Genomic DNA, 57,671 nt, shown 5'->3' on the forward strand with positions numbered 1-57,671 from the left:
GGCTCTGGCTCTGGCTCTGGCTCTGGCTCTGGCTCTGGCTCTGGCTCTGGCTCTGGCTCTGGCTCTGGCATGCTATCGAACGCGGCCTGCTCTTCAGGATCAAGCGGTTCCGCATCTGCTAATGCAGCTTCTTCGTCATACTCAGGCAAACTGGTTAGGTCGAGAAGGTCCTCTTCCCTGAGATCGTCAAGATTTTCGCCTTCATCATCTGCTGTCTCAGCGTCTAGATCATTGTCGCCATCTTCTGCCGGCGCATCGTCTTCGCTGACATCTTCTGCGGCTTTATCCACATCCGCAGTTTCATCACCCGCTGGCTCAGCATCTAGATCGTCGTCGCTGTCTTCTGTTGGCGCATCATCTTCGCTGGCATCTTCTGCGGCTTCATCTGCATCCGCAGTTTCATCATCGGCTGGCTCGACATCGAGATCATCATCACCATCTTCTGCTGGCGCATCGTCTTCGCTGGCATCTTCTGCGGCTTCATCTGCATCCGAAATTTCATCATCTGCTGGCTCAGCGTCTAGAGCATCGTCGCCATCTTCTGCTGACGCCTCTTCTTCGCTGGTATCTTCTGTGGATTCATCTGCATCCACAGTGTCATCATCTGCTAGCTCGGCATCTAGATCATCGTCGCCGTCTTCTGTTAGCGAGCCCTCTTCGCTGGCATCCTCCGCGACTTCATCCGCATCCGCAGTTTCATCGTCTGCTAGCTCTGTATCTAGAGCATCGTCGCCATCTTCTGCTGGCGCCTCATCTTCGCTGGCATCTTCTGCGGCTTCATCTGCATCCGCAGTGTCACCATCTGCTAGCTCAGCGTCTAGATCATCTTCAGTATCTTCCGCTGGCGCATCCTCTTCGCTGATACCTTCTGAGGCTTCATCTGCATCCGCAGCTTCATCATCTGCTGGCTCAGCGTCTAGATCATCGTCGCCATCTTCTGTTGGAGCCTCATCTTCGCTGGCATCTTCTACGGCTTCATCTGCATCCGCAGTTTCATCATCTGCTGGCTCGGCATCTAGACCATCGTCACCGTCTTCTGCTGGCGCATCCTCTTCGCTGGCGTTTTCTGTGGCTTCATCTGCATCCGCAGCTTCATCATCTGCTGGCTCAGCGTCTAGAGCATCGTCGCCATCTTCTGTTGGAGCCTCATCTTCGCTGGCATCTTCTACGGCTTCATCTGCATCCGAAATTTCATCATCTGCTGGCTCGGCATCTAGATCATCGTCGCCATCTTCTGCTGACGTATCGTCGTCGCTGCTATCTTCTGCGACTTCATCTGCATCCGCAGGCACATCGCCTTCGCTGGTATTCTCTACTGACGCATCCGCTTCGGCGGTTTCGTCTACTTCGCCACTATCGTCACTGTCTGGCTCTGGCTCTGGCTCTGGCTCTGGCTCTGGCTCTGGCTCTGGCTCTGGCTCTGGCTCTGGCTCTGTCTCCCATCATCGCTTTCATAAAGCAAGTGCTCTAGTTCAGCTTCATTCGGATCGGTGTCGTCTTCCCCCCAAAGTGCCGGATCATCATCCTCAGCCAGTGGGTCGATATCATCATCCCCTACCACTTCTTCAAGCAGCGCATCTGAGTCTTCAAGATGAGGATCATCTTTATCGAGCACTTCGTCTAACAGTGCGTCACTGCTTTCATCAAACTCGTCGATATCATCATCGTCATCCTTGATCCAAGCCTCGTCATCGGCCTCTTCTTCATCACCAACCAGCTCATCGAGCAACTCGGTGGTGTTATCGAGGGATAGGTCGTCATCGTCGCTATCGTCATCCGATAGTTCAATGTCTTGGCTAAGGTCAAGCTCAGGCTCGCCTTCGAGAACCTTGTCAAACAAGGCATCATTTGGTGCGTCTTCTGACTCGTTAGCAGCCTTATCTGTGTCTGATGTCGCTTCTTCCGGCTGGTCAGCCCCCTCACCTTGTTCGCCGGCTAACAGAGCGTCGATATCATCAACATCGCCGCCATTATCTTCTTCGAGTGATTTTGCCCATTCTGCAGCCAGTGCTTCATCCGCACTCATTTCTTCTTCAGGGGCAGCATCTGACTCTTCTGGGGTCGACTCTTCTTCGACCGATGGTTCAGGCGTCTCTTCTGGGGGAGCCTCCGCTAGCTCATCCAGCGCTCGCTCCATGTCTTCCAGGCCAATAGCATCATCCCCATTGGGTGCCACGCTCGACTCGTTACCCGACATATCATCGAGGTCATCATCCAAGTCAAGATCGTCGAGATCCGTGTCATCACCGAACATTTGGTCTTCATCGCCACCAAAGTCGTCGGCAATTTCTAACTCATCATCCTGCGGCTCCTCATTGGCTTCTTCCTCTTCAGGATCAGGCACCATGATAACCGGCATATCATCGTCAATTTCATCATGATCGAGCGCCGCTGGCTCTTCGACGTCATCCTCTTGCTTTTTACGACGCGAGAGGAAGAAGAAAATCGCCCCCGCAATCGCAGCGCCAGGCAGAATCGCTAGCATAGCCAGCAATAACGGGCTATCCATCAATGATTCCACCGCTGATGGCGGCTGGGTTTCTTTTGCGACTTTTGCTTGGCGTTGTTGCTCTAAGAACGCGCGGATTTCTTGGTTCAATTCAGCATCATTGCCCACTTGCTCTTTCAGCGCAGAAAGCTCGTGTTGAACTTCCGATAGACGGACTTTGAGCACATGATTGCTTTCCACCAAGCGCGTCATTTCTTGATCCGATGCTTGCAATTGCGACTGCAAATTCTCGACCACTTGTGGCTGTGGTGACGTGTCATCGCTTGAGGAGTCCGCCATCGAAGATGCATCAGGCTCTTCAGTATCTGGTGAGGGAGGCGTTGCATCAGGACGAGAGGCAGCCGGTTGCTGAGGTTCACGAGGTGCGCTCACTTGGGTGCTAAGTGGCGCTTGCGGGGTTGCCTGGGCTTGCTTTCTCGCTTGGTCGATTTCGAGGCGCGCAACAACATCGTTAGTGCTTTCACGCTGAATTTGCGCCAAGGTTGGCATTACTAAGTTACTGCCAGGCTGCAAACTATGGATATTGTTATCCGCAAACGCATTCGGATTTAAGCGAAAAATCGCTCCCAAGGTTTGATAAACACTGACTTGGTTATTCGGCCGCATTTGCGTGGCAATAGACCATAAGGTTTCATTCGCCCCGGTTGGCCCATAACGCTGCGGTGTCGGCGTATTCACTGGCYGCGGCGCTGATTGCGCCTCAGTAGTCATTTCATCCTGCGGTCCAAGAATACGAATCGCCGCTTCCACAGAAACAGTAGAAAAACTGAAGACAATAAACGCGACCATGGCTAGTAAGACAGCAAGACGCTGACTGAACTTTCCAGTGGTCATACACGTTTTACGATGAGAAGACTGTTCACTTTGCTGTGCGTCGGACACACCCGCACCCCTTATGGCAGAAATGGCCTCACTAAATACCTAACTATATCGGAAGCCATGCTAAAAACTGTAGTTTGATGATATAAAAGTGTGTTGTGCGATCAAACTGTGGGCGCTCGGCCTCAGTTTTACCTTTACGATTACCGGCAATTTGCCGCGACACACCGAGTTAAAAGCAAAAATAGTGCCTAAAAAAATACCCTGTCAATGGTGACAGGGTATCATGACGTCTTGCCATCGTTGCGATAAACGCTGTGGCAAATTTACAAGTAATCGCGCACCAAGAGTTCCGCAATCTGCACTGAGTTCGTTGCAGCTCCTTTTCGGACGTTATCCGCTACGACCCAAAGGTTTAAGCCATTCGGGTGACTAATATCATTACGGATCCGACCCACTAAAACCTTATCAGTGCCAGTGCCCTCTTTCACTTGCGTTGGGTAGTCCTCACCTTCGAACACTTCGATATGTTCATGTTGGCTCAAGATGGCCACCGCTTCTGTAGCGTCAATTGGTTGACGGCATTCAATATGCACCGCTTCGGCATGGCCATAGAAAACAGGAACACGCACACAGGTGGGGTTCACGCCAATCATTTCATCGGCAAAGATCTTTTGCGTTTCCCACACCATTTTCATTTCTTCTTTGGTGTAGCCATTGTCCATAAACTGATCGATCTGTGGCAAACAATTAAACGCGATCTGTTTGCTATATAGCGCCGGTTCAGCGTCTTGACTATTGAGCAGTTTAACCGTTTGTCCGGCAAGTTCATCGATACCCAACTTACCGGAGCCCGAGACAGATTGATAGGTCGACACGTTAATACGCTCAATTCCCACTGCATCATAAATCGGTTTCAACGCCACCAGCATTTGGATGGTGGAACAATTGGGGTTAGCGATGATATTGCGGTTACGAAAATCGCCAATCGCGGCTGGGTTCACTTCGGGAACCACAAGAGGGACATCAAAGTCATAACGGAACTGGGAGGTGTTATCAATCACGACAACACCTGCGTCTGCCGCTATAGGCGCCCACTGTGCAGACGCTTGTGCGCCTGCTGAAAATAGGCCGATTTGCACTTGGGTCCAATCAAACTTCTCTACGTTTTGAACACGTAGGCTTTCGCCTTTGAATTTGATGGTTTCTCCTTCACTGCGCTCACTGGCGAGCAGGTGCAGTGTCCCAATCGGAAAGTCGCGCTCTTCTAGGCTATCAATAATCGCGCGTCCTACCGCGCCTGTTGCGCCTAAAACCGCAACGTCAAATGCTTGTGTCATGCTTGCTCCTCAATACTAAAGCCGAGCTTAGCCAGCGACTGTAACCCGAAATCCGTCTGTCCGGCTACTGTGATCGCACTGTACTCACGTCGATCCCAGTAATTTTTTCGTAATTGGTCAAAGGCTGTACGTTGCGCGGGTTTATTGTCCCCAGCGCCATGCATCGCGCGACGAAAATCACTGTCGTCCCGACGAATATCGTAGACCAATTGTGTCAATGCCATTAGATCGCTTTGTTGCCATGGCTGAGCAAGCGCCACATGAGGGATGGGGGCCGTCGGTAGCAAGTCACTGGCGTGGGCACGATGAGGCAAGCCAAGGTGTTCACACAGTGCGTTAAACACCATGGTAGTACCGCGCGCTTTTCCTTCTAGGCCATAGCCTGCAATATGCGGCGTGGCAAAGGTCAGCTTGTCCATGAGGTCTAGATCAACCTCGGGTTCATGCTCATACACATCAAGCACCGCATCCATGTCGCCTTGATCAAGTCGTGCACTCAAGGCCTGATTGTCAACCACAGGGCCGCGCGCCGCATTAATCAATATACTGCCCGCGCCCAATGCCGCYAAACGTGTCGCGTTCATCAAATGGTAGGTGGGGTATTGGCCATCGCGCGTTAATGGTGTGTGAAAAGTCACTACATCACACGATGCAATAAGTGTATCAATATCAACCATTGGGCGTGGATCACCGGCATCTTGGCGAGGCGGATCGCACAACACCGTTTTTATCCCTAGCGCATCAAGGCGCTCGGCTAGATAGCTGCCCACGTGCCCGACTCCCACAATACCGACCGTCCGGTCTGTAATCGAGAATCCTTGTTGTTGGGCCAAGACAAGCAGCGCGCTGATCACATACTCAGCAACCCCAACTTTGTTGCAGCCGGGTGCTGCCGTCGCGTGAATACCTTGGGCATGCAGGGCGTTAAAATCAAGGTGATCTTCACCCGCGGTTGCAGAGCCGACAAAACGTAACCGAGACGCACCTTTGACTAGGGCCTGATTCACTTGTGTCACACTTCTTACCATTAATGCATCAGCATCAATCAAATCCGCCGCGCTGATTGCGCGCCCGGGTAATGCCACGACCTCACCCAATTGGCTAAACAAGGCTTGGGCATAAGGCATGTTTTCGTCTACAACAATTTTCACGTTCAACGTCCTGTGTGAGTCGGTGCACCGCGTATCGGATGCAAAATGCGAAGGTAATATTGTATCTGGCTCGTCACAAGAAAACACCCTTGCTCAACGGGGGACGATGGAATTATCGATGGCAGCAGTCGGCATAAAAAAACCCGGCCGAAGCCGGGTAAATCCAGGACCTGAAAAGACCATTACCGGCTCTCAACGATAATAGCCCGCGTCTGATGGCAGAATTGCTCTGCAAACCTGGAAAACGAGGGGCGGATTAACCGCGATATTTTTCGATCACCAAGGTCGCATTGGTGCCACCGAAGCCAAAGCTGTTCGACATCACTCGCGTCAGTGCTTGCTCACGCGGTGTAGTGACAATATCCAACCCTTCTGCAGCAGGATCGAGTTGTTCGATGTTAATACTTGGCGCCACAAAGCCATGCTCCAGCATCAGCGTCGAATAAATGGCTTCATGCAYACCTGCCGCGCCTAATGCGTGGCCCGTCATGGCTTTGGTCGCTGAAATCGCTGGGCTCTTACCTGCGAAAATTTCTTGGATCGCGCCAAGCTCTTTGACATCACCGACAGGCGTGGATGTGCCGTGGGTATTGATATAATCCACGTCGCCATCCACATCTTGCATCGCCATCTTCATACAGCGGATAGCGCCTTCGCCTGACGGGGCAACCATGTCGTAGCCGTCAGAAGTCGCACCATAACCGACGATTTCACCGTAGATGGTCGCGCCACGCGCCAATGCATGCTCAAGCTCTTCGACCACCAACATGCCGCCACCACCAGAGATAACAAACCCATCGCGGTCTGCATCATAGGTCCGTGAAGCCTTTTGTGGGTCGTCATTGTATTTCGTTGATAACGCACCCATGGCATCAAACATCATGGTTAATGACCAATCAAGCTCTTCGCCGCCACCCGCAAATACGATGTCTTGCTTACCCAATTGGATGAGCTCAAGTGCATGACCGATACAGTGTGCTGATGTTGCACAAGCAGAGCTCATGGTGTAGTTCACCCCTTTAATTTGAAATGGGGTGGCCAAGCACGCAGAGACCGTCGAGGACATAGTGCGTGGCACCATGTAAGGGCCAACACGTTTAACCCCTTTTTCTCGAAGAATATCGACCGCGGCTACTTGGTTAACAGAAGACGCACCGCCTGAGCCTGCGACAAGGCCGGTCCGTTCATTAGAGACGTGTTCAGGTGCAAGACCTGCGTGTTCAATCGCTTGCTCCATGGCAAGATAAGCAAAGCCAGCCGCGTCACCCATAAAGCGCATTTTTTTGCGGTCGATATGGTCGGCGGGGTTCAGTTTGAGATCACCCCAAACGTTGCTGCGCAGTTTCATATCGGCAAACTGCTGAGAGAAGTTAATGCCAGATTTTCCCGCTTTGAGCGACTCCAGCACTTCTTTGACGTTGTTACCAATACTGGAAACAATCCCCATGCCTGTAATGACAGCTCGTTTCATGATTCTTTCCTAGACGTTAATTTCGCAGTGGATGATAGCGTTTTTAAAGCTGATAAGTGGTCAGCTTTCCTTTCAGTCAGTACAATTTCGCTTYTACGACATTTTTGTATGAGGCATTTGTGAGCTCTCCCTCAATTAAACATGCGCAAATCAGTTGGAACGACACTGGCACACCGGTCGCCGACCAGTTTGACGATGTGTATTTTTCTAACGCTGACGGCCTCGCCGAAACCCGCTATGTGTTTTTGGCTCAAAACCAACTCCCCACCCGCTGGGAGACCCACTCATCGCCCCGCTTTGTGATCGCGGAAACCGGTTTCGGCACCGGATTAAACTTTCTCGCGACCTGGCACGCCTTTGCGCAGTTCCGCCAAGCCCAACCCGATGCGGTGGTCACGCAACTGCACTTTATCAGTTTCGAAAAATACCCTCTGACCGTAGAAGATCTTGACCGTGCGCATCAAGCTTGGCCTGAGCTTGCCCCGTATGCAGAGCAGCTTCGCTCTCACTACCCTGTCCCTTTGGCGGGCTGTCAACGGATCGTGCTGGCACAAGGTCAGATTACACTCGATTTGTGGTTTGGTGATATTAAAGATTGGTTACCACAGGTGCCGACTGGCGCTGCAGGGATTGTCGATGCTTGGTATCTCGACGGTTTTGCCCCGAGCAAAAACCCGGAGATGTGGAATCAAGATTTATTTGATGGCATGGCTAGGCTTGCCCGTGAGCAGTGTACTTGCGCCACCTTTACCGCCGCTGGTTTTGTCCGTCGTGGTCTATTAGCTGCCGGTTTTGACATGAAAAAGGTGAAAGGGTTTGGCCATAAACGCGAAATGCTGGCAGGCCGATTACCCACGCGGAAAACGGCGACCAGCTTTCAACCATGGTACGCACGGACTCCGGCTATATCGGCAGATGATATTGCAGTGATTGGCGGAGGGATTGCCAGTGCCGCATTGATCACGGCATTACTTCAACGCGGAAAACGCGTCACCCTCTACAGCCAAGACTCACATCCTGCGGCGGGAGCATCAGGTAACCGCCAAGGTGCCATTTATCCACTTTTAAATGGCAATAACGACAATTTAAGCCAATTTTTTGCTCCTGCGTTTTTGTTTGCTCGCCAGTTTGTTAAGCAACAACACGAGCAAGGGATCGCGTTTGAACACCAATGGTGTGGCGTGACGCAACTGGGTTACGATGAGAAAAGTGCGACCAAGCTGGCTAAAATGACCAAGGGTGACTTTCCAGACACACTCGTCAAGCCAATCGATAAGGCAGATGTGGCTGAGACGGTCGGCCTAGAAACCGGCCATGCAGGCGTATTCTATCCATTAGGTGGGTGGATGAGCCCACAACAATTTACGGCCGCTGTGATTGATGCGGCTATCGCGAGCGGACAACTGCGCGCACATTTTGATTGCCACGTGGATGCTCTGACGCAAGCCGACAATGGCTGGACACTTAACACAGCAATTGGTGAGGTTTGGCATCATAATGTGGTGATCGCAAACGGTCACCAATCCGCTCAATTTGGCCAAACACAGCCGATTCCTGTTTATCCAGTGCGAGGTCAAGTGAGCCATGTCCCCACCAATGCTGAGCTGCGTCAACTCAATACAGTGCTGTGTTTCGAAGGCTATTTAACGCCGGCCAATCAAGCAGGAGAGCATTGCTTGGGGGCCAGTTACAGCCGGAATAATGCCGATCTCACTTTCCAAGCTGATGACCAAACCGAAAACCAACAGCGTCTCACCAGTTGTATTGATACCGACTGGGCGCGTGCCGTGCCGGTTGCGAAAGAAGGACGTGTGGGCGTGCGCTGCGCCAGTCGCGATCACCTCCCGTTTGTGGGCAATGTTTGCGACTATGACGCACTGGTTGCTGCGTACCAGAATCTGCAAAAAGATAAAGAAAAAGCAGGCTCCGTGCCTGTCTATCCGGGGCTATTTTGCCTACTCGGCTTGGGGTCACGTGGTCTTACGTCCGCGCCGCTTGCCGCGGAAATACTCGCCGCACAATTGTGTGATGAGCCTTTGCCATTACCACAAACGGTGCTCGACAGCCTGCATCCAGGGCGAATGTGGGTACGTAAGCTGTTAAAAGGTAAAGCCTTGTAACCACAGGCACGAGACAAAACAGCCATCGTCAAGACGATGGCTGTTTACTGTCGGTGCCGACTATTCCATGCGCGCAGCGGCGAAGACTATTGGTCTTTTTCAACCTGTTGCTGCAGCAAGTCCCACAATGCGCCCACCAAACGTTGATCGCCGGGAGACAATTCACTGGCATTGTCATTGAGGCTGGCATCCACACGCGCTTTGAGGGAGGCAACGTCATCAAAGCCTTCCAATTCGCAGTCTGCAGCGGCAAGAGACACATGGCCACGCAAATAACCACTGGCAAATAACTCATCATCAGAGGCGGTTTCTACCATCTCATCAATCAAGGTCAAAATACGTTCTTCGTAGTCTTGGATCATCATGTCTCTCTTAGCCTGACTCGGGCAATGCAAAATCGTTGGGCGTTAACGGGGCAATGCCGTAAAAGCCTCGCAAGGTATCAGAAAACTGCTTAGCACGCACGGGTAATACGGGGCTTGTGCTGTCTTCGCTCAGGTAGTCCATCACTTGCTGACGCACTTTGGCAGTAAACGCATGGCGATCCGGCTCGACACCACTTAAATTGTCGCAACTGACTTGAAAACGAAATCTACAGCTTGTAGAAAGTATCCACTCAATCGCTTGTGGCTTTACTTCCACGGCCTCAAAGGCGGCTTGCTTGTCAGCATCACGACCATCGGGGTGATACCAATAGCCATAGTCTTCCAATTGACGGCGTTTCTCACCGGCAATGGTCCAATGTGCAATTTCATGTAACGCAGAAGCAAAAAAACCGCGCGCAAAAATCACCCGATGATGTGGGTACGTTGCATCCGCGGGCCGATAAATGGGTTCATCGCCGCCCAGTAAGAGTTCAGTATTGAACGTGCCAAGAAATGTTTGGTTAAAAAGCCGGATTAAGTCGTGATAATCGTGGGTCATACAGCACTTTAATAGGATTAAATATCAATCAGTAACAAAAAAGACATTTTTAGCGATAAAAAGCAGCATCTACAACAGCTAACCCTTTCAATCTAAACACTCTTTTTTATTTGTTCCTCATCACAAATTTGATTGTATGAGGCCGTTAAGGCCACTACAATGCGCGTCAATTTCTAATCCCAGTATAAGGTGTCGGGTTGTATGTTGTTATTGACGCTTTATGTCATTGGCATTACCGCGGAAGCCATGACAGGTGCACTCAGCGCAGGTAGAAAACACATGGACTGGTTTGGGGTAATGTTTGTCGCCAGTGCCACCGCTATCGGTGGCGGAACCGTCCGCGATATTCTTTTTGGCCACTACCCTCTCACTTGGGTTGCTAACCCGCATTTTCTCGTGATTACTTGCGTCGCAGGCTTGATTACGCCGTGGATTGCCAGCTGGGTTGCACGCAATTATAAACTGTTTGTCACCCTAGATGCACTGGGCCTTGCCGCCTTCAGCATTATTGGCTGCCGCGTAGCGATGGATATGGGGCTACATCCTCTGATTTGCATGGTTTCATCCCTGATCACCGGTATTTTTGGTGGACTATTGCGTGACTTAATCTGTCGTCAATCGCCGATGGTCTTGCACAAAGAGTTATATGCCTTGGTCGCCTTTGTCACCGGTGCGCTTTACTTTAGCTTGATTCGCCTCGATGTCGGTGAACTGATTGCGACGGTTGCTAGTTTAGTGATTGGCTTTAGTTTTCGAATGGCTGCCCTTCGTTTTGGTTGGTCGTTACCCGTTTTTCGCTTTGAAGCTCCTTCATCACTGCACTGATCATAAAAAACCGCACAACTGGGTGCGGTTTTTTGGGTAAGCGACTGAATCAAAAACTATATGCTGGGGTTCGCCCCCATTTGGCCACGATGACGCAGCAAATGGTCCATAAGCACAATCGCCACCATGGCTTCAGCAATTGGTACCGCGCGGATCCCCACACAGGGATCATGACGGCCTCGGGTCACCACATCCGCGGACTCCCCATGAATATCAATGCTTTTTCCTGGCACGGTAATGCTAGAAGTCGGCTTTAGGGCTAAATGGGCAACCAGCGGCTGACCTGAAGAAATCCCTCCCAGAATGCCACCGGCATGGTTTGAGGCAAAGCCGTCAGGATGTATTTCATCACGATGCTCACTGCCGCGCTGGGTTACCACATCAAAACCATCGCCAATCTCGACCCCTTTCACCGCATTGATCCCCATCAGTGCGTGGGCGATATCAGCATCTAAACGGTCAAACACCGGCTCCCCTAAGCCTACCGGCAGGTTTTCCGCCACTACGGTCAGTTTCGCACCAATCGAGTCGCCGTCTTTTTTAAGCTGACGGATAAGTGCGTCTAACTCATCGAGTTTATTTGGGTCAGGACAGAAGAAAGGATTTTGCTCAACTTGCGCCCAATCAACTGTGTCTATGGTCACGTCTCCCATCTGCGCCAAGTAGGCACGGACCTGAATACCGTGGACTTGGGCAAGGTATTTTTTAGCCACCGCCCCAGCGGCAACACGCATCGCGGTTTCACGTGCTGACGAACGACCACCGCCGCGGTAGTCGCGGATGCCATATTTATGATGGTAGGTAAAATCGGCATGGCCGGGACGAAACACATCTTTGATTTTGGAGTAATCTTTTGAGCGTTGGTCGGTATTTTCGATCATCAAGCCGATCGATGTCCCCGTGGTTTTGCCCTCAAACACACCGGAGAGAATCTTAACGGCGTCAGGCTCGCGACGCTGTGTGGTGTACTTCGATGTGCCGGGGCGACGACGGTCAAGATCATGCTGCATGTCCGCTTCCGTCAACGTCAACCCCGGGGGGCAGCCGTCAATAATCGCGCCCAGTGCGATACCGTGGCTTTCTCCAAACGTCGTCACGCGAAAAATTTGTCCAATCGTGTTGCCTGCCATGCCTTCCTCTGTTTGCCTGATGGGCATTGTTGTGTTTTTGCGTACTTTGTTAGCAATTAACCACAAAGCAGTCAAAGACGCAAAAAAAATCCACCTCAGATCGTCAGTGCAAAAATAAAAAAAGCCAGCACAAAGGCTGGCTAGAAAAGTATGCTAAGCACGTGTGACTAGTCGCGATAAAGCGCAAATTCCTCAGCACAGGCAACTAAATCTTGACGCGAGATCATGAACACGCCGTGACCGCCGTTTTCGAATTCGATCCAATGCAATGGTAGGTGGCCATATTGCTCTTGCATGTGCACCATCGAGTTACCCACTTCACAAATCAGTACACCATCGTCGGTGAGGTAATCCGGAGCATTGGCGAGGATACGACGAACCAGTTTCAATCCATCCGTCCCGGCAGCCAGCCCTAATTCAGGCTCATGGCGGAACTCGTCAGGCAGGTCGGCCATGTCTTCTGCATCCACGTACGGAGGATTGCTAACAATCAAATCGTACTTATCTTGCGGGACGTCTTTTAGTAAGTCAGATCGCAGCGGGATCACTTGCTCTTCCAAGCCGTGATCTTGAATGTTGATTTCGGTCACTTCCAACGCATCGGTAGAAATATCCACCGCATCGACTTCCGCATCAGGGAAAGCATAGGCGCATGCAATGGCAATACAGCCACTGCCGGTGCATAGGTCCATAATCCGGCTTGGGGCATGCGGTAAAATACCGGCAAACTCTTGTTGGATCAGTTCACCAATCGGTGAACGTGGCACCAAGACGCGCTCGTCAACAAAAAACTCGAGGCCACAGAAATAGGCTTTGTTAGTCAAGTACGCAACAGGGGTTTTATCGTTAATCCGTGCAATGACACGCTCAACAATACGATGTTTTTCACTGGTGGTCAGGCGCGAAAAACGCGTCTCAGACGGGACATCGACAGGAAGATATAAGGTAGGAAGCACAAGCTGCACCGCCTCGTCCCAAGCATTGTCTGTGCCATGACCGTAAAACAGCCCTGCCGCATTGAAACGACTGACTGTCCAGCGCAGCATGTCTTGCAGCGTATGTAATTCGCTGACCACTTCTTCAGTAAAAATCGTATCCACATTGGCCTCCATCGGCTTCATGCAATTTAGGGTCGCCCTTTGACGCGAGGTCAGTACAATAAGCAGCATTTTGAGCTGGCTGAATGTACAATTCAGATTATCACCTCGGGGACAGTTTTTATGAGCAAAAAACCATCAATAACGGAAGAGGATTTTGCATTATTCCGTGATGCCGTCAAAGGCGCAAAAAAGTTGGAGCAGGATACCATAAACCCGCCACAACGCCAGACGAGCAAACCGCGCAAACAGCAGCGATTCGAGCAACAAAGCCGCGATCATGCCTTTTATTTTTCTGATGAGTTTGAGCCTTTACTCAGTGAATCTGGCCCTATGCAATACGCCCGCCAAGGCGTCTCAAAATATGAGGTGAAACGCTTGCGTCGTGGCGTCTATGTGCCCGATATCTATTTAGATTTACATGGCATGACACAGATGGAAGCAAAACGTGAACTCGGCGCGATGCTCGCAGCCTGTGTCAAAGACGGCGTCCAGTGTGCCAGTGTCATGCACGGCATCGGCAAAGGGATCCTCAAAGAAAAAATCCCACTGTGGCTCGCACAGCATCCAGATGTGTTGGCATTTCATCAGGCCCCACTGGAGTTCGGCGGTAATGGTGCACTCTTGGTGTTAATCGACGTTTCCGACCGCTAGCTCCCGAGCCGGTTTAGCCTTGTAGCTCGCGCGGCGACATCATTGCAATAAGCTCGGCCGTATCGTTTTGACCATCGATATCAAGTACCGCCATGGCTGACGTCGAGAACATTGGCGGCTGACCATTTTGCAGCCACTCGTTGGTCAAATAGCCCACCAGCGGCAAATGAGATACCACGAGGACAACATTCGGTGCCTCTACGTCAAACATGGCTTGCAGATAGGTATAGACTTGGTCGCTCTGACCATAAGGCGTGATGTCTGGCTCAGTGACAACCTCACGGGCAGGAAGGTGCGGCGCACAGACTTGCCAGGTTTGCTGAGCACGTAAGTAAGGACTTACCAATACTTTATCGATCGTCTCGCCAGCCAAATGTTGACTGAGCCAAGCTGCCATTTGCTCACTTTGTCGCTCGCCATTCGCGGTTAAACCGCGTTCACTATCGCTTGCAGCAAACGCTTGTGCTTCCCCATGACGCATTATGATCAGTTTCATAGCCAGAAATACTCACAACAGTTATCTGTGATTTAGCCGCATGCTACCAATGTATATCGCAAAAGACCAAAGAAGTGGTTTGCGACTCAGGTCACTGGTAGTCATAATTGAGGCATAACTTGTTTAAACGATATCGAGTTGCCTGTGCATGTTAGCCCAAATGACAATAAGCGCTACCGTTATTTCACACTGCCCAACGCGCTCCGCGTTTTGGCAGTCTCCGATCCTGCGGCACACCGCAGCGCGGCAGCCTTATCTGTTAATGTGGGCCATTTTCATGACCCTGCCGACCGAGAAGGCTTGGCACACTTTCTCGAGCATATGCTGTTTTTGGGCACGGATGCGTATCCGCTAGCAGGTGACTTTCAGCGCTTTATTAGCCAGCATGGTGGCCATAATAACGCGTGGACAGGGACTGAAAACACCACCTTCTTTTTCGATATTCGCCCCAGCCAATTCCGCGCGGCTCTCGATCGCTTCAGCGCGTTTTTTATTTCGCCTCGCTTTGATGCCGATGCTGTCGATAAAGAGCGTCAGTCCGTGGATGCTGAATATCGCATGAAGCTCAACGACGATGTGCGACGCATCTATCAAGTCCATAAAGAAACCATTAATCCCGCTCACCCTTTCGCAAAATTTTCAGTCGGAAGCTTGGAGACCTTGGCAGATAGAGCGGGTCAGTCGGTGCGGGACGATCTGATTGCGTTTTATCACGCCAATTACAGCGCTAACCTGATGACGTTAGCCGTCACGGGCCCACAGTCACTTGATGAGCTAGAAGCGATGGCACAGCAGCATTTTAGTGCCATTATCAATCACGACTATTCGCCTCTGCGCATCCATGAACCGCTGATTAGTGCCGCACAGCGGCGCCAGTGGGTCACCGTGGAACCACTTAAAGAGGTACGCAAGTTAACCCTCGCGTTCTCACTGCCCGAAAGCGAATATCAATACCGAACAAAACCTCTGTCTTACATCGCGCACCTTCTCGGCTACGAAGGTCCCGGTAGCTTAATGTCTCTGCTCAAAAGCAAAGGCTACATCAATACCCTCTCCGCAGGCGGCGGCATCAGTGGCAAAGATTTCCGTGAGTTTACCTTAAGCCTTGCACTCACCGAGCTGGGCTTGAGCAAGCTCGACGACATTATCACCTATGTGTTTCAAGCCATTCAGCTTATCCGCCAATACGGTGTGGAAGCGTGGCGTTACCAAGAAAAACGCCAAGTCCAAGAGCTCGCGTTTTACTATCAAGAGCCGCTGCGTCCGATTGATACGGTGAGTCAGCTGGTGATGAATATGCAGCATTATGACCCGATTGAGGTGGTGTACGGGGATTACATGATGGCCGGTTTTGACCACGCCCAAATCCAAGCCATGCTGCAGCAAATGACGGTCGATAACCTCAGAGTAACCTTGGTTRCCAAAGGCTTTAAATACGACAAACAAGCCAAATGGTATGACACGCCCTATGCGGTGARGCACTTTAGCGAAAAGCAGTGTGAGAAATGGCGCACCACCTATATTTCTCCTGCGCTGACCTTACCCGATCCAAATCCCTACATTGCCGATGCACTGCGCCCCTTACCACTTGAAGATGATGCAAGCGATACGCCGATATTGATAGAAGAGCTGCCAGGATTCCGGCTCTGGCATGGTCAAGAGCCTCACTTTCGGGTGCCCAAAGGGCATGTCTACATTGCCATTGACAGTCCGCATGCCGTCGCTAGCGTCAAAAACATTGTCATGACGCGCTTGAGCGTCGAAATGCTACTTGAAGCGCTGAACGAACATGCCTACCAAGCAGAAATTGCAGGCATTAATTACAACTTATATGCCCACCAAGGTGGCGTGACATTAAACCTCAGTGGCTTTAATGATAAACAACCGCTGCTGTTGGCCTTGATCCTCGACACCTTTTCACGGCGAAACTTTAAGCCCGAACGCTTTGAAGTGATCAAAAGCCAACTTAAGCGTAATTGGGAAAACGGGGCCAAAAATAAGCCATTAAGTCAGCTCTATAACAGCATGACGGGGATATTGCAGCCCAATAACCCACCCTATCAAGCCTTGCTCGACGCGCTCGACACCGTCACGCTCGCCGATTTACCCGAGTTCGTTGAGGCCATGTTCGCCACGCTGCATGTGGATATGTTTGTCTATGGCAACTGGCACCGTCACCAAGCGAAGGCCTTGGCCGAAACCGTTAAAGATGCGCTGCGGGTAGACGATCAAACCTATCAAGAATCGGTCCGGCCGCTGACCTTATTAGATGACTGTGGCACCGTGAGCTATGAGCTAGCACTCGATCATGCGGAGTCGGCGTTGTTGGTGTACTACCAAAGTCCAGACACCTCCGCCAAAGCAGTCGCCACCTACACGCTAGCCAACCATTTAATGTCGGCCACCTTTTTTAACGAGTTGCGCACGCGCCAACAATTGGGATATATGGTAGGCGCTGGCAATTTACCGTTAAATCGCCACCCAGGGCTGATCTTTTACGTCCAATCGCCAATGGCAGGCCCTAACCAACTGATGGCCGCCGTGGATGATTTCCTCAATGCGCTATTTATGATCTTGCTGGAAATGAGCGAAGCGCGCTGGCAAAGCAGTAAGCAAAGCTTGTTAGCGCAAATTCGCGAGCCAGATAATAACCTACGTGCTCGCGCGCAGCGCTATTGGATCAGTATCGGCAACAAAGACTATCACTACGAACGCCGTGAACAGGTGGCTGAGGCCATGGAGTCGCTAACCCGTGCCGACATGGTGCGGTTTGTGGTTAACCGTCTCAAACCGCGAACCRCGGATAGGCTTGTTATGCATAGCTGCGGCAGCGAGCACCGTGAACATGCCGAATTAGACGGTGCGCACCCTATTCGCGATATTGACGCATTTCGGGCCATTTGTGGCCGCAGCGAAGAATAAGCGCGTCACTGCAAAACTACAGTGGCCTGACAAACGACCACGATAAAAAAGGGCAGCGTGACGCTGCCCTTTTGGTTTAGGTGGCACGCCGAGCTCAGGGATAAAACTGTTGCCCTTCTTTTGCCATCATCACCAAACGCTCGCACGGTGCAAAACGGTCGCCATAACGGTCTTGATGAGATTGCAGCAAGCTCACAATGCGCTCTACTCCCACTTGGTCCATATAGCGGAAAGGACCGCCTAGGAAAGGAGGGAACCCAATGCCGAAAATCGCACCGATATCACCATCACGGGCAGAGCGAATCACCCCTTCATCCAAACAACGCGCCGCTTCATTGAGCATCATCAGCGCACATCGCTGTGCGATGTCATGGCCAGAGAGCGTTGGATTCAGCTTGATATTGAGCAGGCTGTACACTTTTTTATCGGCCTGTTTGCCCTTGCTGCCTTTTTTGCCCGTATCGTATAAGTAAAATCCTTTGCCTGTTTTACGCCCTTTTCGGTCGTCGTTCAGCAACACGTCAAACACATCTGGCGCTTCAAAACGCTCACCCAGCTCTTGAGTCAAAATGGGCGCAATCTTAGCCCCAATATCGATTCCGACTTCATCCAACAAAGTGATAGGACCAACTGGGAAACCGAAGTCGAGTAAAGCATTGTCGATATGCTCAATGCTTTCGCCAGCCAATAACACTCGCGCCGCTTCGTTCATATAGGGCGCTAGGATACGATTGACATAAAAGCCCGCACTGTCACCAACCACGATAGGCGTTTTACCTTGTTGACGAGCCAGTTTTACCACCGTCGAAATGGTCTTCTCACTGGTACCTGTATGCGGGATGACTTCCACCAGCGGCATTTTTTCCACCGGGCTAAAGTAATGCAAGCCCACAATGTTCTCCGGGCGCTGGCTGCCTTGAGCTATTTGGTGAATAGGCAATGACGAGGTATTGGTGGCAAAAATTGCCTCGTTTCCTGTAATTGACTCCATTTCCTCGACCATACGATGCTTGAGTGATAAATCTTCAAACACCGCTTCAATCACCACATCTGCATTCGACAAGGTGGTCGCTTGCGTATCGCCAGACAGTTGCATCATGGTCGCTTGCAGTTCCGCTTTACTGATCTGCTTACGCTTGCGCTTTTTGTTGAGCAAATTGTAGCTGTAGCGCAGCGCATTTAAGATGCCGTCTTCACTGACGTCCTTCACTCGGACAGGATAGCCGGCTTTTGCCACCGACACATGGGCAATCCCGGCCCCCATCAAGCCGCCACCTAAGACGCCAATCCGTTTAATCTCGCCCGGCTCAGCATCTGCACCGTTTTCTTTTTTCATCGCCGTGGTCGCAAAGAAAATGCTACGCAACGCTTTGGATTCGCTGGTCATCACCAGTTCACCAAAACGGCGCGCTTCCTCTTCAAGACCCGCTTGAATGCCTTTATCTAACCCCTTTTTCACCACCGCAAGAATCGCATCCGCAGCAGGATAGTTACCCCGTGTTTTAGCACGGGTTTTCTTTCCTGCTTGGTCAAAGACAAAGTTACGGCCAACCGCATTACCACTGAGCATCCAGCTTTGCCAGCTACGCGGGCGCTTGGGCTTTGATTTTTGCGCCAAGGCTTCTGCCACATCCAGCAATACGGTATGCGGAACACAGTCATCAATCACGCCGAGCTTTTTCGCTTTTTTCGCTCGCAGTTGTTTGCCGGTTAGGATCATATCCAGCGCATTTGGCACGCCAATAAGACGTGGCAGTCGCTGCGTACCGCCCGAGCCGGGTAATAACCCCAGTTGCACTTCTGGCAGCCCGAGTCGGGTTTTGTCCCAATCGGTCGCGACACGGCTATGACATGCCAACGCGAGCTCCAATCCGCCCCCTAAACATGGGCCGTGGATTGCAGCTACAACATGGAAGGGTAGCTTTTCAATACGTGCAAATAACATTTGTCCTTGTGCGGCAATCTCTGCGGCTTGTTCAGCTGTTTCACACGCATCGAGCATGCGCACATCCGCACCGGCAATAAAGTTGTCTGGCTTGCCAGAATGGATCACAAGCCCCTTAATATTGCTATTGTTTTCCAGTTGTTCCAGTACCTCGGAGACCCCTTCGACAAAGCTTGCCTGTAGGGTATTCATGCTTTCTCCGGGAACATCCACTTTTAGCCAAGCGACTTGGTTGTCAGCGATATGTAGCGTAAAGGCTTGATGGTTTTCGACTGTCATTATTCCGCCTCCAAAATCATTGCTGCGCCAAGGCCACCTGCGGCACATGCGGTGTTAAGGGCCAGTCCGCCGCCACGACGTTTCAGTTCACGCAGTGTTTGGGTGATCATACGGGCACCGGTTGCCGCAAATGGGTGACCGTATGCAATCGAGCCCCCCAAGACGTTAAATTTATCCATATCAATTTCGCCAATCGCGCGGTCACGATTAAGGTGCTCACGTGCAAACGTCTCGGATGCAAACATTTTTACATTCGAAAGGGTTTGTGCCGCAAAGGCCTCGTGCATATCGATCAAGGTTAGGTCGGACAGTGAAATACCGGCACGGTCGAGCGCTAGCGGCGTCGCGTAAGACGGCCCCATCAGCATGTCTTTTTGCACCCCAATGGCGGAGAAAGCATATGAGCGGATATACCCTAATACCTCAAGGCCTAGCGCTTTGGCGCGGCTTTCTGGCATCATCAATACCGCAGCGGCACCATCAGTGAGCGGCGTACTGTTTGCCGCGGTGACCGAGCCATGCTTGCGGTCAAAAGCTGGGCGCAGTTTCGCGTAATCCTCGAGAGTGGATTGCGGACGTAAGTTGTTGTCTTGTGCAATCCACGCTTTGTAAGGTTCAGGGTACGCTGTCATCACCTCATCACTGAGCAAGCCTTCGTCCCACGCTTTGCTCGCCAGTTGGTGCGAGCGTAGCGCTAAGGCATCTTGTTCTTTGCGGCTAATTTGATGTGACTTCGCCATTTGCTCTGCGGTTTGCCCCATACTCAGGCCGGTTGAATATTCCGCTACCGCAGGTGGAACAGGTGCCAGATCTTTCACCGAAAGCTTACTGAGCAGCTTCAAACGCTTGCTCATTGTTTTGGCTTTACTCAAGTCCAAAAGAGTGCGTGCTAACTTCTTGCTCACACCAATGGGCAGTACGGACGACGAGTCCGCGCCCCCAGCAATACCCACTTCGATATTGCCCGCGATCATGCTCTCAGCAACATTTACCACCGCTTGAAAACTGGTCGCACAAGCACGTGTGACACTGTAGGCGTCAGTATGGATGTCCATACCTGTCCCCAATACAATTTCACGGGCAATGTTTGGGGCTTCCGGCATTTGTACCACTTGACCAAACACGACTTGATCGATGTCTTTCGGCGAAATCGCACTGCGATTGAGCATTTCTTGAACCACCATTTTTCCGAGGTCAACCGCGGGGACATCTGTATAGGCGGTTGACTGGCGGGCAAATGGCGTGCGCAGCCCAGACACAATGGCGATACGATCGCCCTTGCTGGTTTTAAGGTGTTGCTGAGACGTCATCACTGCTCCTTAGGATGTTCTACAGGTCTGACCACGAGTGTAACTAAAATGTTACCAGCTTAAAACATCCGTTTTAATTGATTGGTAAGATTGCCAACAGGCGCACAATTCAGCGCCTAGGCTGATCACAGTGATTTATTTTCAGAGGATTGAAAAGAAAATACGCAATAAAAAAAGGGGCTACACGCTAGCGTGAGCCCCAAAAAAGATTGGAAAGCAAAACGATAATCTGGGAAGTGTGCAGTGCTTTTCCCCGCACCCAGATCCGAACAGAAAGTCATATCATTCAAAAAGGAAACGCCGTTCACTCAACCTCACGAGTGTCGACACATGGCCGATAACGACAGGGTTCACTTTACCGACTTGTGAGTACGCTATATTGAAACAGATCAAAGTTACGCCGCTTTTCGTGAAAAGATGAAATTTAATGACACTTTGCACGGTCAGTATGAAATTAATCGTCACCTTATAAGGTCGAGTCTGGTATGAACCGACAAGCCCGTTATGAGGCACTGGTGCGCGCTTGGCACCGTGACCTCTATCGCTATGCTTTCTGGCTAGCGAAAGATCCGCATATCGCGGAAGACTTAGTGCAAGAAACCTGTTTGCGCGCATGGCGAGCCCTGGACAGTTTGCACGATGATAAAGCTGCAAAAGCCTGGCTTATTACTATTTTACGCCGAGAAAATGCGCGACGTTTCGAACGCAAACAGTTTGATACCGTGGAAGTCGAAGATGGAGAGCTGGTCGACAACACTCGTCCGAGTGAGGAAGCCTCGATGGAGCAGCGCTGGTTACACCGTCAAATCGCCGCCCTCGCCCCTGAGTACCGAGAGCCGCTAGTGCTGCAAGTGATCGCGGGGTTTAGTGGCGATGAAATAGCTCAGATCCTTGATTTAAATAAAAACACGGTGATGACACGTTTATTCCGAGCAAGAGCGCAACTCAAAGAAGCACTCGATACCAACGCCAACCCGGGAGGCAAACACTATGGACGATCTTGAATTCCGTCGCCGTCTTCTGGCTGATCCGCATACCACAGATCCAGATGTCCAAGCACATAAGTCAGCGTCAGCAAGCCATCAACAGTATGCCGACGATATTGCCGATCTCGACAGTAAAATCGACCAAGCCTTGCGGGTCGATGTACCTGAGGATTTGGCGGATAAAATCGTATTTGCACAAACATCCCATGTCGCTGCTCAGACGAATCGACCTCGCTGGCACCTGGCGATCGCCGCATCGATAGCGTTTGTATTTGGGATCGCTTTGGGCCAATTTAACTGGGGACTCGGTAGCATGGATATCAACCGTGTTGCCTTGGCACACTACTATCATGAACATGCCTTTATCGAGGGTGTTAATGAAAATGCCAGCATTCAACAGGTTAACGCTAAGTTACGTCCTTTCGGCAAAGCATTCACCCAGCTCCCCGGCCAAGTCACCTATATCAACCATTGCAGTTTTGGTGACCAACATGCGCTGCATATGGTGATGGAAGCTGATGGGCAGGCCTATACGGTTTTTGTGGTTCCCATGTCCAGTCAATCTCCTGCCCAGCAACGTGATGGTAATATGATGTCGGTAAGCCTGCCGGCTCATGATGCGAGCGTCATTGTCGTCGGTGAAGCGAACGAGACATTGTCACCGCTTGCCCAGCAACTGCAAAGCCATTTGCGTCCACAAGCGATATAACAAAATACGCGGCGATCATACTCGCCGCTTTTCTTTCATGCTCCACTCGTTGATAGCGGTTGGCCCGTCCCTTTTTAGCGAACACGCGTGTACACAGATGTACGCTGAAATACTGATCATTGCTAACTAACCAACCACTAAAATTAGTAATAAGAACTAGTTTAAAAATTAAAAATAGATTTTTATTCTGTTTTACTTACCATATACGACAGGAAAATTGATTTAACCTCAAGAGAGTTTAGGCTGAGCGTCCCTTTTTATAGCGAACAAGTAAGCCGATGAAAAATAATAAGATCGTTTATCTCGCCGTCGCTGCGGCATTGGGCTCTCTTTCAACCTCCGCGTACAGTGCAGGTTTTCAATTAGCCGAAACCTCCGCAACGGGCCTAGGCCGCGCATTTGCCGGTGAAGCCGCAATGGCCGATAACGCCAGCGCCCAGTTTCGTAACCCAGCCTTGTTGAGCTATCTAGCAGACACCCAAGTTTCTGCCGGCGGCATTTACGTCAACCCGAATGTCGATATTGAAGGTAATAATGCGACTTACGGTAAAACATCTACCAGTGACGTCGCTCATGATGCGGTTATTCCTAACTTTTACTTTTCGCATCCGATCAATGACCGCTTTACCGCCGGCCTAGCTCTCGCCACCAACTTTGGCATGGAAACCGATTTGGGCAATGACTTTACCGGTACTCAGTTTGGTAATGAAGCGGCCGTCACTACGTTTGAAATCAATCCAAACCTTGCGTGGAAAGCCACCGAGCAATTGCGCGTCGGCGCCGGCCTTCGCTATGTGTTGGGTGAAGGCAGTATTGGAGCGAAAAGCAGCGCGCAATACGGCCCTTACCCGAAAGGGACGATCCTCAAATATATGGAAGGGGATGACCGCGCATGGGGATGGCAACTCGGTGTTGCTTATGACATCAACGACAATAACCGCATCGGTTTTAACTATCGTTCTGAAGTCGAGCTAACACTTGAAGGCCATGCTGAAGGATTGAGCTATGACTCAGCCAATCCAAACCGTCATTTTTCTGGCAGCATGGATCTGACTCTGCCAGCGACTGCAGAATTATCTTCCCTGCATCAATTGTCGGAAAAGTGGGCGGTGCATACCAGCCTTAACTGGACCGACTGGAGCAGCTTTGACAAGCTCGAGGCCAATATCCCCTCGCTGTCTAGCGAGCCAAAGATGGTGAAAGTAGAGAACTGGGAAGACAACTATCGCTTTGCCGTGGGGACTACCTACCAGTGGGATCAAAAACTAACGCTACGTTCAGGCATTGCCTACGATACCTCAGCAGTGAGCGATAAAAACCGTACCTTGACCATCCCTGAGACCGACCGGACTTGGGTGAGTGTGGGTGCCGGCTATGACGTGACGTCACAACTGACCTTAGATGCAGCCTTTACTTATGTTTTTGCCAAAGATGCTCCCGTGAAGGAGCCTCGTGATGGAATTGTGTCCGATCAATCAGGATCTGTGTTTGGCGGCAATTTTGAAGGTGAAACCACAGGTAACGTGTGGCTGCTAGGTGTGCAAGCAAGCTACCGTTTCTAATAGTTTGATTTAACGAAATACAAACACCACGGTTTTGGCCGTGGTGTTTTTTATCCCTTTTTGCGCAAGCGGCTCATGCGGATTTACGGCGCGGCGTCAATGTCATCGATAAAGTCATCCAAGAACTCATCGTTGAGCGCGGGTTGTTCTTTGAGCGCCTCATCGCCTTTCGCGCGATACAAACGGTTTTGCAAATAGGCTTCTCGCGCGAAAGCGTAAGGGTCTGGTGAGTTATCCAACTGCGACTCCTGTGAGACGAGTGCAGCACGTGACTCCATGCCATCAAACATCCACTTGAGTACCGATTGCGGCAAAGTCAGCAAGGCAAGTGGCGGATACAGACCGTCGACAAACTCCCCAGCGCCTTCTCGCACAGACGTTGGCCCATACCCTGGTAGCATCAAATAGGCGCCGTGGCCAACATCATAATGCCCCATCGCGTCACCAAATTCGCGCTGATCGTATTTCTGAATATCCGCATCCGAGGCAATATCAATAATGCCACCGAGCCCAAACAAGGTATTGATCCAGAAACGGTTGAAGTGAGTGACAGCTTTCTCCCCTTCCAGCATCAATAAGCTGTTTAAAAAGCTCGCAGGCTCTTCAAGGTTGCCCAAAAAGTTCGAAATACCGGTCCGCATCGGACTAGGAACATAATCGACGTAGGCGATAGATACAGGCCGTGCAACGTAAGGGTCTAAGTAGTCATAGTTGACAGTCCACATCGCACGGTTAAACCCTTCTAACGGGTCTTCAGGATGGGGCTCGGCACCTTCAGGTCGCGAGGCACACCCAGATAGCAAACCGAGCACGACCGCTATCAAACAAAGACGTTTCCACATCAAATTCATTTCCCTAATAGTAAGGCTGGGCAAGCCCAGCCTTTTACGCAAAGAAGTCTATTTTGTCGTGATTATTGCTGTTTGTCGATTGTCACGCTTGCTGCTTGACCGATTTTAACCGGCTGACTGCTTCCTACCCAATCACCGTTTTTTGTAGCAACATTGCCATCCGCGTCAATGCGCGCCTTGATCACTAACGTCTCTGGAGAAGATAGCGCACGATTGGGATTTAAGCTGTCGGTATCAGACAAACGAACGGTTACCGGAAATTTAGAAAGCGGTAAGCGCTTTGCCGCCAATGGCATAGGCGCTTGCGCCGACTCATGGGCAGACACGATAAGTACCCCATTGTCAGGGAGGGTGACATCCTCGCCAAGGCTCACCTTCACCTCTACCGCCGCTCCTTGCGCGGCGTTAAGAGCCAACTGAGCGCGCGCGATGGATTGATCCAGTGTTTCGTTTCGTGGGTCATCAGGGCCAATCAAGGTTTTCATTGCTTTCCACGTCGCAATCGCATCATTAAATCGGCTTTGCTCAAACGCTTGATAGGCCAGTAACGACATGGCTTGCAAGTTAAACGGGTCTTCACTCACCACCGATCTTAGTAAGGTTTCTGCACGGCCACTGTCGACCTCCGATCCGGCAAACAATAAGGCTTGCGCCAACCCTATCTGAATTTCGGGGCGAGAGGGTGATAACGCGTAGGCTTTTTCCATCGCTCCTTTGGCCGTTTCCCTATCACGGTTTGCAAGGCCAATACGGCCTAATAGCAACCAACCGGTGCTGTCATCTGGCTCATACTGCAAACGGGTACGAAGCGCTAAGGTCAGATCTTGCATCTCCTGCTGTGACATGGGCTGATCATTATTTAAAAGCTTCTTAGACAACGCTGGTAAGTTTTCCGCAGTGGCCTGCCAATCAGCTACTTGGTTAGCACTGCCTTTGACGCCATATAAGCCAAAACTCACCACCGCCAATACAATCAATCCAGGAATCCACTGCATGGGTGATAAACGCAAATGGCGCGCTTGTCGTGCTTTTTCCTTTTCCGGAATGTCGTCCAGTAACGATTGCTGTAAATCCTGAGTGAGATCTTGCTCGTTCTCAATCAGGCCTTCCGCACTCTCCGCCTTAATTTCGTTCACACGATCAAAATAAAAGGCTTTGTTCAGAGCATCTCGGCTTGCTTGATGATCATGGTCTTTTTTTTGCCATAACGGCCACAGAAACATCACTGCACCAAGAATAAACAGCACCAAGGTGGCACTCCAAAACTCCATCATTTGGGCTCCTTGTTATGATTATTATCTGCCTGTTCTGAATCGTCTGACGACGCTAACAAATCCTGCAAGCGTTGCTGTTCATCCTCACTCAGCGAGGTCTTTTCGGCCTGTTTATGGCGACGGCTGCGCACAATCACCACTCCGATACCCGACACCAACACCAGTGCGGGTGCTAACCATAAGATCAAGGTGGATGCCGTCAGCGGTGGGTTGTACCTTACGAAGTTACCGTAGCGTGCCACCATAAAGCTTAAGATCTCTTCATCACTGCGCCCTTGCTGAAGCATTTGATGCACCTTTTGACGCAGATCTTGTGCTAACTCTGCATTGGAGTCAGCGATACTGTTGTTTTGACACTTAGGACAACGCAGCTCATGGGTCAGGGCTCTGAAACGCGCTTCTTGCTCTGGCGAGTCAAATTCATAGACATCGATAGCATTGGCCAATGCAAATGCCGCACTCATCCATAGCACGCACAGTAAGGCGAATCGTTTCATTGCACCTCCTCCTTGAGTGACTGATACATCGGACCTAAGGTCTGCGCCCAATTAGAGGCATTCACATCACCCACATGGCGATATTGGATGATGCCATTGGCATCAATGAGGAAGGTTTCAGGCGCACCGTACACCCCCAGATCAAGCCCTAACATCCCATCGCCATCATACAAGCTGATCTGATAGGGATTGCCGAGGTTATCTAGCCATTTTACTGCCTTCGCACGATCATCTTTGTAATTTAGGCCGATGATCTTCACACCTTGCGATGCCAATTTGTTCAAGAATTGGTGCTCAGCGTAACAAGTCGGGCACCAGGTTGCCCACACATTCAGCAATAAAGGCTCGCCGTTAAAAATGGCCTGATCGTAGGCTTTGTCTGGCGTTTTCAGATCTTCAAGACGAAACTCAGGCACAGGCTGTCCGACCAACACCGACTCCAGTTTGGTGGGATCGTCCCCTTGGGCATTCTTCTCCAATTGCGAAACAAAAAAGAACGCCAAGGCGGCAAAGAGCACCAGCGGTAAAAACAGCAATGCTTTTCTCATGCCCGCGCCTCCTTCACGTGAGTCGATTTGGTCTGGCGACGGAAGCGATAGCGTTTATCACTGATCGCCAAAGCGCCACCCACCGCCATGACAATGGCGCCAAACCAAATCCAACGCACAAAGGGCTTGTAGTAAAGACGCATCGCCCAAGAGCCATCAGGAAGTTCTTCCCCCATGGCAATATAGAGATCGCGCGTTAAGCCGCGATCGATGGTAGCTTCGGTCATCATTGAACGCTGAACACGATAAAAACGCTTCTCCGCTTCAAGGTGATTAATAAAACGCTCGCCGCGATAGACATCGAACGACGCCACGAAACCATCGTAGTTAGGACCATCTTTATGGGACAAATCGGTGAAGTTAAAGGTGTAACCTTCTAACGTGACACTGCTCCCCGGCGCCATCTTCACATCACGTTCGATATCGTAGTTTTCGACCATTGCGACCCCAATGATAGTGATGGCAAGACCAATATGACCGAGGACCATCGCCCAGTGACTGCGGCCTAGCTTACGGATCCCAACCATAAAGGCATGTCGATGGGTCGCACGAATATAAAGCTCATAGCCGTGAAGAAGGGTGATCCACGCGGCCATAGTGATGCCCATTGCCGCCATTGCTTTAAAGCTGTCTGCGAGGAGGGCAATGGTCGCCACCCCAAACACAACCGAGACCAGACCGCTAATCCACATCGGTTTCGCGAGGGTGCTCAGCTTGTCTCGCTTCCAGCGGATCAGGGGACCGATGCCAAGGAAGAAGGCAAAAGGCAACATCAACCACGCGAATAGGAAATTAAAGAAGGGCTCACCAATCGAGACCGATCCTAATCCGAGTTGCTTGTGTACCAAGGGTAATAAGGTACCAATCAAGACAACCACTAACCCAGTCATCAACAGGGTGTTATTGACGAGTAGCGCATTTTCACGTGAGATGAGTGACACTTTCGTTCGTACCCGCACTTCCGATGCCCGTAAGGCATAAAGCAGCAGAGACCCGCCAATAACGACAACCAAAAAGCCTAGAATGAACAGCCCTCGCGCAGGGTCTGACGCGAACGAGTGAACAGACACCAGCACGCCTGAGCGCACCAAGAAGGTGCCCAGTAAGCTCAATGAGAACGCTGCGATGGCGAGTAAAACGGTCCACGCTTTAAAGGTGCCGCGCTTTTCCGTCACCGCTAGGGAATGCATTAATGCCGTTCCCGCAAGCCAAGGCATAAACGACGCGTTCTCTACCGGATCCCAGAACCACCAGCCGCCCCAGCCAAGTTCGTAGTAAGCCCACCAAGAGCCTAACGCAATACCTAGGGTTAAGAACAACCAGGCCGCCGTTGTCCAAGGACGGGACCAGCGCGCCCAAGCCGTATCTAACCGGCCAGCAATTAAAGACCCAATCGCAAAGGCAAATGCCACCGAAAAGCCTACATAGCCCATGTAGAGGATCGGAGGATGAACAATTAAACCGGGATCTTGCAGAAGCGGATTCAAATCGCGACCATCAACAGGAAAGTAAGGCAAGGTGCGATCGAAAGGGTTTGAGGTCAAAATAATAAACAGCAAAAAGCCGACCGAGATCATCCCCATCACTGCGAGTACACGCGCAATGGAAGACAGTGGCATCCCGCGACTAAACACCGCCACCGCGACGGTCCACAAAGCTTGAATTAATACCCAAAGTAGCAAAGAGCCTTCATGAGCGCCCCAAACAGCAGTCAGCCGATAGTACCAGGGTAATGCACTGTTGGAGTTGCTTGCCACATAGGCAACGGTGAAATCATTGGTATAAAATGCCCAACTTAATGCGATGAATGAAAAGAGCAACATGGCGAACATGGCGACCGATAAAGGCCGTGCCATTTTCATCATACCTTCGTGGCCTTGGCTGGCCCCATAAAGGGGATAAAAACTCAATAACAGCGCTAATCCCAAGGCGAGGATCAGCGCAAAATGCCCCAGCTCAACAATCATAATTGACTACCTTGCTTTTGTTGGTCGGTGTATTCGAGCGGTTGATGGCTTTTTTGCATCGCTTCAGCAATCTCTGGTGGCATGTATTCTTCATCATGCTTTGCCAGCACTTCACTGGCTTTTACCGTACGCGAATCAACCAGCACACCTTGCGCGACAATCCCCTGCCCTTCGCGGAACAAATCCGGCAGAATTCCCTCGTATGTGACGGTAACAGCAGGACCAACATCAGCGACATCAAATTGAATTTGCAGCGACTCTTGATCGCGTTTGACCGACCCTTCTACGACCATGCCGCCAATGCGAAGTCGTTGCCCCACTTGAGGCTTGCTGCCATCCGGCTTACCTTGAACGATTTCGGTTGGCGTATAGAACAAGTCCATATTTTGGTTCAGTGCATAGAGCACTAACCCCATTGTGGTTGATACACCCACCAATAAGGCAAGCGTGATCCAAAGCCTTTTTTTACGACGAGGGGTCATAAGGTGTTCTCCAGTGCTTGGGCATCTTTAATGCGTTTTTCTCGCGCCATTTGTTTTTTTACAGCTTCAAGCCGTTTCTTATGGGTACGATGGTAACCAATAACTAGTGCAATTAATGCCAGTGCGGTAATGCCAAACGCACTCCACACGTAATCGRCATAGCCTCCCATCGCCAAAAAAGCACTCATGCTATCAAAATGCATTATTTGTCCTCCACCAAGGCCCGCACCCAAGGGCGGTGTGACTCGCGCAACACGATCTGATTCCGCAATCCCATTAAGGTCAACGTGGCAAAAAAGCTAGCAAATCCAACCAAGCAAACCAGTAATGGCCAGAGCATGTCTGACGCAATTGACGGGCGGGCAAATTTGGTAATCGTGGCGCCTTGATGCAAGGTGTTCCACCACTCGACAGAGAAATGAATGATCGGCAGGTTAATCACCCCCACCATCGCCAATATTCCCGCCGCTTGGGCTGCCATACGCGCATCATCGAACGCGTTATACAGCGCCATGACACCGATGTAGAGGAAAAGCAGGATCAATTCAGAGGTGAGCCGCGCATCCCATACCCACCAAGCTCCCCACATGGGCTTGCCCCAAATCGCCCCAGTGATCAAGGCGATAAAGGTAAAGACGGCACCAACAGGGGCAATCGCGCCCACCGCCCAGTCTGCCATTTTGAGTTGCCAGACTCGCCCAATAAAGGCTGCAATGGCCATCGACAGATAGGCGCCCATTGACCAAATGGCCGCGGGCACGTGAATATAAATAATGCGAAAACTATCGCCTTGTTGGTAATCAGCAGGCGCGAACGCCAAGCCCCAAATACAACCAATGACTAAGCTCAGCCCGGCGAGCACCGCAAACCACGGGATGAGTTTCCCACATAAACGATAACTATTTTCCGGTTTTGCGTAAGGGTGAAGCCACTTCCACATGACAATTGCTCTACTTCCTGATTAATTATTAATTCACGCTCACACGCAATGCTGCGGCGATAGCAAAGGGTGCTAGGGTCACGGATCCCGCAAGCAAAGCACCGAGAATAGCCAACTGCCCACTAATGTTGGCGCCAAAACTTGCCATATCGATGGCAGATGTCGCGAAAATCAGTACTGGAATGTACAAAGGTAGGATCAATAGGCTCAACAGCACGCCGCCTTTACGTAATCCAACCGTTAACGCTACACCTATCGCCCCAACAAAACTCAGGGTTGGGGTCCCTAACAACAGAGTCATCACGACAGCTTGGTAACTGTTCCAGTCCAAAGATAGCAATAATGCCAATAGCGGACTGACTACCAACAGCGGTAGCCCCGTCAGTAACCAGTGTGCGATGACCTTTGCCATAACCACCAGAGGCAACGGCAACGGCATCAGCATCATTTGCTCAAGCGAGCCATCCAGATAGTCATCACGAAAAAGACGCTCTAGAGATAGCAAGGCTGACAGCAGCGCTGCAACCCAAATTACCCCTGGCGCAATCTCCTGTAACAAATTTGCACCTGGCCCCACGCCAAGAGGGAAAAGGGTGATCACTATGATAAAGAACCACAGCGGATTTAAGCTATCCGATGGTTGTCGGAAGGCCACTTTCAATTCTCGGCGGATAATCAGCCACATCGTATTGATCATAGGGCCCCCAGACGGATACGTTGCAGTAACGGGTGGCCGACAAACATATCTTGGTGAGTGGTGAAAAGCACCATCCCGCCTTGCTCGACATGACGCTCAAATACCGACTCGAGAACCTGCACTCCTTGCTTATCGATCGCGGTTAGCGGTTCATCGAGCACCCACAGTTTACGGTGGCTGCTCAACCAAAGACGCGCAAGCGCAATACGGCGGTTTTGGCCCGCAGACAACTGTGCGGCAGGAATATCTTCGCGTCCCGCTAAGCCGACTTTGGCAAGCGCTTGCCAAATAGCCGCTTGGTCGTCTCGACCATGCATTTTCATGTAGTACGAGAGGTTTTCGAACGCGGTGAGTTCGCGCTTAACCCCTGTGGTGTGCCCCAAGAACAGTAAGTGACGATAAAATTCATCTCTTTGCTGGGTAATCGCCTGTTGCTGCCAACAGACTTCTCCACTATCTGCGAGTCCCAGCCCCGCGATAATCCGCAACAAGGTGGTTTTACCCGCCCCATTTGGGCCTTCAATTTGTACAAGGTCGCCGGGAGAAAGAGAGAATGTCAGCGCATCAAACAACACTCGGTCATCACGAACACAGCAAAGCTGTTTCACTTCCAACATGACAAATGTTGCATCCTGCTTTGTGTTACAAAATTGGACGCATAGTACCACATTGGTCAAAATGACTGTTAGTTACCACAGGGTTGCAAAGTGTGACTCGCGTAAATAATTGTGAGAAACCATGAAGATCGGAACAACGAACCCTCAACAATTGGTGTTAAAACCGCCAATGTCGATACCAGCACTTGCCCAAAAGCTTGACGCGTCTTTGCTTGCCAATGCCCAATTTACCCTGTTAACGCCGGGCAGCTCAACACCGCTATCTGACACACTGGCACAACTTCATCTATTCCCTGCGGTATTGAATGCGATAAAGAATCAGCCCCCTGCCACTCAAGCCATGATGCAGTCGTTACTGGCGCTGTGGACACTACCCGGTAGCAAAAGCCATCAGCCTCTCGATCCTGAGACACTGATGCAATGGCTGACGCATCGCCCTGCTGACAAACCACTAACAACCCTATTGCGTCAATGGCTAAATCGTAACGAAGACGCGGGTCCCTTAATCGGCGTATTACGTCTGATGGCCGAACAGCGCGTCTCAGAGTCTGCACGGAGTGGCGAGTGGCAATGGGTGTTGCCATTTGCCGAACCAGAGAAACCTCCGGTACGGGTACATGTTAAACGGCGTCAATCAGAAAAAAAGGCGAAGCCAGAGAAGCAACAGTGGCAGATACGTTTATATCTACCTGTGGGCAAGCAGTATGTCCGCGCAGACGTAAACCTTGAGGGAAAAGGAGGAAGCTTACTGCTAACGGCGCCGACGGACGCGCTAAAACAACGACTACAAGCAACATTGCCTTGGCTAGAAGAGCGCCTGGCTTCGCAACACATCCCGCTCGACATCGCCATCAACCCTCACCATGACAGCCAACCACCCGAGCAAGATACGCGTCGTGCAGGCTTATCGATAAAGGTGTGATCATGAAAAAAACAAAACGAGCTATTGCGCTAGGATATGATGGTTATCAAGCGCCCAGCGTCAAAGCAAAGGCAGTCAATGAATTGGCAGATGCCCTCATTGAGGCACTATCCGAACAAGGCTGTTTGATCCACAAAGATGAGAATTTGCTTAAATGGCTAGAGCGCCTAGAGGTTGGCGAGGCCATTCCACCCAGTTTGTACCGCGTGGTTGCAGAATTGATTGCCTATGCTTGGGTATTAGAAGGAAAAACCCCACCCGGATGGCAGGGACCTAAGCCCATCAACACCAAAGTCTAGTTAACGTTGTTGATTAGCCGCTTGGCGTTTGCGTAGATTGAGCAGCAATTCAGCCTCAGCTTTGGGCAAATCACACTCATGCATTAGCTCATCGAGATCGGCACCGAGATCAACCATTTTGCTGGCACGACTGTACAAACGACTGCCCGGATCTTGCATTTCAATTTCCACCTGCTTTTCCAGTAACTCGTCAACATTCGTAGCAATGTCTGCCAGTTTTTGTCCCATGCCCATGCTGCCCGCACGCAGCTCATTGAACTGCTTAGCTAGACTGTCGTGGCGCTGACGCGCACTTTTCAATACCGTTTCCATGGCCTGCAACTTGTTTTCAAGTCGCTCTCTGGCGCGTCGCTCAATCCGCAAACGCCACAAAGCGACGATGGCAAATACCACCGTCACTGCGACAGGTAACCAAGTCAATAACAGCGCAACCATTACAGCATTGCCATTTCATTCCACTCTTCGTCGGTCAACAATTTATTGAGATCAACGAGGATCAGCAAGTCGCCATTGCGATTGCTCACACCTTGGATAAATTTGGCGCTTTCTTCTGTACCGACACTTGGTGTAGTGTCAATTTCTGAGGTTTTCAGGTACACCACCTCAGCGACACTGTCGACCATAATACCAATCACTTGTGTTTCCGCTTCAATCACGATCACACGGGTATTGTCGGTGACTTCGCCCGGCATCAAACCAAATCGAGAGCGTGTGTCGATGACGGTTACCACGTTACCACGCAGATTGATAATCCCTAACACGTAGTCAGGTGCGCCAGGAACAGGAGCAATTTCGGTGTAGCGCAACACTTCTCGCACCTGCATGACGTTAATGCCGTAGGTCTCTTCTTCGAGCTGAAAAGTGACCCACTGCAATACCTCGTCATTGACGCCTTCTTTTTGAACTTCAGCTACCTGAGACATTGATTTTCCTCTTTACGCGCTGTGCAATTTATCATTACGCCATCGCTTTGGCGTCAATCCCCTGATTTAACATAGCAATAAATGCTTGAACATGGATCAGGGCACACATTTTTTCTTTGACCATACCCGCCAACCAAGGCCGCTTTCCGGCTTGCTTGCGCCAGCGAATTGCTTTACCACTTAATGCCTGAGTGCCCAACAAGCGATTACAGGCCAGTCCCCACTTGCTATCACCCAGTAATACTATGTAATTATAGTCATCTCTGTGGCTATTATCTGCCAGTTTTTCTGGCATTACCCAACGGGCGGTATCGACCACATCAAGCTGTTGGTGTTTTTCTGTCTGTAAACCCAGATACCAATCAGGACGTCCGATCAAGTGATTGCAATCTCCCAATTGGTGGATCCCGCCTAACTCAGCGAGCGGCACCGCATAGGTCACGCCCATACTCTCAAAAAATAACACCTGAAACTCAGAGGCGGTTTCCACATTTTCCCATTGGGTTGGCGGTAAATCCTCTCCGGCTTGGGTCTCAGGCTCCACTGCTGAGTCGACGTCGACTGTTTGCTCGATTTCCACCTCGGTTTCAAGATCTACCTCAGTCTCAAGCTCCGTATCAGTGGCGACATCCGCCTCCAGATCGGTCTGGGGCTCAGTCATTATCTCAGCATCAAGATCGAGCGCCTGCTCTGTTTCAACCGCAACCTCTTCGGTCACCTCGGTTTCAACGATAGGCTCATCCAGCAACGTCTCCGTTGAAACCTCTATGTCGCTCTCAATGTCTGTGTCAGTGGTAACCTCAAGGTCAGGCTCAACCACTGTATCCACATCAGGAGTATCTGTTTCTGTCGTCGTTTCTACTTGAGGCTCAACCTCCGCTTCGGCTTGCGCCAGTTCGGCTTCCTCATCCACTTTCAGTTGCGCCAGCAAACGCTCAACCTCGGCGAGATCGCGTTCTGGCTCAGCAAATGCCACCGGCTCAACGTCGGTCTCATCAGGGGCAAGCTTAGGCTGAGGCTCAAGCTGATAATCTGGGTCAAGTGGCGTCGCCGTTTTCTGCCGGCTTGACTCACTGTCTGACTGACGCACGCTAACCTCAGCAACAGTATCTTGATGAGGTTCTGGGGTCTCGTCTAAGTCATCCAGTAAGGCTTCAAAGTAATCATCGAGCGCCTGACCACTGGATAGGGCATTATGCTTGTTCATCCTGCTCCAGTCGCTCCAAATATGTTAACAGTGTCTTGTAGGCAAAAACGCCACGGCAATTTTTTGCATAAAACGACGCAGGCATATGTTYTAGGCTCGCATCGCGGAATTTGGTATCGATGGGCACCGCCGATGCCCAAACCTGATCGCTATAACGCACTTTAAGCTCTTGCAATGTTTCTAACGATGCGCGAGTTCGCTTGTCATACATGGTCGGTATGATCGTTAGGTTAAAATTAGAGGTTCGCGACTTCTGCATGATCTGCAGGGTGCGCATCATACGCTCTAACCCTTTCATTGCCAAAAATTCTGTTTGTACTGGGATCAACACACGGTGACTCGCTGCCAATGCATTCACCATCATTACCCCCAGTATAGGCGGGCAATCAATGAGGACATAATCGTACTCATCAGCCAGTGAATCGAGCGCCTTTTTAAGCACTAACCCCATTCCACCGCGATTGCCCATCACTCGGTCTAGTGTCGCAAGGGACATATGCGCGGGAATCAAGTCCATGTTGTCGAACTGGGTGCGCACAATCAGTGGCTTCACCGTTTCTTTATTCACGGTTTGCAGCTGAAAAAGATCAAATAAGCTCGCAGGCAACTGCTCAGAGTCAAAATTTAGATAAGTCGACAAGGAGGCGTGCGGGTCCGTGTCCACCAGCAGAACGCGCTTTTTTCGTTCGCTAATTAAACCGGCCAGTGTCACTGTGGTGGTTGTCTTACCGACACCGCCTTTTTGGTTGGCGATACTCCAGACTATCAAGCCCCACTCCTTATTTTAAATTCAGCTCAACCAGAATACGCTCTGCGATACGATCGAGCGGTAAATCCTCCGATGAAATACCCGCTTTAGCCACCGCTTGAGGCATACCGTAAACGACACAGCTTTCTTCGTCTTGTGCCCAAATGGTGGAGCCTGCGCTCTTCAGCATTCGTGCGCCTTCTCGGCCATCCGCCCCCATGCCGGTCAACACCATAGAAAGGACCTTGTCACCATAAACTTTGGCCGCCGAGCCAAAGGTGACATCGACACAGGGCTTATAGTTCATGCGCTCACCGCCATCTAAAATTTTCAAGCGCGCTGCGCCCGGCCGGCCATCTATCATCATCTGCATGCCACCCGGCGCTAAGTAAGCATGGCCCGGTTTTAATGCATCACCGTCTTTGGCTTCGGTAACTGTAATCTGACTCAACCCATTCAAACGCTGTGCAAACGCTGCCGTAAATGTTGCGGGCATATGTTGAATCAGCACAATCGGTAATGGGAAGTTGGCGGGAAGCTTGGTCAACACTTTTTGCAGTGCGACGGGCCCACCCGTCGATGTGCCGATCGCCATGAGCTGATAACGCTTACCGCTTGAGGTAAATCGCGCAGGCGCCTTTGACTTTGCCGCAGGGGCGGGGCTTGGCGCCGCAGGACGGACGGGCGCACGTGCGCCGCCCGCAGGTGAGGCCGTTTGTCCTGTTGTCGCACTCGGTGCTGGTTTACTAGGACGACGCAAGAAAGAGCGCTTGCGCGCAATTTCGAGGACACGCTGTTGAAGCAAGCTGGTCGCTTCATCACGATTGCGCGCAATATCCTCAAATTTCTTGGGTAAGAAGTCCAAAGCCCCTGCTTCAAGCGCATCAAGGGTCGCTTTTGCGCCTTCATGAGTCAGAGACGAAAACATTAAGATCGGCGTCGGCGTCTGTGCCATGATCTGGCGTACCGCTGAGATGCCATCCAGAACAGGCATCTCAATATCCATGGTCACGACATCAGGCTTGAGCTGAGCAACCTTCTCTACCGCTTCTTTGCCATTCACCGCGGTATCAATCACTTCCAGCCTAGGGTCGCCGTTAATAATCTCGCTGACGCGGCGGCGGAAGAAACTTGAATCATCCACCACCAGAACTTTCACTGCCATGCGCTTCCTTTTCTCAAATTAACCCGCGTAATGTTTTAGCAGGTTGGGCACATCGAGGATAAGAGCAATGTGTCCATCACTGGTGATGGTTGCCCCAGCCATACCGGGAGTCCCTTGTAGAAGTTCATCTAGCGGCTTAATGACCACTTCTTCTTGACCGAACAAGGTGTCCACCACAAACGCAATGCGTTGATGGGCAATTTGCACAATCACCACATGGCCCTTGGTTTTATCGATATCAGACTGACCTTTACACAACCAATCTTGTAAGAAGAAGATAGGGATGGCTTTATCTCGAACAATCAAGGTAAGCTGCCCATCTACCGTATTGGTTTTGGACATATCTAAGCTGATAATTTCACTGACGTTCGACAGTGGGAACGCAAACGGATTATCACCGACGCCCACCATCAGCGTGGGCAGGATTGCCAACGTAAGCGGAACCTTGATTTCAATAATGGTACCGCGTCCCAACTCAGAGTCGATGTTAATCGAACCGTTGAGCTTGGTGATCCCCGTTTTCACCACGTCCATACCAACACCACGTCCAGAGATATCTGAGATCTCGGTTTTGGTCGAGAAACCGGGGGCGAAAATCAGGTTATACGCTTCACTGTTAGTCAGTCGTGCCGCAGCATCCGCATCTAGGACACCACGTTCGACAGCGATGCCTTTCAGTTTTTCAGCATCCATACCGCCACCATCGTCTTCGATAGTCAGCAGAATGTGGTCAYCTTCTTGCGACGCTTTTAAGGTGATGGTACCCACTCGTGGCTTGCCCGCCTTTTCACGCACGTCTGGCATTTCAATGCCGTGGTCAACCGAGTTACGCACCAAGTGGACCATGGGATCGGCCAATGCCTCGACCAAGTTTTTATCCAAGTCGGTTTCTTCGCCCTTCATCTCAAGGACGATTTCTTTCTTCAAGCTGCGCGCTAAATCACGTACCACGCGTGGAAAACGACCAAATACTTTTTTGATTGGCTGCATGCGCGTTTTCATGACCGCGCCTTGAAGATCGGCGGTGACCACATCAAGGTTAGTGACCGCTTTGGACATGCTCTCGTTGTTGCTACTTTGCCCCAAGCTCACTAAGCGGTTACGTACCAAGACCAATTCCCCCACCATATTCATGATGGCATCGAGGGTTGAGGTATTAACGCGAACGGTTTGCTCCTGCTGTGGGGCGGCAGGTGGTTTTTTCTCCGGTGCTTTTTCTGTCGCAGCCGGCGCTTTATTGCCAGCCCCCGCCTTAGCAGGCGTACTGGGTTTAGCGGGTTCCGCTTTTTTGGGTTCTGGCTTCGGTTCTGGCTTCGGTTCTGGCTTCGGCTCAGGTTTAGGCGCTTCTGCTTTTGCCGCTGCTGGCGGCGTATCGCCCGCGGCCGGTCCTTTGCCTTTCCCGTGTAAATCATCAAGCAATTTTTCGAACTCATCATCATCGATGAATTCATCACCACCGCCACTGGCAGGCGCTTTTTCAGGCGCGCTCTGCTCCGGTGTGTCGTTGCTATTTGCCGCGGGGCCTTTACCCGCGCCGTGTAAATCGTCTAGCAGTTTCTCGAATTCGTCATCGGTGATATCACCGCTGTCAGCTTCGGTGTCTGCAACTACATCCGGCTTATCTTGGCTATCGTCACCGCCTGCTGTTGGCGCTTTCCCTTCGCCATGCAGTTGGTCGAGTAAGCGATCAAATTCATCTTGAGTAATCTCATCGACTGAATCGCCACTGATCGCACCATCACCCGATGCTGAAGCTTCCGGTTCTGGGGTAGGCTCAGGTTCTGGCTCAGGTTCTGGCTCAGGCGTTGGTTCGGGTTCTGGCTCAGGTTCAGGCTCAGCCGCTTGCTCGTCTGCACTGGCAGGTTTCGCATAGCGATGTAGCGCTTCTAGCAACTCAGGCGAGGCCGCCGTCGGCTCTTCACTACTTTGAACCGCTGAAAACTGATCGTTGATGGTATCCAACGCTTGCAAAATGGTGTCCATGACGTCTGAGGTCAACTCACGGCCATGGTTACGCAACGTATCAAAGACATTTTCCGCACCGTGACACGTGTCAACCAGTGCATTAAGACCCAAAAAGCCCGCCCCACCTTTTACGGTGTGGAAGCCACGGAAGATGGCATTCAGCAAGTCTGAATCATCAGGGGCACGCTCCAAATCGACCAGCTGTTCAGACAGCTGTTCGAGGATTTCTCCCGCTTCAATCAAAAAGTCCTGAAGGATTTCTTCATCCATTTCAAAGCTCATAGCGCACCTCTAAAAACCCAAACTCGATAATAAGTCATCGACATCATCCTGGCTGTGGACCACGTCATCACGCTCTTCAGGATGAATAATCGGTCCTTCCGGCGCAACGGCATCTTCTTGTTGAGACTGCGCTTCTCCCGCCGTCTCGTCACTTTCCATACCGAATGCCGTCAGAATTTCGACGAGTTGTTGTTCGACTTCTTGCACAAGTTCGATAACACGTCGAATCACTTGGCCGGTGAGATCTTGGAAATCTTGAGCCATCAAAATATCGGTCAAATGACCGTGAAGCTCTGTCGCTCCGCCTTCCACCTGAGTCAACAACTCGTCGATGTTGTGGCAAAGGCTTTTAAACTCATCCAGGGCGATTTCCCCCCGCATCAAGCTGTTCCAATTCGGCCTAACCGCTTGCAAATTATCTTGCAGCTCACTGGCAATAGGCATGGTACGTTCAACCGCATCCATGGTGCGGTTGGCCGCAAGCTCAGTTTTCTCCATCACATAGGTGAGGCGATCGCGAGCGTCAGGAATATCGACAGTCGCCAAATCACCAATTCTGGGATCCAAGCGAAAGTTGGAGATAGAGTCGTGTAATTGGCGGGTGAGTTTGCCCACTTCCTTAAAAAGCGGGTCTCGCGCCTCTTTCGCGATATCAGCGAGAAGCGCATTAGCGTTATCTTGCTCTCCACTTTCAAGATACGCGACCAATTGTTTCGCTTGGTCCAGATTGATCATGACGATTACCTTTTACTGTGCGCTTGCTAATTACATGCGCTCGAAAATCTTATCGAGCTTCTCTTTTAGTGTGGCAGCAGTAAAAGGTTTTACGATATAACCATTCACGCCCGCTTGCGCAGCTTCAACAATCTGCTCACGCTTCGCTTCGGCAGTGATCATCAATACAGGGAGATGCTTCAGCGAGTCGTCCTTTCGGATCTCTTTAAGCAAATCGATCCCCTGCATTCCAGGCATATTCCAATCGGTCACGACAAAATCAATACCGCCCTTTTTGAGGATTGGCAGCGCTGTTAAGCCGTCATCCGCTTCAACGGTATTGTTGAAACCTAAGTCACGAAGAAGATTCTTTACGATACGGCGCATTGTTGAAAAATCATCAACAACGAGAATTTTCATGTTTTTATCCAAGGTTGCCTCCGGTGAGGTCTCGTTTTATTGTCGAAACTGTTACTTACTCACTATGCCAAGCGGAAAGCTTGGCTCTCAATCGTTGCGTGGCCTGACTCTGAATCTGACAGACCCGGGATTCACTCACCCCTATCACTGCCCCTATCTCTTTGAGGTTTAATTCCTCATCATAATAAAGAGATAGCACCAGTGCTTCTCTTTCGGGAAGACTTTTTATCGCCGCGGCCAATGCCGCTTTGAAATTATCTTCCGCAACATCCTGAAAGGGAAGATTGTCGTTGCGATGACTGTCGGTTGTAAATGCATCTTCGGAGACACCTAAGTCGTCCATGCCGATTAATCGGCCACAGTTAACGTCATTCAGTGCCTGATGATACTGATCTAGGCTCATATCAAGCCGTTGTGCCACTTCTACATCCGTGGGATCACGGCCTAATTCCTTTTCCAGTGAGGCAATCGCATCACTGATTGTCCTGCTTGCTTTGTGGACCGAGCGTGGCACCCAGTCACCGCGGCGCATATCATCCAGCATAGCACCGCGAATCCGAATACCGGCATAGGTTTCAAAACTTGCGCCCTTACTCGGATCATAATTTTGCTGCGCTTCAAGCAAACCTATCATGCCTGCTTGAATTAAATCTTCGACTTGTACACTCGGCGGCAAGCGCCCCATTAAGTGGTGCGCTATCCGTTTGACCAAGCTTGAGTATCGTTCGAGTACCCCTTGGCCATTATCACCCGTGCGACTATAGGTGAGCGCTTTATTCACGAATCAACTCTCCTGCGTCATCATTTTTGATCAGCAAGCGCTCAACAAAAAACTCCAGATGACCACCAGGGTTACGCGGTACTGGCCACGTCAGTGCCTTATTCGCCAGAGCGTTTAAAGCCAGCGACGCTGGCGAGCGAGGAAATGCGTCGATAACAACTTTCTGTTTTCTCACTGCTTGCCTCACTCTTTCATCCACAGGAACACATGCCACTAATTCTAGATTAGCATTTAGAAACCTTTCAGTGACTCGCGTTAATTTTGTGAACAAATCTCGCCCTTCACGGTAGCTTCTGACCATATTTGCAACGATTTTAAAGCGATTCACGCCATGTTCACGGCTTAAAATCTTGATCAGAGCATAGGCATCAGTAATTGACGTAGGCTCATCGCATACCACGACCACCACATCCTGCGCTGCGCGCGAAAAGCTCAGTACCATATCAGAGATCCCCGCAGCGGTATCTACTAAGAGTACATCAACCTCTTCTTCGAGTGTACCAAAAGCACGAATCAAACCAGCATGTTGCGCGGGCGTGAGTTCGGTCATGCCTTGCATTCCAGACGATGCTGGTACAATTTTCATACCGTGCGGCCCTTCAATGATGATGTCTTTCAGGTCACAAACACCTTGAAGCACGTGAGACAAGTTCTTGCCGGCTCGCAATCCGAGCAACACATCGACATTCGCCAAGCCAAGGTCGGCATCAAGCACCATGACTTTTTTGCCTTGGCGCGCCATAGAGGCCGCCATTCCTAGGGTGACATTTGTTTTCCCCACACCACCTTTACCGCCAGTCACTGTAATGACTTTAGTTCGTGAGGGGTTGGTTAGACGGCGAAGGCCGCTTGCTTGATCTTGCATGGTTGTCTCAATCATAAAAGTCCGCCCCATTCGACTCTGGGACATCACTGCTCCAGAAGTGATTGTGCTGATCCGCGCCTGATTCCAGCATTTCGCTGGCTTTTGACACTAAGAAGTGTCCTGTCGCTTGGCGGATATCTTCCGGCACACGTTGCCCGTCAGCTAAGTAAGCAACAGGCAGGGCATTTTCGATGGTGACACACAACAGCTCACCGAGGCTTAGAGATTCGTCCAGCTTTGTCAGCACACAGCCGGACAACGGAATACGACGAAAATGTTCAATGGTTTCTTGTAATACGCGACGTTGGGACGTCGCAGGCAAAACCAGCAAGCTGCGAATATGCGATCCACTGTTTTGCATTAATGTATCGAGCTGCTCTGAAAGGCGCAGATCGCGCTGCCCCATACCGGCAGTATCAAGCAATATCAAACGTCTATGACGCAGTTGATAAAGGATGTCGGCCAGTTCATCGGCATCTTTAGCCACCTTGACCGGACAGCCAAGAATACGCCCATAAGTCGCAAGTTGTTCATGCGCCCCGATACGAAACGTATCTGTGGTAACTAATGCGATTTCTTCAGGGCCAAAGTCCATGGCTGCACGGGCAGCAAGCTTAGCGATCGTGGTGGTTTTTCCCACTCCGGTGGGGCCTAAAAGCGCAATCACACCGCCTGTTTCAAGCATGTTTTCATCCACGGTGATGATTTGGTCAGCGACCAAATCAAGCAGCGCCTGCCACGCTTCAGTGGGGGGCGTGTCTTCTGGGATATAACACGCGAGCTGATCCGATAAGTCAGACGATAATCCCATGCGCTCCAAGCGTTTAATCAGCATGGCACGCAGCGGTTCTCTACGTTCAACCTCTTGCCACATCAAGCCTGAGAGCTGATGCTCGAGCAAGCTACGAATGGAAGCCATTTCTTGGCGCATCGCTTCAATCTCTTCATTGGACGATTGCGATGGACGCGCTTCGAACCGGGAAGGATCCAGTTTAGGCTTGCTACCCGGCTGTTGATGCTGGCGCCCAGCATCTTGCCAACTGCCACGACCATTGCTCTTCAACTCCCGACGAGGTTCATAACCTCGCCCAAGCGCCGAAGGCCGCTCAGGTTCTCTCGCATTCGAATGACGTTGAGGGTCGGGGCGAGATGACTGTTTTTGTTGTCGTTGCAACAACGCAGACAGGGAGTCGGCTTCGTTTTGTGGGGCACTGTCTGCTGGACCTGATTTATCTCGATATTCATCGAGCATGGCCGAAAAACGAGGCGGTCGATGATTGCGCGGCGCCGCTTGTTGACGTTGGCGCAATTGGACCTTGTCATCCGCGAGCTGGCGGTGTGCGTTTGAGTATGCCTGCGCCGCCTGCTCTTGTGCATGAGCCTGTGGCTGCGGCTTGGCAGGAACAGGATCTGTATCGGCATCGACGGCAGCAACAATTTCCACACCACCAGTCACTTTTTTGTTAGACATGATCACCGCATCCGCACCCAGCTCTTCTTTGACTTGGCCAAGTGCAGTACGCATGTCTTTAGCAAAAAAACGTTTGATTTTCAAAGCTCTGCCCTACTCAAAAAACGGTATTAATTATTACCAACCGCATTGACGATACGAATTTGTTTCTCATCCGGCACTTCTTGATATGACAAGACTCGTAGCGTCGGAATGGTGTTCTTCACAAATTTCGCTAAGGTCGCTCGAAGCACGCCCGACGTTAGCAACACGGCGGGCTCACCTTGCAGCTCTTGCTGCTGCGTTGCCTCGGCTAATGATGATTGCAGGCGTTCTGCTAACCCAGGCTCAATGCCTGTCGACTCACCACCAGAGGCCTGCATGGTTTTATGCAACATCTGTTCCAGCTCAGGCACTAACGTAATGACTGGCAGTTCTGGTGCAATACCATTGATTTCCTGCACGATCAGTCGACGCAGTGCAATCCGAACCGCTGCGGTGAGAATGTCGGGATCTTGACTCTTTCCAGCGTATTCGGCCATGGTCTGCACGATAGTGCGGATATCTCGAATAGGAATCGCCTCACTGAGCAAGTTTTGCAATACCTTCACCAATACACTTAGTGGGATTTGGTCAGGGATCAGCCCTTCCACCAAACGCGGTACTTGTTTACCCAGCATATCGACAAGGTTTTGCGCCTCTTCGTGACCCAATAAACGCTCGGCGTTATTGGTCAGCATTTGACTCAGATGGGTCGCCAATACGGTGGCAGAGTCGACCACCGTATATCCTAACGCCTGAGCGTGCTCGCGTTGGCTCGGCTCAATCCAAACCGCTTCGAGTCCAAATGCAGGATCTTGCGTCGGCTCGCCTTCAATCGGTCCAAACACTTGTCCTGGATTAATAGCAAGTTCATGCTCTGGACGGACTTCCGCTTCGCCCACCGCGACGCCCATCAAGGTTATCCGGTAGTTATGTGGCGGTAACTCCAGATTATCGCGAATATGAACAGGCGGAATGAGGAATCCAAAGTCTTGAGAGAGTTTTTTACGCACGCCTTTGACGCGGTCAAGCAGTTCACCGCCTTGATCTCTATCCACCATGGGAATTAGGCGATAACCCACTTCTAGACCAATCACATCCACAGGTTGCACATCATCCCACGACAACTCTTTCGGTGTGATAGGCGCCGTCTCTGGCTGCTCAGGCTCATCTGCTTTTTGTTGTGCTTTGTGATACTGCTGGTATTTCCAATAGGCCAAGCCACCACAAATAATCGCTAACAGCAGGAATGGGATGTGAGGCATACCCGGCACAATACCCATCACGGTAAGAATACCAGTAGCAATCATCAGCGCGCGCGGGTTATCAAACAATTGGAAGACAACTTGCTGCCCCATGTCTTCATCAGTATTTTGACGCGTCACCATAATGGCCGCACCAATTGACAGCAAGAGTGACGGGATTTGCGCCACCAAGCCGTCACCAATGGTCAGCAAGGTATAAACTTCAATCGCATCAGAGAACGGGAGATCGTGCTGCCCCATCCCGATGGACAGGCCACCGACGATGTTAATCAACAGGATCAGGATACCCGCGATCGCATCCCCTTTAACGAACTTAGACGCACCATCCATAGAGCCGTAGAAGTCTGCTTCTTTGGTCACTTCTTGACGACGCGTCCGCGCTTGTTCTTGATCGATAAGCCCAGCATTTAAGTCGGCATCAATGGCCATTTGCTTACCGGGCAAGGCATCCAAGGTAAAGCGTGCACTCACTTCCGAAATCCGTCCGGCACCTTTGGTTACCACCATAAAGTTGATGATCATCAGGATAAGAAACACCACCAGACCGACGGCATAGTTGCCCCCGATCACCACCGAACCAAACGCGCCGATCACCTGACCCGCGGCATCCGGCCCTTCATGGCCATAGAGCAACACCACCCGAGTCGACGCAACGTTCAACGCCAAGCGTAATAAAGTTGCTATCAACAGCACCGTGGGAAACACGGCAAAATCTAGTGGACGACGGGTATAAATGGTGACGAGCAAGACCACCAGCGACAAGGCAATGTTGAACGAGAACATCAAGTCCAACAGCATTGGCGGAACGGGCAATACCACCATCGCGAGGGTGGCTAACACTAAAATTGGAGCCCCAACCGCGGGCATCGCACGCAAGCGGTGGTAAGGAACTTTGTCTGAGAATGGCAGCTGCCACTTGGCTTTTAGCATGTTACAAGCTCAAATCCATGATAGGTGAACGGCGGAAAAAGCGACGCGCTCGTCAAACATAAGAGGAAGTGGAGAAAGCAATATTTGCGCCAACAAACAACCCCGAAAGTGTCAGCATTTTGTCACTTCTCAGACAAAAACACGCAACCCAAAGGACAAGGGAGTACTAGTCGTGGCGCAAATCTGGCGGAATCGGCAAATAAGCATCTTCTGGACGCGTCGGCCGACGGCCCCGGCCTTTTTTGTACTGCTTGAGCTGGAAAACATACGCCAGTACCTGTGCAACCGCCGTAAATAAACCGTCTGGAATTTGTTGTTCAAGCTCAGTGCTAAAGTACAGCGCTCGCGCTAAAGGCGGTGCAGGGACAATCGCTACATCATGCTCAGCGGCAATCTCACGAATTTTCAGTGCGGTAAAGTCAGAGCCTTTCGCGACCACCACTGGGGCGCTATCCATGTCACTGTTATACCGAAGTGCAACCGAGTAGTGCTCGGGGTTAGTCACCACGACATCGGCTTGTGGCACTTCTGCCATCATTCGTCGTTGCGCCATTTCACGCTGCAGCATACGAATTCGACCTTTGACTTCTGGGCGACCTTCGGTTTCTTTGTACTCGTCTTTTACTTCTTGTTTGGTCATTTTTAGCTGCTCATTGTGCTGCCATATCTGAAACGGCACATCAATCGCAACCACAATTAAGAGTGAGCAACATACCAACAACACGAAGTTAAGCAGAATATCCATCGCGTGATAGAGGTTTTGCGGGAAGGTTTCAATTGTCAGTTCAAAGAACTCTTGGAGGTTGATATACACCAAATAACTTGCCACGCCCCCAACCAGCAAGACTTTAAGAATCGATTTTAATAACTCAACCAAGCCTTGGGTGCCAAACATCCGTTTAACCCCAGCGATGGGGCTCATTTTGGATAACTTGGGGCGCGCCGCTTCCCACGAGAAGCTGATCCCACCAAGACCTGCCGACCCCGCGAGGCCGGAAAAAAACAGCAGCAACAGCACCAGTCCAAGCGGGAGGATAAGGTGTAATAGTTCGCCAACCACCACCAGCATTAACTCAGAGGTATCAAAGACTTCTGCGCGCGACAACGTAAAAAGCCGCGTCATTAGCGCCATTAACGCTTCCCCGAGCGATTGCCCAAACCACATCAAACTCACCGCCCCCAATATCAGGACAGCGACGGACGCCAGTTCTCTTGAGCGCGGTACTTGGCCTTTCTCCCGCGCCTGCTCCCGCCTTCGGGGTGTGGCGTCTTCTGTTCTTTCTTGGCCGTCACTCTCTGCCATCAGTTAGGCTCACAGTTAATGCGAATCAAAGAGCAAACTTGGTTAAGCCCAGTCTGCCAGTGGTTATCGTAATGCGTCAAAATACCGAACAGTAAATACCAACTGATCAGCAAGCCCATCAACAATGCAAATGCAAAGCCAAGAGAGAAAATGTTCAGTTGGGGAGCGGCGCGTGTCATGACCCCGAACGATAGGTTAACAATCAAGAGCGCGATAATGCCCGCCAATGACATGCTTAACGCGACCTGGAACATAATACCGAACCAATCCGCAAGACTGCGGTAATCGGCTGCACCAATCATCTCGCCAATGGGGAGCGTTTTAAAACTCATAACCACTAAATTAAGCATCTGCAAATGCCCATCGGTGGCAAGAAAGAGCATCACCGCCAAGAACAAATAGAATTGCCCGAGTAAGGGAGTGTTTTGACCATTGGCGGGGTCCACCATAGAGGCAAAACCCAAACTGGATTGCATACCGAGGATTTGTCCCAATACCACAAAGGTTTGGGTAATAAATTGCGTGACCATCCCCATGGCAACGCCAATCACGATTTGCTGAGCCAACACCACAAATCCCGCAAAGGACACCAATTCAATCTCTTCTGGCACCGCAGGGAGTGCTGGCATCACCGCAAAGGTAATCGCCAGCGATAGATATAAGCGAATGCGCACTGGCACAAAGCGTGCGCCAAAAAACGTCATCGMCATCATCATCGAGGAGATGCGAGTGAACGGCCAAAAATAATTGGCCATCCACGACAAGATAACAGAGGCGGGATATTCCATGATATCGCCCTAGTAAAGCAGGGTCGGGATCTCTTCCACCAAGCGGTAGAAGTACTCCATCAACATACGCGTCATCCAATGGCCGAAAAACATCAGGGCCACAAAGGTGGCGATCAAACGCGGTAAAAAGCTCAGTGTTTGCTCGTTGATTGAAGTGGCCGCTTGGAAAATCGCCACAATCAAGCCGACCAACAAACCCGGTACCACAATCGCCGACACCAGCAGTAGCACTAAATACAAGGCATCTTGAAATAATTCAACAAACGCTTCCGGGGCCATCATTGCCTCCTTTAGCCAAAACTACCCGCTAAGGTAGAAAGAATGAGGTTCCACCCATCAACCAAGACAAATAACATCAGCTTAAATGGCAAGGAGACGATCATCGGCGAGAGCATCATCATACCCATTGCCATCAAGACAGAGGCCACCACCAAATCAATCACCAAAAACGGCAAAAATAGCATAAAGCCAATTTGGAAAGCCGTTTTCAACTCTGAAGTCACAAACGCAGGGATAAGTACCGTCATCGGGACTTGCTCTGGCTCACTGACTTGCGCACCCGACATATTCACAAAGGTCTCAAGATCTTTGACGCGTGTCTGTCTCAACATAAACTCGCGCAACGGCACTTGCACGCGGTCGAATGCGTCTCGCGCCGTTATTTGTTCATTGATGTAGGGTTGAATGGCATCCGTGTTCATGCGATCGATCACCGGAGACATAATAAACAGCGTCAAGAACAAAGCGATCCCGATGATGACTTGGTTTGACGGTGTTTGCTGTAGTCCCATAGCCTGCCGCAAAATCGCCATCACCACCACAATTCGAGTGAATGACGTCATCAAGATCACGATGGCGGGCAAAAAGCCCAGCGCGGTCATCAGAGCGAGGATCTGCAATGTCACCGAGTAGTCTTCACTGCCATCAGGATTGACGCGCATCGTCACGGCAGGGATCCCGCCCCCGGTGTTGCGACTTGTCTGCAGTCGCACCGCCTCACCGGCCTCATCAATCGATTCGGTGGTAATGGTTTCTTGTGCTGGCGTTGCTTCTTGTTGGGCAAATGTGGCAGGTGAAAACAGTGACACCCACACAAAAAGCCAAGCCGCAAGTAACGTTTTGATAGTCATTTTCGATTCAACAGTTGGCCGAGTTGCTCAGCAAACCCCGTATTCGGTGCTGGCGCATTTGACGACGTCGGCATGGGCGAATCCAGCGCTTTTAGCAACCGAATATTGGTGGCTGTCACGCCGATCACAAGCTGCTCGCCATTGATATCGACCACTAAAATACGCTCTTTTTGCCCAACGGCCAGTTGGCTGATGATACGAATGCCATTGGCTTGCCCAGCCATGCCTGGCAACTTTAATCGTCTCAATAACCACGCCAGCGCAAAAATAAGCGCAAGCACCAATGTCAGTGATACCAACATGGTCGCGATACTAATATCAGGCGCCGCGGCCCATACAGGCAGCGGCGCAAACAACAAGCCTCCCAAAAGCCGACGCATGATTTTCCTTATCGTAACTTCTTAATTCGCTCAGTTTGGCTGATCACATCCGTCAACCGAATACCAAACTTATCGTTCACCACAACCACTTCGCCATGCGCAATTAAGGTGCCATTAACCAGCACATCAAGCGATTCCCCTGCTAATCGATCTAGCTCGACCACAGAGCCTTGGTTTAATTGCAGCAAATTACGAATATTAATTTGTGTGCGCCCGACTTCCATCGATATGGTCACAGGGATATCGAGAATGGCATCCAGCTTACGTTGCTCTTCTGGGCCAATTTTCTGTTCACTGTCGTCCGTCAGCTCTTCTAATGGTGCCGCTTGCACTTCATCAGAGCCTTCCACTTCTGACTGTTCGGCCAGGGCGGCAGCCCAATCATCATCTACATCATTTTGATCCATGACGTCTCACCCCTGTTTACTGGTTTTGATTACTGGTATCACTGCCACCTTTACCATCAATCGGTAAATCTTCTTCTAAGTCGTCAAGCAACTCCGGCTTGTCGTGAAGCAGTGAAATATCTGATTTAGCCATATCTGGCCGTTTCAATTTTTCAACAATTTTGAGTGCTAGCTTATCGTTAGACTGACCCATTTTGGCACGATAGGTCGGCAAATCTTCAATAAAGACTGTACACGCGTCTGGCATATCGACAGGGATCACGTCCCCTTTTTGCAACTCCATCAAATCGCGTAATGACAGCGTGGTATCTAACAGCTTGGCGCTGAGCTCAACATTAACGTCCAAGATTTCATCGCGTAACGCTTTACTCCAACGTACATCCGTGTCCATTTTGTCACTTTGGACACCCGCATCTAGCAACTCCCGAATCGGCTCTAGCATGGAGTACGGCATAACCATGTGGCAATCACCACCGCCGCCGTCAAGCTCGATATGGAACGAGCTCACCACAATTACTTCTGTTGGGCTAACAATGTTGGCCATCGCTGGGTTTACCTCTGAATCGAGGTATTCAAAGGCCACTTCCATCACCGGTGCCCACGCGTCTTTGTAATCTTCAAACACGAGCTYGAGCAGCATTTGAATCACGCGTCGCTCGGTCGGAGTAAATTCACGCCCTTCAATCCGAGCATGAAAACGCCCGTCGCCACCAAAGAAGTTTTCCACCAAGATGAAGACTAATCGTGCTTCCATGGTGATAAGCCCGGTCCCTTTTAATGGCCGGAAACGCACCATGTTTAAGCTCGTCGGGACATAGAGCGTGTTTTGGTACTCGCCAAATTTCATCATCTGCACGCCGTTAATCGATACTTCGGCGGTTTTACGCAGCATGTTAAACAAACTAATGCGCATGTGACGCGCAAAGCGCTCATTGATAAGTTCAAGCGTCGGCATGCGACCGCGCACAATACGGTCTTGCGAAGAGAAATCAAACCCTACCGCACCGCCTTCGCCGGCTTCGGGCTCGTTATCATCCTCTTCGACGTCATCAACACCATGAAGGAGCGCATCAATTTCGTCTTGGCTGAGTAGGTCGGTCACGTCATCACCTATTGCATCACAAAACCGGTAAACAGGACCCGTTCTACCACAGGTTCACCGGTGACTTTAATCAAGGCCGCACGTACATTCTCGGCCGCTTGCCGCCTCACTTCGAGTTGGCCTTGCGGTGTACGCAATTGCTCAGCGGTTGCCGCCCCAAAGGTATTCAACAGCGCGTGCTCCACCAAGGGCAAATTTTCTTTGGCAAGCGCTTCCATTTCATTGCCTCGCACCAGCAACTGAGCCTTAACTTGAACGAGACGTTGCTGCTCGTCGCCCGTCACATTGAACACAAACGGGCGTGGTAAGGTGACATAAATCGCTGGCAGTGACATTGCTTGCTCTTCAAGCACAATATCGTCTTGGCTGTCATCTCCTCCAGATAAGAAGAAAAACGCTGCACCACCGGCCACTAACAGCAGCAACACAGCTGCAGCGATAATGATGATCAGCTTTTTCTTTCCACCTTCAGGCGCTTCTGGATTGTTATCATCGGCCATCGTTATTCGTGCTCCTCATCTTTACACCCACATCAAGCGTAATAGTCAACCGCTCTATCGCTATGTGAAACCTGTATGGTTTGGCTGGTTAATACCTCGTCAACACCGTCATCGAGCCCCGGCATCCCGGATGCAGCCCCACTCGATTGGCCTGCGCCGCTTTGTTGCTGCTGACCCGATGCCATTTGTTGGGCACCACTGTCTTGCTGTTGGACCGAGCCTTGGGCTAATTGTAGCCCTTGCTGCTGTAACATTTCACGCAAACGCGGCATCGCTTGTTCGACGAGATCGCGTGCTTGATGGTTGGCGACGGTAATGTGCACAGTCGCTTGGTCATTGTTGATACCCAGCTTAATTTGCATCCGGCCTAATTCAGGTGGATCAAGGCGAATATCAACCTGTTTCAAATTTTTCGACAGCATTACATTAACGCGCTCACTGAGTGCCGCGCCCGCTTCTGCAGGCGATTGTCCCATGGGTAAGGGGGCTTGAGCATTTTGTGCTGCTTGCATATCTTGACGCGCAGTATGTGCTTGCGCCGATGATGTTCCTAAGCTAGTCGCTAACTGTTGCATCAGTGTATCGGAGCGTGTCGACCCACTACCATCCACTCCCGCTGCTTTATCCGCGTTTGCCGCCTTCTCAGTCATGGCTTTTACCGCAGCTTTGCTCAACCCTGCCGCTTGCGCCTGCTGACTAGCTAGCGCATTCGCGCCCGCCTGTCCTAATTGAGCGGTCAACGATGAAGAGGCCTTACTGCTGCTCTCCCCGTCACCGGCATGCAATTGATAAGTCGCTTGATTAGCTTGACGCTGCTTGTCCAGATTGTCTGCCGAACGCGCAGCCAACGCTGCGGCGATATCTTTAGCCACAACCGACTCTTTACCCTTTTTTTCAGTTTCATCCGCGCCGGCTTTGGCCTCGGCCCAAGGGATCGATGCCGACGCGAGCTTCATCGCTTTGTCTGGCTGTGCAGATGCCGACCCTTGTTCGTCACTGCTGAGGCAGGTCCCGCTGCGCGCCTGTTGATTAGCTCTCACTTGCGCTACCAGTGCTGCCAACTGATCGGGCGACAATTGCGCCAGCGCCTGTTCTGGATCGACATCATCAGGAAGCTGCCGTGACAACGTCTCTAACAGTGCTTCTCGCGAGACCTTTTGCGCTTGGGCATGCTCGTGCATCTGTTTCTGCAATGATGCTAACGCTTTGTCGTTTAAAGCTTTGTCATTTAACGCCTCTTTGTCGGCGCCTGTCATTTTGTCAGCATTGGCCATTAATTCACTACCCGCTTTGATAGGCAAATCTTTGCCATTCAGCGTCGCGGCAGCTTGATTTAGGCGTGCAAGCAGTGCTTCCCCTTCCTCCATCGCGGTCATATCGGCAATTTGGGCCATTTCTGCTTCACTGAACATGCCATCTGCCAGCATGGCCTCTGCATCGATCATTTGGCCATCAACCAGTAAGGTTTTGCCATCCGCCATCAGCTCAATGGGCAACTCGCCCTCCGCGCCATCTTGTTGAAGCGTTTGCCGTAATGTCGCTAGAAAGCCCGCTTCTGGCGACGCCTTAGCTTGTCCAGCTGAAGGCTGACCCTCGCTTGGCGTTGGCGCGATGTTGGCAGATAAATTAGAAAGCGTCAGGTTAGACTGCGTCATAGGTCTCTCATCATTACCGTGTAAATCACCTGTTCGCGAGGCGAATACTCGCTCGTCGTGGTAATGACAAAGCAATTATCGCGCCATTATAAGATTAAGAGAAGGGGGAAGGACGACGGCGAGCAATAATCGCTGCCATTTCATCCATTTGGCGCTGCTCTTGATAGCGTTCTCGCTCCGCTTGCTCACGTTCACGCTTTTCAATTAGCCACTCTATCGATTGCCGATACTGCCGCGCTTGCTGCCAGGTTTGTTGGCAGTTATCGAGATGCTCTTTAAACTGATGTTCAGCATCTCGCTGTTTTGCCAGGGTTTCATCCAGCTGGACAATGAATTTGTTTAAGTGGCCAAATGCACTGGCCGATAAGCCTTGCTGGCCGCGGTCACTCATTTGCCGACAATACTCCAAGCGGTACTGCTCGATTTGCTCAAGCTGGCGATAATAATTATCCAAAGATTGCTGCGCCGCGACAACGGCAAGCTGCGCCTGCTTTTCATCCTCTTGGGCTTTATCCAATAGCAGTGTCAGTGCATGATCAGCCATCGATTACCCCTGCAAGGTTGAGCGTAACATGTTGACACACATATCAAAGGGGACCACTTCTTTCATGCCTTGCTGCAAATACCCATCCAATCGCGGCTTAATACTAAATGCTTGGTCAACCGCTGCATCTGAGCCTGGCTTGTACGCGCCGATTGAGACCAAGTCTTGATTTTTTCGGCAAACGGACAACACTTGCCGCACCGCTTTAGACATCAGAATTTGCTCTTCACTGGTGATGTTTGGCATCACACGGCTGACCGAACGCTCAACATCAATTGCAGGATAATGCCCACTGTCAGCCAATTCGCGCGATAACACGATATGCCCATCAAGAATGGCGCGGGCTGCATCTGCAATCGGATCTTGTAAGTCATCGCCTTCAGTGAGTACAGTGAAAAACGCCGTGATAGAGCCTTGCCCAACCGCGCCATTACCGGCACGTTCAACCAACGAAGGCAAACGCGCAAAAACCGACGGCGGATACCCTTTGGTGGCCGGTGGCTCACCAACCGATAAAGCGATTTCTCGCTGCGCTTGCGCAAAACGAGTCAAAGAGTCCATTAACAAGAGCACATCGAGCCCTAGATCGCGAAAATATTCGGCAATGGTCAACGCAGTTTGGCACCCTTTGAGGCGCATAAGTGGTGACGCATCGGCAGGGGCTGCAACCACCACGGCACGCGCGCGTCCTTCCTCTCCGAGGATATCGTCAATAAACTCTTTGACTTCGCGACCACGCTCGCCAATGAGCCCCACCACAACCACTTGTGCGGTCGTGCCTCGTGTCATCATGCCAAGCGTGACAGACTTACCTACCCCCGAGCCTGCAAACAAGCCGATACGTTGCCCTTTGCCGACGGTTAAAAGGCCATTAATCGCCTTAATGCCGACATCCAAAGGTTCACGAATCGGCTGGCGCGCCAAGGGGTTGATTGGCGTCCCTTCTAAGCTAGCACGCTTATCAGTATAGATATCGCCCTTTCCATCCAAAGGGTTGCCCATACCGTCGATCACTCGGCCGAGTAATTCCATCCCCACCGCCAAATGACCTCGCTCTGCCAGCGGCGTCACACGTGCACCAGGAAGCACACCAGACACTTGCTCATTGGGCATCAGATAAAGTAGCTCACCGGCGAAACCAACCACTTCGGCCTCAATAGTGCCATTAAGGGTATCGACCGAGCAGACAGAGCCAATCGGCGCGCGACAGCCAATGGCCTCAAGTGTCAATCCCACCATACGGACCAATTTCCCCGATGCGACGGGTTTGGGGGCGAGATTGTCAACTTGCCAGTGCTTGAGTCGCTCTGCCAATGCACTCATTACTCACCTTTGTCCTGATCCACTGATGCGTTTTGCTCAGCCGAAGGTGCTTGCTCATCTTGTGAGCTAGCTTGAGAATCGAGCTCTGACGACGCATGCTCTTGCGGCGCGTCCGCTTCCTGTTGCGCGTGATCACGCATGGTTTGCTCAGACTCTGTAACAGGGTCCGTTTGTTGGTGCGCAGCGTCCGACGGGCGCGCTTGGTTTTTACCATGAAACTCTCGCAACAAGGTGTCGACACGCTCGGCAAGACGGTAATCCACCACCGAGTCTTTCGCTTTTACGTGCACATCGCCACGAGACAGTGCTGGCTCGGATTGTAACGTCCAATCGCGCGCGGCAAGGGTATCTGGCCCGTACGCCTCACTGACTAGCGCGTGATCATCTGGGTGTAGGGAGACAGTAACGGGGTGATCAGCAATCGGCAGTGCCTCGATGGCGGCGCGTAAGGTTTGTAAGATCACGTGCGGATTGGTCTGCACTTCGACGCCAATCAGAGATTTGGTCAACGCTTGCACCATCACTAGCAACTGCTGTTCGACATCTTCATTGACCTTTTCGAGCGGGTGCGTAAGCTGATTTAAAATTCTATCTAGATGCTGGCAGCGCTCCTCGATCAGGGCTTGCCCAGCGGCAACGCCTTCGTCAAAGCCTGCTTTTTTACCTTCTTCGTGGCCTTTCTCGCGCCCCTCTTCAAGACCCGCATCTAACCCCTCACGATGACCAAGCTGCTTGCCCTCTTCATGGCCCTCATCGTAGCCTTGTTGACGAATCGCTTCGAGTGCGTCCGCGGTTAAGGGTTCAGGCGCCAGCTCCGACTCTTCTGGTTCCGGTTCGGGCTCCGGCTCCCAACTCGGATCATAGTTGAGTGCGGTTTCTTTGGGTAAAGACTGCTTGTCGCCGTAAGGAGGCAATTCCCAACGGTCAATGGTTTCAGTCTGTGCCTCGTCAGCACGAATGTAGCCACGACGCTTATCTAGGCTCATGATTTACCTCTGATACGTGAATGGCCTAAACGAACTCGTCGCCGCCGCCACCAGTAAGCATGATTTCACCCGCATCCGCGAGACGGCGCGCGATAGACAGGATCTCTTTCTGAGCCCCTTCTACATCTGAAACACGGATCGGTCCCATGGCTTCGATATCGTCTTGCAGCATTTCTGCCGCACGCTTAGACATGTTGCGGTAGATTTTCTCACGCAGATTATCTTCCGCACCTTTAAGCGCTTTTTGCAAGACTTCTTGCGGCACGTCACGCAGCATAGTTTGARTACCGCGATCGTCGACATCGATAAGGTTGTCGAATACGAACATCAGATCTTGGATTTGCGAGGCCATCTCTTCGTCTTGATCGCGAATCGAGTCCATCAACACGCCTTCAATACTGTTGTCCATGTAGTTCATGATCTCGGCTGCGGCCTTCAAGCCACCAATTTTGGCTGCTTGCGCCCCCGCTTGGCCGGCGAACTGTTTCTCCATGATTTCATTCAACTCGTGCAATGCAGCAGGCTGAACTTCTTCGAGGTTGGCAATCCGCATCATCAGATCTAACCGGTCACGTTCAACGAACTGCGAGAGGATCTCTGCGGAATGCTCGGGGTCGAGATACGAAAGCACAATGGTCTGTATCTGCGGGTGCTCGTTGATAATGATGCTCGCCACTTGACGCGGATCCATCCACTTGAGTGAATCCAAGCCTTTCGAGCCACTGCCAAGCAAAATCTGATCGACCAAGTTGTTGGCTTTGTCTTCACCCAGCGCGGCTACCAATGCATTACGAACAAAGTCTTCACTGCCCATCCCAATCGAGGTGTATTTTTGGATTTCCTCGAGAAAGGCGCGGTGAACAGCAGCCACTTTATCGGAGTTAAGGTCAGTCATTGAGGTCATGGCCGCACCGACGCGTTGCACCTGTTTTGGCTCAAGGTGGCGAATAATACTCGCCGCATCTTGCTCACTCAGGCTCAACAACAAAATTGCTGCCTTTTCAATACCACTCAATGAGTTGACATCAAAGCTGGTACCCGGTTGCTCTTCACCGCCGGTTGTCGCGACTTCATTTGCCATCTTGCATTACCCAGTTCTTCACAGCTTGTGCGGCTAGGTCTGGCTCGTTCGCCACCAATGCCCGCACCGCTTTCAACAAATCTTCATCTTTGTGTAAGTTTGGCAAGGACACATCCGATGATGACATCGCAAAGTTACTTGAGCCATCAAGCTCCGAACCAATCAGGCCAATGTCATCACCGTCAGGGGAGATGGGCAAGCCATCGGGTCCCAAGATCTCGCCATTGGGTCCGACGGTATTGCCATCCTCGTCGAGCGCTGGGTACAACAGTTTTTTCATGGCTGGGCGGATAAGCACCAAGATAACCACGATAATCACCAATGCCGCAGCCATCCAGCGCACCCAGTCGTTGAAGTTTGGATGCTCCCAAA

Annotated in this window: 55 protein-coding genes and 2 pseudogenes (1 of these 57 running past the window's edge); 9 read left to right on the top strand and 48 right to left on the bottom strand. The window is 51.1% G+C overall.

What is annotated here, in order from left to right; all coding sequences use genetic code 11:
- The 5 genes and pseudogenes from BZG83_RS16695 to fabB all read right to left on the bottom strand — a co-directional run.
- Window positions 1–1,292: pseudogene (locus BZG83_RS16695) on the bottom strand (hypothetical protein); the annotation flags it as partial.
- Between the two features lie 50 nt (window positions 1,293–1,342).
- Window positions 1,343–3,391, bottom strand: coding sequence for a FimV/HubP family polar landmark protein (locus tag BZG83_RS02490; protein WP_077479240.1), 2,049 nt, complete (start codon window positions 3,389–3,391; stop codon window positions 1,343–1,345).
- 263 nt (window positions 3,392–3,654) lie between these two features.
- Entirely contained in the window at window positions 3,655–4,668 is a 1,014-nt protein-coding gene (locus BZG83_RS02495) for an aspartate-semialdehyde dehydrogenase (protein ID WP_077479241.1), read from the bottom strand.
- Window positions 4,665–5,819, bottom strand: a complete 1,155-nt coding sequence (gene pdxB / locus BZG83_RS02500; protein WP_077479242.1) for a 4-phosphoerythronate dehydrogenase PdxB — start codon at window positions 5,817–5,819, stop codon at window positions 4,665–4,667. Before pdxB ends, BZG83_RS02495 begins: the two co-directional genes overlap by 4 nt.
- Window positions 5,820–6,075: 256 nt before the next feature.
- Complete coding sequence (fabB, locus tag BZG83_RS02505; protein WP_077479243.1) at window positions 6,076–7,290, bottom strand: beta-ketoacyl-ACP synthase I; 1,215 nt, start codon at window positions 7,288–7,290, stop codon at window positions 6,076–6,078.
- 119 nt (window positions 7,291–7,409) lie between these two features.
- Here fabB and mnmC point away from each other — a divergent pair, with 119 nt between their 5' ends.
- Window positions 7,410–9,410, top strand: a complete 2,001-nt coding sequence (gene mnmC, locus BZG83_RS02510; protein ID WP_077479244.1) for a bifunctional tRNA (5-methylaminomethyl-2-thiouridine)(34)-methyltransferase MnmD/FAD-dependent 5-carboxymethylaminomethyl-2-thiouridine(34) oxidoreductase MnmC — start codon at window positions 7,410–7,412, stop codon at window positions 9,408–9,410.
- Between the two features lie 86 nt (window positions 9,411–9,496).
- Here the strand turns inward: mnmC and BZG83_RS02515 are convergent, their stop codons facing one another.
- Window positions 9,497–9,772 carry a YfcL family protein gene (locus BZG83_RS02515; RefSeq protein ID WP_077479284.1) on the bottom strand — a complete coding sequence of 92 codons (276 nt, stop codon included), beginning with the start codon at window positions 9,770–9,772 and terminating at the stop codon, window positions 9,497–9,499.
- 10 nt (window positions 9,773–9,782) lie between these two features.
- A complete protein-coding gene (locus BZG83_RS02520) occupies window positions 9,783–10,334 on the bottom strand; it encodes an elongation factor P hydroxylase (RefSeq protein WP_077479245.1) in 552 nt (183 codons plus the stop codon).
- A gap of 201 nt (window positions 10,335–10,535) precedes the next feature.
- Between BZG83_RS02520 and BZG83_RS02525 the strand changes: the two genes are divergently transcribed.
- Entirely contained in the window at window positions 10,536–11,159 is a 624-nt protein-coding gene (locus BZG83_RS02525) for a trimeric intracellular cation channel family protein (protein WP_077479246.1), read from the top strand.
- A gap of 56 nt (window positions 11,160–11,215) precedes the next feature.
- On the opposite strand, the gene aroC is transcribed toward BZG83_RS02525, so the two are convergent.
- Window positions 11,216–12,289 carry a chorismate synthase gene (gene aroC, locus BZG83_RS02530; protein WP_077479247.1) on the bottom strand — a complete coding sequence of 358 codons (1,074 nt, stop codon included), beginning with the start codon at window positions 12,287–12,289 and terminating at the stop codon, window positions 11,216–11,218.
- A 167-nt stretch (window positions 12,290–12,456) separates the two neighbouring features.
- Window positions 12,457–13,389: a 50S ribosomal protein L3 N(5)-glutamine methyltransferase gene (gene prmB, locus BZG83_RS02535; RefSeq protein ID WP_077479285.1), complete on the bottom strand. Its 933-nt coding sequence runs from the start codon at window positions 13,387–13,389 to the stop codon at window positions 12,457–12,459.
- Window positions 13,390–13,509: 120 nt separating this feature from the next.
- Here prmB and smrB point away from each other — a divergent pair, with 120 nt between their 5' ends.
- Window positions 13,510–14,040, top strand: a complete 531-nt coding sequence (gene smrB, locus BZG83_RS02540; RefSeq protein WP_069587210.1) for an endonuclease SmrB — start codon at window positions 13,510–13,512, stop codon at window positions 14,038–14,040.
- Between the two features lie 13 nt (window positions 14,041–14,053).
- Here the strand turns inward: smrB and sixA are convergent, their stop codons facing one another.
- The gene (gene sixA / locus BZG83_RS02545; RefSeq protein WP_069587208.1) at window positions 14,054–14,536 is read right to left on the bottom strand and encodes a phosphohistidine phosphatase SixA; all 483 of its coding nucleotides are present in this window, start codon (window positions 14,534–14,536) and stop codon (window positions 14,054–14,056) included.
- Window positions 14,537–14,680: 144 nt separating this feature from the next.
- Here sixA and BZG83_RS02550 point away from each other — a divergent pair, with 144 nt between their 5' ends.
- Complete coding sequence (locus BZG83_RS02550; RefSeq protein ID WP_077479248.1) at window positions 14,681–17,458, top strand: insulinase family protein; 2,778 nt, start codon at window positions 14,681–14,683, stop codon at window positions 17,456–17,458.
- Window positions 17,459–17,552: 94 nt separating this feature from the next.
- Here BZG83_RS02550 and fadJ read toward each other — a convergent pair whose 3' ends face one another.
- Together fadJ and fadI are read right to left on the bottom strand one after the other, a co-directional pair.
- Window positions 17,553–19,682, bottom strand: a complete 2,130-nt coding sequence (fadJ, locus tag BZG83_RS02555; RefSeq protein ID WP_108742942.1) for a fatty acid oxidation complex subunit alpha FadJ — start codon at window positions 19,680–19,682, stop codon at window positions 17,553–17,555.
- Window positions 19,682–20,992 carry an acetyl-CoA C-acyltransferase FadI gene (fadI, locus tag BZG83_RS02560; RefSeq protein WP_077479250.1) on the bottom strand — a complete coding sequence of 437 codons (1,311 nt, stop codon included), beginning with the start codon at window positions 20,990–20,992 and terminating at the stop codon, window positions 19,682–19,684. Before fadI ends, fadJ begins: the two co-directional genes overlap by 1 nt.
- A gap of 470 nt (window positions 20,993–21,462) precedes the next feature.
- Between fadI and BZG83_RS02565 the strand changes: the two are divergent.
- The 3 genes and pseudogenes from BZG83_RS02565 to BZG83_RS02575 form a co-directional block, all read left to right on the top strand.
- Window positions 21,463–21,996: pseudogene (locus BZG83_RS02565) on the top strand (sigma-70 family RNA polymerase sigma factor); the annotation flags it as partial.
- Entirely contained in the window at window positions 21,983–22,687 is a 705-nt protein-coding gene (locus tag BZG83_RS02570; RefSeq protein WP_077479252.1) for a DUF3379 family protein, read from the top strand. The pseudogene BZG83_RS02565 and the gene BZG83_RS02570, both read left to right, overlap by 14 nt.
- A 278-nt stretch (window positions 22,688–22,965) precedes the next feature.
- A complete protein-coding gene (locus tag BZG83_RS02575) occupies window positions 22,966–24,249 on the top strand; it encodes an outer membrane protein transport protein (RefSeq protein ID WP_077479253.1) in 1,284 nt (427 codons plus the stop codon).
- 83 nt (window positions 24,250–24,332) lie between these two features.
- Here the strand turns inward: BZG83_RS02575 and BZG83_RS02580 are convergent, their stop codons facing one another.
- The 10 genes from BZG83_RS02580 to ccmA form a co-directional block, all read right to left on the bottom strand.
- The gene (locus BZG83_RS02580) at window positions 24,333–25,091 is read right to left on the bottom strand and encodes an MlaA family lipoprotein (protein WP_077479254.1); all 759 of its coding nucleotides are present in this window, start codon (window positions 25,089–25,091) and stop codon (window positions 24,333–24,335) included.
- 71 nt (window positions 25,092–25,162) lie between these two features.
- Complete coding sequence (gene ccmI, locus BZG83_RS02585; protein ID WP_077479255.1) at window positions 25,163–26,374, bottom strand: c-type cytochrome biogenesis protein CcmI; 1,212 nt, start codon at window positions 26,372–26,374, stop codon at window positions 25,163–25,165.
- Window positions 26,371–26,871, bottom strand: a complete 501-nt coding sequence (locus BZG83_RS02590; protein WP_077479256.1) for a cytochrome c-type biogenesis protein — start codon at window positions 26,869–26,871, stop codon at window positions 26,371–26,373. The genes ccmI and BZG83_RS02590 overlap by 4 nt, the downstream gene beginning before the upstream one ends.
- On the bottom strand, window positions 26,868–27,419 hold the full coding sequence (locus tag BZG83_RS02595) for a DsbE family thiol:disulfide interchange protein (protein WP_077479257.1): 552 nt from the start codon (window positions 27,417–27,419) through the stop codon (window positions 26,868–26,870). Before BZG83_RS02595 ends, BZG83_RS02590 begins: the two co-directional genes overlap by 4 nt.
- Window positions 27,416–29,386 (bottom strand): heme lyase CcmF/NrfE family subunit, encoded by a 1,971-nt coding sequence (locus BZG83_RS02600; protein WP_069587188.1) that lies wholly within the window; start codon window positions 29,384–29,386, stop codon window positions 27,416–27,418. Before BZG83_RS02600 ends, BZG83_RS02595 begins: the two co-directional genes overlap by 4 nt.
- Window positions 29,383–29,868, bottom strand: coding sequence for a cytochrome c maturation protein CcmE (gene ccmE, locus BZG83_RS02605; protein ID WP_069587187.1), 486 nt, complete (start codon window positions 29,866–29,868; stop codon window positions 29,383–29,385). The genes BZG83_RS02600 and ccmE overlap by 4 nt, the downstream gene beginning before the upstream one ends.
- Complete coding sequence (ccmD, locus tag BZG83_RS02610) at window positions 29,865–30,071, bottom strand: heme exporter protein CcmD (RefSeq protein WP_077479258.1); 207 nt, start codon at window positions 30,069–30,071, stop codon at window positions 29,865–29,867. The genes ccmE and ccmD overlap by 4 nt, the downstream gene beginning before the upstream one ends.
- On the bottom strand, window positions 30,071–30,808 hold the full coding sequence (locus BZG83_RS02615; protein WP_077479259.1) for a heme ABC transporter permease: 738 nt from the start codon (window positions 30,806–30,808) through the stop codon (window positions 30,071–30,073). The genes ccmD and BZG83_RS02615 overlap by 1 nt, the downstream gene beginning before the upstream one ends.
- 28 nt (window positions 30,809–30,836) lie before the next feature.
- Window positions 30,837–31,505 (bottom strand): heme exporter protein CcmB, encoded by a 669-nt coding sequence (ccmB, locus tag BZG83_RS02620; protein ID WP_077479260.1) that lies wholly within the window; start codon window positions 31,503–31,505, stop codon window positions 30,837–30,839.
- Window positions 31,502–32,122: a cytochrome c biogenesis heme-transporting ATPase CcmA gene (gene ccmA, locus BZG83_RS02625; protein ID WP_077455493.1), complete on the bottom strand. Its 621-nt coding sequence runs from the start codon at window positions 32,120–32,122 to the stop codon at window positions 31,502–31,504. Before ccmA ends, ccmB begins: the two co-directional genes overlap by 4 nt.
- A gap of 121 nt (window positions 32,123–32,243) precedes the next feature.
- Here ccmA and BZG83_RS02630 point away from each other — a divergent pair, with 121 nt between their 5' ends.
- Entirely contained in the window at window positions 32,244–33,044 is an 801-nt protein-coding gene (locus BZG83_RS02630; RefSeq protein WP_077479261.1) for a flagellar hook-length control protein FliK, read from the top strand.
- Window positions 33,045–33,046: 2 nt separating this feature from the next.
- Window positions 33,047–33,343: an EscU/YscU/HrcU family type III secretion system export apparatus switch protein gene (locus BZG83_RS02635; RefSeq protein WP_077479262.1), complete on the top strand. Its 297-nt coding sequence runs from the start codon at window positions 33,047–33,049 to the stop codon at window positions 33,341–33,343.
- Here BZG83_RS02635 and BZG83_RS02640 read toward each other — a convergent pair whose 3' ends face one another.
- The 26 genes from BZG83_RS02640 to fliF form a co-directional block, all read right to left on the bottom strand.
- Window positions 33,344–33,778: a DUF2802 domain-containing protein gene (locus tag BZG83_RS02640; protein ID WP_077479263.1), complete on the bottom strand. Its 435-nt coding sequence runs from the start codon at window positions 33,776–33,778 to the stop codon at window positions 33,344–33,346.
- Window positions 33,778–34,266 carry a chemotaxis protein CheW gene (locus BZG83_RS02645; RefSeq protein ID WP_069587175.1) on the bottom strand — a complete coding sequence of 163 codons (489 nt, stop codon included), beginning with the start codon at window positions 34,264–34,266 and terminating at the stop codon, window positions 33,778–33,780. The genes BZG83_RS02640 and BZG83_RS02645 overlap by 1 nt, the downstream gene beginning before the upstream one ends.
- A gap of 34 nt (window positions 34,267–34,300) precedes the next feature.
- A complete protein-coding gene (locus BZG83_RS02650) occupies window positions 34,301–35,473 on the bottom strand; it encodes a chemotaxis protein CheW (RefSeq protein ID WP_077479264.1) in 1,173 nt (390 codons plus the stop codon).
- The gene (locus BZG83_RS02655; RefSeq protein ID WP_077479265.1) at window positions 35,460–36,242 is read right to left on the bottom strand and encodes a ParA family protein; all 783 of its coding nucleotides are present in this window, start codon (window positions 36,240–36,242) and stop codon (window positions 35,460–35,462) included. The genes BZG83_RS02650 and BZG83_RS02655 overlap by 14 nt, the downstream gene beginning before the upstream one ends.
- A gap of 10 nt (window positions 36,243–36,252) precedes the next feature.
- Entirely contained in the window at window positions 36,253–37,386 is a 1,134-nt protein-coding gene (locus BZG83_RS02660; protein ID WP_077479266.1) for a protein-glutamate methylesterase/protein-glutamine glutaminase, read from the bottom strand.
- A gap of 18 nt (window positions 37,387–37,404) precedes the next feature.
- On the bottom strand, window positions 37,405–39,633 hold the full coding sequence (locus tag BZG83_RS02665; protein WP_077479267.1) for a chemotaxis protein CheA: 2,229 nt from the start codon (window positions 39,631–39,633) through the stop codon (window positions 37,405–37,407).
- Window positions 39,634–39,642: 9 nt separating this feature from the next.
- Window positions 39,643–40,368 (bottom strand): protein phosphatase CheZ, encoded by a 726-nt coding sequence (locus BZG83_RS02670; RefSeq protein WP_077479268.1) that lies wholly within the window; start codon window positions 40,366–40,368, stop codon window positions 39,643–39,645.
- Between the two features lie 30 nt (window positions 40,369–40,398).
- Window positions 40,399–40,767, bottom strand: coding sequence for a chemotaxis response regulator CheY (gene cheY, locus BZG83_RS02675; RefSeq protein WP_069587163.1), 369 nt, complete (start codon window positions 40,765–40,767; stop codon window positions 40,399–40,401).
- 55 nt (window positions 40,768–40,822) lie between these two features.
- A complete protein-coding gene (locus BZG83_RS02680; protein WP_077479269.1) occupies window positions 40,823–41,548 on the bottom strand; it encodes an RNA polymerase sigma factor FliA in 726 nt (241 codons plus the stop codon).
- Complete coding sequence (locus BZG83_RS02685; RefSeq protein WP_069587159.1) at window positions 41,541–42,428, bottom strand: MinD/ParA family protein; 888 nt, start codon at window positions 42,426–42,428, stop codon at window positions 41,541–41,543. The genes BZG83_RS02680 and BZG83_RS02685 overlap by 8 nt, the downstream gene beginning before the upstream one ends.
- Complete coding sequence (gene flhF, locus BZG83_RS02690; protein WP_077479270.1) at window positions 42,421–43,968, bottom strand: flagellar biosynthesis protein FlhF; 1,548 nt, start codon at window positions 43,966–43,968, stop codon at window positions 42,421–42,423. Before flhF ends, BZG83_RS02685 begins: the two co-directional genes overlap by 8 nt.
- A gap of 26 nt (window positions 43,969–43,994) precedes the next feature.
- Window positions 43,995–46,100: a flagellar biosynthesis protein FlhA gene (flhA, locus tag BZG83_RS02695; RefSeq protein WP_077479271.1), complete on the bottom strand. Its 2,106-nt coding sequence runs from the start codon at window positions 46,098–46,100 to the stop codon at window positions 43,995–43,997.
- Window positions 46,101–46,266: 166 nt separating this feature from the next.
- The gene (flhB, locus tag BZG83_RS02700; protein WP_077479272.1) at window positions 46,267–47,403 is read right to left on the bottom strand and encodes a flagellar biosynthesis protein FlhB; all 1,137 of its coding nucleotides are present in this window, start codon (window positions 47,401–47,403) and stop codon (window positions 46,267–46,269) included.
- Window positions 47,403–48,191: a flagellar biosynthetic protein FliR gene (gene fliR, locus BZG83_RS02705; RefSeq protein ID WP_077479273.1), complete on the bottom strand. Its 789-nt coding sequence runs from the start codon at window positions 48,189–48,191 to the stop codon at window positions 47,403–47,405. Before fliR ends, flhB begins: the two co-directional genes overlap by 1 nt.
- A gap of 9 nt (window positions 48,192–48,200) precedes the next feature.
- Entirely contained in the window at window positions 48,201–48,470 is a 270-nt protein-coding gene (gene fliQ, locus BZG83_RS02710) for a flagellar biosynthesis protein FliQ (protein ID WP_069587148.1), read from the bottom strand.
- An 11-nt stretch (window positions 48,471–48,481) separates the two neighbouring features.
- The gene (gene fliP, locus BZG83_RS02715) at window positions 48,482–49,321 is read right to left on the bottom strand and encodes a flagellar type III secretion system pore protein FliP (RefSeq protein ID WP_077455505.1); all 840 of its coding nucleotides are present in this window, start codon (window positions 49,319–49,321) and stop codon (window positions 48,482–48,484) included.
- Complete coding sequence (gene fliO, locus BZG83_RS02720; RefSeq protein ID WP_077455506.1) at window positions 49,318–49,701, bottom strand: flagellar biosynthetic protein FliO; 384 nt, start codon at window positions 49,699–49,701, stop codon at window positions 49,318–49,320. Before fliO ends, fliP begins: the two co-directional genes overlap by 4 nt.
- An 8-nt stretch (window positions 49,702–49,709) precedes the next feature.
- Window positions 49,710–50,108 carry a flagellar motor switch protein FliN gene (fliN, locus tag BZG83_RS02725; protein ID WP_069587145.1) on the bottom strand — a complete coding sequence of 133 codons (399 nt, stop codon included), beginning with the start codon at window positions 50,106–50,108 and terminating at the stop codon, window positions 49,710–49,712.
- Window positions 50,109–50,124: 16 nt separating this feature from the next.
- Window positions 50,125–51,210, bottom strand: coding sequence for a flagellar motor switch protein FliM (gene fliM, locus BZG83_RS02730; RefSeq protein ID WP_077479274.1), 1,086 nt, complete (start codon window positions 51,208–51,210; stop codon window positions 50,125–50,127).
- Between the two features lie 8 nt (window positions 51,211–51,218).
- A complete protein-coding gene (gene fliL, locus BZG83_RS02735) occupies window positions 51,219–51,710 on the bottom strand; it encodes a flagellar basal body-associated protein FliL (RefSeq protein WP_077479275.1) in 492 nt (163 codons plus the stop codon).
- Between the two features lie 32 nt (window positions 51,711–51,742).
- Entirely contained in the window at window positions 51,743–53,365 is a 1,623-nt protein-coding gene (locus BZG83_RS02740; protein WP_077479276.1) for a flagellar hook-length control protein FliK, read from the bottom strand.
- Window positions 53,366–53,459: 94 nt separating this feature from the next.
- Window positions 53,460–53,909, bottom strand: coding sequence for a flagellar export protein FliJ (fliJ, locus tag BZG83_RS02745; protein WP_077479277.1), 450 nt, complete (start codon window positions 53,907–53,909; stop codon window positions 53,460–53,462).
- Window positions 53,910–53,912: 3 nt separating this feature from the next.
- Window positions 53,913–55,232: a flagellar protein export ATPase FliI gene (fliI, locus tag BZG83_RS02750; protein ID WP_077479278.1), complete on the bottom strand. Its 1,320-nt coding sequence runs from the start codon at window positions 55,230–55,232 to the stop codon at window positions 53,913–53,915.
- Window positions 55,232–56,218, bottom strand: a complete 987-nt coding sequence (fliH, locus tag BZG83_RS02755) for a flagellar assembly protein FliH (RefSeq protein WP_077479279.1) — start codon at window positions 56,216–56,218, stop codon at window positions 55,232–55,234. Before fliH ends, fliI begins: the two co-directional genes overlap by 1 nt.
- Window positions 56,219–56,243: 25 nt before the next feature.
- The gene (gene fliG, locus BZG83_RS02760) at window positions 56,244–57,299 is read right to left on the bottom strand and encodes a flagellar motor switch protein FliG (protein ID WP_077479280.1); all 1,056 of its coding nucleotides are present in this window, start codon (window positions 57,297–57,299) and stop codon (window positions 56,244–56,246) included.
- Window positions 57,289–57,671: the 3' end of a flagellar basal-body MS-ring/collar protein FliF gene (gene fliF, locus BZG83_RS02765; RefSeq protein ID WP_077479281.1), read on the bottom strand. Its footprint extends 1,396 nt past the window's final position; the window shows 383 of its 1,779 coding nt (coding positions 1,397–1,779); its start codon lies off the right edge, out of view — the gene reads right to left on this strand; the stop codon is at window positions 57,289–57,291. The genes fliG and fliF overlap by 11 nt, the downstream gene beginning before the upstream one ends.

The organism is Salinivibrio sp. PR919 (assembly GCF_001995355.1).
Lineage (GTDB): Bacteria > Pseudomonadota > Gammaproteobacteria > Enterobacterales > Vibrionaceae > Salinivibrio > Salinivibrio proteolyticus.

Bases quoted from the DNA above. Each gene is read 5' to 3' on its own strand.
- BZG83_RS02495 (WP_077479241.1), bottom strand. From the start codon at position 4,668: ATGACACAAGCATTTGACGTTGCGGTTTTAGGCGCAACAGGCGCGGTA.
- BZG83_RS02515 (WP_077479284.1), bottom strand. From the start codon at position 9,772: ATGATCCAAGACTACGAAGAACGTATTTTGACCTTGATTGATGAGATG.
- BZG83_RS02520 (WP_077479245.1), bottom strand. From the start codon at position 10,334: ATGACCCACGATTATCACGACTTAATCCGGCTTTTTAACCAAACATTT.
- BZG83_RS02525 (WP_077479246.1), top strand. From the start codon at position 10,536: ATGTTGTTATTGACGCTTTATGTCATTGGCATTACCGCGGAAGCCATG.
- aroC (WP_077479247.1), bottom strand. From the start codon at position 12,289: ATGGCAGGCAACACGATTGGACAAATTTTTCGCGTGACGACGTTTGGA.
- smrB (WP_069587210.1), top strand. From the start codon at position 13,510: ATGAGCAAAAAACCATCAATAACGGAAGAGGATTTTGCATTATTCCGT.
- sixA (WP_069587208.1), bottom strand. From the start codon at position 14,536: ATGAAACTGATCATAATGCGTCATGGGGAAGCACAAGCGTTTGCTGCA.
- fadJ (WP_108742942.1), bottom strand. From the start codon at position 19,682: ATGACAGTCGAAAACCATCAAGCCTTTACGCTACATATCGCTGACAAC.
- fadI (WP_077479250.1), bottom strand. From the start codon at position 20,992: ATGACGTCTCAGCAACACCTTAAAACCAGCAAGGGCGATCGTATCGCC.
- BZG83_RS02570 (WP_077479252.1), top strand. From the start codon at position 21,983: ATGGACGATCTTGAATTCCGTCGCCGTCTTCTGGCTGATCCGCATACC.
- BZG83_RS02575 (WP_077479253.1), top strand. From the start codon at position 22,966: ATGAAAAATAATAAGATCGTTTATCTCGCCGTCGCTGCGGCATTGGGC.
- BZG83_RS02580 (WP_077479254.1), bottom strand. From the start codon at position 25,091: ATGTGGAAACGTCTTTGTTTGATAGCGGTCGTGCTCGGTTTGCTATCT.
- ccmI (WP_077479255.1), bottom strand. From the start codon at position 26,374: ATGATGGAGTTTTGGAGTGCCACCTTGGTGCTGTTTATTCTTGGTGCA.
- BZG83_RS02590 (WP_077479256.1), bottom strand. From the start codon at position 26,871: ATGAAACGATTCGCCTTACTGTGCGTGCTATGGATGAGTGCGGCATTT.
- BZG83_RS02595 (WP_077479257.1), bottom strand. From the start codon at position 27,419: ATGAGAAAAGCATTGCTGTTTTTACCGCTGGTGCTCTTTGCCGCCTTG.
- BZG83_RS02600 (WP_069587188.1), bottom strand. From the start codon at position 29,386: ATGATTGTTGAGCTGGGGCATTTTGCGCTGATCCTCGCCTTGGGATTA.
- ccmE (WP_069587187.1), bottom strand. From the start codon at position 29,868: ATGACCCCTCGTCGTAAAAAAAGGCTTTGGATCACGCTTGCCTTATTG.
- BZG83_RS02615 (WP_077479259.1), bottom strand. From the start codon at position 30,808: ATGTGGAAGTGGCTTCACCCTTACGCAAAACCGGAAAATAGTTATCGT.
- ccmB (WP_077479260.1), bottom strand. From the start codon at position 31,505: ATGATCAATACGATGTGGCTGATTATCCGCCGAGAATTGAAAGTGGCC.
- ccmA (WP_077455493.1), bottom strand. From the start codon at position 32,122: ATGTTGGAAGTGAAACAGCTTTGCTGTGTTCGTGATGACCGAGTGTTG.
- BZG83_RS02630 (WP_077479261.1), top strand. From the start codon at position 32,244: ATGAAGATCGGAACAACGAACCCTCAACAATTGGTGTTAAAACCGCCA.
- BZG83_RS02635 (WP_077479262.1), top strand. From the start codon at position 33,047: ATGAAAAAAACAAAACGAGCTATTGCGCTAGGATATGATGGTTATCAA.
- BZG83_RS02640 (WP_077479263.1), bottom strand. From the start codon at position 33,778: ATGGTTGCGCTGTTATTGACTTGGTTACCTGTCGCAGTGACGGTGGTA.
- BZG83_RS02645 (WP_069587175.1), bottom strand. From the start codon at position 34,266: ATGTCTCAGGTAGCTGAAGTTCAAAAAGAAGGCGTCAATGACGAGGTA.
- BZG83_RS02650 (WP_077479264.1), bottom strand. From the start codon at position 35,473: ATGAACAAGCATAATGCCCTATCCAGTGGTCAGGCGCTCGATGATTAC.
- BZG83_RS02660 (WP_077479266.1), bottom strand. From the start codon at position 37,386: ATGGCAGTGAAAGTTCTGGTGGTGGATGATTCAAGTTTCTTCCGCCGC.
- BZG83_RS02670 (WP_077479268.1), bottom strand. From the start codon at position 40,368: ATGATCAATCTGGACCAAGCGAAACAATTGGTCGCGTATCTTGAAAGT.
- cheY (WP_069587163.1), bottom strand. From the start codon at position 40,767: ATGAAAATTCTCGTTGTTGATGATTTTTCAACAATGCGCCGTATCGTA.
- BZG83_RS02685 (WP_069587159.1), bottom strand. From the start codon at position 42,428: ATGATTGAGACAACCATGCAAGATCAAGCAAGCGGCCTTCGCCGTCTA.
- flhA (WP_077479271.1), bottom strand. From the start codon at position 46,100: ATGCTAAAAGCCAAGTGGCAGCTGCCATTCTCAGACAAAGTTCCTTAC.
- flhB (WP_077479272.1), bottom strand. From the start codon at position 47,403: ATGGCAGAGAGTGACGGCCAAGAAAGAACAGAAGACGCCACACCCCGA.
- fliQ (WP_069587148.1), bottom strand. From the start codon at position 48,470: ATGGCCCCGGAAGCGTTTGTTGAATTATTTCAAGATGCCTTGTATTTA.
- fliP (WP_077455505.1), bottom strand. From the start codon at position 49,321: ATGACTATCAAAACGTTACTTGCGGCTTGGCTTTTTGTGTGGGTGTCA.
- fliO (WP_077455506.1), bottom strand. From the start codon at position 49,701: ATGCGTCGGCTTTTGGGAGGCTTGTTGTTTGCGCCGCTGCCTGTATGG.
- fliN (WP_069587145.1), bottom strand. From the start codon at position 50,108: ATGGATCAAAATGATGTAGATGATGATTGGGCTGCCGCCCTGGCCGAA.
- fliL (WP_077479275.1), bottom strand. From the start codon at position 51,710: ATGGCCGATGATAACAATCCAGAAGCGCCTGAAGGTGGAAAGAAAAAG.
- BZG83_RS02740 (WP_077479276.1), bottom strand. From the start codon at position 53,365: ATGACGCAGTCTAACCTGACGCTTTCTAATTTATCTGCCAACATCGCG.
- fliJ (WP_077479277.1), bottom strand. From the start codon at position 53,909: ATGGCTGATCATGCACTGACACTGCTATTGGATAAAGCCCAAGAGGAT.
- fliI (WP_077479278.1), bottom strand. From the start codon at position 55,232: ATGAGTGCATTGGCAGAGCGACTCAAGCACTGGCAAGTTGACAATCTC.
- fliH (WP_077479279.1), bottom strand. From the start codon at position 56,218: ATGAGCCTAGATAAGCGTCGTGGCTACATTCGTGCTGACGAGGCACAG.